Annotated in this window: 59 protein-coding genes (1 of these 59 cut by a window edge); 58 read left to right on the forward strand and 1 reads right to left on the reverse strand. The window is 49.0% G+C overall.

Annotation, left to right across the window (positions count from 1 at the left end):
• Positions 1–197 precede the first annotated feature (197 nt).
• From BM200_RS03960 to BM200_RS03970, 3 genes are read left to right on the forward strand one after another with little or no spacing between them, the layout of a single operon-like run.
• Positions 198–2105, forward strand: a complete 1908-nt coding sequence (locus BM200_RS03960) for a hypothetical protein (protein ID WP_091181541.1) — start codon at positions 198–200, stop codon at positions 2103–2105.
• A complete protein-coding gene (locus BM200_RS03965; protein WP_091181542.1) occupies positions 2102–2407 on the forward strand; it encodes an EscU/YscU/HrcU family type III secretion system export apparatus switch protein in 306 nt (101 codons plus the stop codon). The genes BM200_RS03960 and BM200_RS03965 overlap by 4 nt, the downstream gene beginning before the upstream one ends.
• Complete coding sequence (locus BM200_RS03970; protein WP_091181544.1) at positions 2400–2768, forward strand: YraN family protein; 369 nt, start codon at positions 2400–2402, stop codon at positions 2766–2768. Before BM200_RS03965 ends, BM200_RS03970 begins: the two co-directional genes overlap by 8 nt.
• 25 nt (positions 2769–2793) lie before the next feature.
• Here the strand turns inward: BM200_RS03970 and BM200_RS03975 are convergent, their stop codons facing one another.
• Positions 2794–4350, reverse strand: coding sequence for a YifB family Mg chelatase-like AAA ATPase (locus BM200_RS03975; RefSeq protein WP_091181546.1), 1557 nt, complete (start codon positions 4348–4350; stop codon positions 2794–2796).
• Positions 4351–4664: 314 nt separating this feature from the next.
• On the opposite strand from BM200_RS03975, the gene sucC reads away from it, so the two are divergent.
• The 55 genes from sucC to BM200_RS04250 form a co-directional block, all read left to right on the forward strand.
• Entirely contained in the window at positions 4665–5825 is a 1161-nt protein-coding gene (sucC, locus tag BM200_RS03980; protein WP_091181547.1) for an ADP-forming succinate--CoA ligase subunit beta, read from the forward strand.
• Between the two features lie 31 nt (positions 5826–5856).
• Positions 5857–6798 (forward strand): succinate--CoA ligase subunit alpha, encoded by a 942-nt coding sequence (gene sucD, locus BM200_RS03985; protein ID WP_091181549.1) that lies wholly within the window; start codon positions 5857–5859, stop codon positions 6796–6798.
• Positions 6799–7076: 278 nt separating this feature from the next.
• Complete coding sequence (gene dprA, locus BM200_RS03990; protein ID WP_091181551.1) at positions 7077–8192, forward strand: DNA-processing protein DprA; 1116 nt, start codon at positions 7077–7079, stop codon at positions 8190–8192.
• 27 nt (positions 8193–8219) lie between these two features.
• Entirely contained in the window at positions 8220–10316 is a 2097-nt protein-coding gene (gene topA, locus BM200_RS03995) for a type I DNA topoisomerase (protein ID WP_091181552.1), read from the forward strand.
• A 97-nt stretch (positions 10317–10413) separates the two neighbouring features.
• The gene (gene trmFO / locus BM200_RS04000) at positions 10414–11745 is read left to right on the forward strand and encodes an FADH(2)-oxidizing methylenetetrahydrofolate--tRNA-(uracil(54)-C(5))-methyltransferase TrmFO (RefSeq protein ID WP_091181554.1); all 1332 of its coding nucleotides are present in this window, start codon (positions 10414–10416) and stop codon (positions 11743–11745) included.
• Positions 11746–11776: 31 nt separating this feature from the next.
• A complete protein-coding gene (gene hslV / locus BM200_RS04005) occupies positions 11777–12322 on the forward strand; it encodes an ATP-dependent protease subunit HslV (protein ID WP_091181557.1) in 546 nt (181 codons plus the stop codon).
• A gap of 17 nt (positions 12323–12339) precedes the next feature.
• Entirely contained in the window at positions 12340–13743 is a 1404-nt protein-coding gene (hslU, locus tag BM200_RS04010; protein ID WP_091181560.1) for an ATP-dependent protease ATPase subunit HslU, read from the forward strand.
• 38 nt (positions 13744–13781) lie between these two features.
• On the forward strand, positions 13782–14552 hold the full coding sequence (codY, locus tag BM200_RS04015; protein ID WP_091181562.1) for a GTP-sensing pleiotropic transcriptional regulator CodY: 771 nt from the start codon (positions 13782–13784) through the stop codon (positions 14550–14552).
• Between the two features lie 236 nt (positions 14553–14788).
• Positions 14789–15196 (forward strand): flagellar basal body rod protein FlgB, encoded by a 408-nt coding sequence (flgB, locus tag BM200_RS04020; RefSeq protein WP_091181565.1) that lies wholly within the window; start codon positions 14789–14791, stop codon positions 15194–15196.
• 6 nt (positions 15197–15202) lie between these two features.
• Complete coding sequence (gene flgC / locus BM200_RS04025; RefSeq protein ID WP_091181567.1) at positions 15203–15658, forward strand: flagellar basal body rod protein FlgC; 456 nt, start codon at positions 15203–15205, stop codon at positions 15656–15658.
• A gap of 28 nt (positions 15659–15686) precedes the next feature.
• Positions 15687–15998 carry a flagellar hook-basal body complex protein FliE gene (gene fliE, locus BM200_RS04030; RefSeq protein WP_091181569.1) on the forward strand — a complete coding sequence of 104 codons (312 nt, stop codon included), beginning with the start codon at positions 15687–15689 and terminating at the stop codon, positions 15996–15998.
• Between the two features lie 41 nt (positions 15999–16039).
• Positions 16040–17623: a flagellar basal-body MS-ring/collar protein FliF gene (gene fliF / locus BM200_RS04035; RefSeq protein ID WP_091181572.1), complete on the forward strand. Its 1584-nt coding sequence runs from the start codon at positions 16040–16042 to the stop codon at positions 17621–17623.
• Between the two features lie 11 nt (positions 17624–17634).
• On the forward strand, positions 17635–18648 hold the full coding sequence (gene fliG / locus BM200_RS04040; RefSeq protein ID WP_091181577.1) for a flagellar motor switch protein FliG: 1014 nt from the start codon (positions 17635–17637) through the stop codon (positions 18646–18648).
• Positions 18641–19480 carry a FliH/SctL family protein gene (locus BM200_RS04045; RefSeq protein ID WP_091181579.1) on the forward strand — a complete coding sequence of 280 codons (840 nt, stop codon included), beginning with the start codon at positions 18641–18643 and terminating at the stop codon, positions 19478–19480. The genes fliG and BM200_RS04045 overlap by 8 nt, the downstream gene beginning before the upstream one ends.
• Positions 19467–20792 (forward strand): flagellar protein export ATPase FliI, encoded by a 1326-nt coding sequence (fliI, locus tag BM200_RS04050; protein ID WP_091181582.1) that lies wholly within the window; start codon positions 19467–19469, stop codon positions 20790–20792. Before BM200_RS04045 ends, fliI begins: the two co-directional genes overlap by 14 nt.
• A 10-nt stretch (positions 20793–20802) precedes the next feature.
• Positions 20803–21252 (forward strand): flagellar export protein FliJ, encoded by a 450-nt coding sequence (gene fliJ, locus BM200_RS04055; RefSeq protein ID WP_091181587.1) that lies wholly within the window; start codon positions 20803–20805, stop codon positions 21250–21252.
• Between the two features lie 32 nt (positions 21253–21284).
• Entirely contained in the window at positions 21285–22190 is a 906-nt protein-coding gene (locus tag BM200_RS04060) for a MotE family protein (RefSeq protein ID WP_091181588.1), read from the forward strand.
• Positions 22191–22210: 20 nt separating this feature from the next.
• Positions 22211–23665: a flagellar hook-length control protein FliK gene (locus tag BM200_RS04065; protein WP_091181589.1), complete on the forward strand. Its 1455-nt coding sequence runs from the start codon at positions 22211–22213 to the stop codon at positions 23663–23665.
• Between the two features lie 44 nt (positions 23666–23709).
• Positions 23710–24249, forward strand: a complete 540-nt coding sequence (locus tag BM200_RS04070; RefSeq protein WP_091181590.1) for a flagellar hook capping FlgD N-terminal domain-containing protein — start codon at positions 23710–23712, stop codon at positions 24247–24249.
• Positions 24246–24623, forward strand: coding sequence for a TIGR02530 family flagellar biosynthesis protein (locus BM200_RS04075; protein ID WP_091181591.1), 378 nt, complete (start codon positions 24246–24248; stop codon positions 24621–24623). The genes BM200_RS04070 and BM200_RS04075 overlap by 4 nt, the downstream gene beginning before the upstream one ends.
• Before the next feature lie 114 nt (positions 24624–24737).
• Positions 24738–25550: a flagellar basal body rod protein FlgG gene (flgG, locus tag BM200_RS04080; RefSeq protein ID WP_091181593.1), complete on the forward strand. Its 813-nt coding sequence runs from the start codon at positions 24738–24740 to the stop codon at positions 25548–25550.
• A gap of 74 nt (positions 25551–25624) precedes the next feature.
• On the forward strand, positions 25625–25846 hold the full coding sequence (locus BM200_RS04085) for a flagellar FlbD family protein (protein ID WP_091181596.1): 222 nt from the start codon (positions 25625–25627) through the stop codon (positions 25844–25846).
• A gap of 2 nt (positions 25847–25848) precedes the next feature.
• The gene (locus BM200_RS04090; protein WP_091181599.1) at positions 25849–26316 is read left to right on the forward strand and encodes a flagellar basal body-associated FliL family protein; all 468 of its coding nucleotides are present in this window, start codon (positions 25849–25851) and stop codon (positions 26314–26316) included.
• A 36-nt stretch (positions 26317–26352) separates the two neighbouring features.
• A complete protein-coding gene (fliM, locus tag BM200_RS04095; RefSeq protein ID WP_091181600.1) occupies positions 26353–27354 on the forward strand; it encodes a flagellar motor switch protein FliM in 1002 nt (333 codons plus the stop codon).
• On the forward strand, positions 27344–28600 hold the full coding sequence (gene fliY / locus BM200_RS04100) for a flagellar motor switch phosphatase FliY (protein WP_091181603.1): 1257 nt from the start codon (positions 27344–27346) through the stop codon (positions 28598–28600). The genes fliM and fliY overlap by 11 nt, the downstream gene beginning before the upstream one ends.
• A 20-nt stretch (positions 28601–28620) precedes the next feature.
• Positions 28621–28983 carry a response regulator gene (locus BM200_RS04105; RefSeq protein WP_091181606.1) on the forward strand — a complete coding sequence of 121 codons (363 nt, stop codon included), beginning with the start codon at positions 28621–28623 and terminating at the stop codon, positions 28981–28983.
• Positions 28984–28986: 3 nt separating this feature from the next.
• The gene (locus BM200_RS04110) at positions 28987–29616 is read left to right on the forward strand and encodes a flagellar biosynthetic protein FliO (RefSeq protein ID WP_091181608.1); all 630 of its coding nucleotides are present in this window, start codon (positions 28987–28989) and stop codon (positions 29614–29616) included.
• Between the two features lie 37 nt (positions 29617–29653).
• Complete coding sequence (fliP, locus tag BM200_RS04115; protein ID WP_245772934.1) at positions 29654–30361, forward strand: flagellar type III secretion system pore protein FliP; 708 nt, start codon at positions 29654–29656, stop codon at positions 30359–30361.
• Between the two features lie 23 nt (positions 30362–30384).
• Positions 30385–30654 carry a flagellar biosynthesis protein FliQ gene (fliQ, locus tag BM200_RS04120; RefSeq protein WP_091181611.1) on the forward strand — a complete coding sequence of 90 codons (270 nt, stop codon included), beginning with the start codon at positions 30385–30387 and terminating at the stop codon, positions 30652–30654.
• A 16-nt stretch (positions 30655–30670) separates the two neighbouring features.
• Entirely contained in the window at positions 30671–31465 is a 795-nt protein-coding gene (fliR, locus tag BM200_RS04125) for a flagellar biosynthetic protein FliR (RefSeq protein ID WP_091181612.1), read from the forward strand.
• A 13-nt stretch (positions 31466–31478) separates the two neighbouring features.
• Positions 31479–32576, forward strand: a complete 1098-nt coding sequence (flhB, locus tag BM200_RS04130; protein WP_091181615.1) for a flagellar biosynthesis protein FlhB — start codon at positions 31479–31481, stop codon at positions 32574–32576.
• Positions 32577–32598: 22 nt separating this feature from the next.
• The gene (gene flhA / locus BM200_RS04135; protein WP_091181618.1) at positions 32599–34632 is read left to right on the forward strand and encodes a flagellar biosynthesis protein FlhA; all 2034 of its coding nucleotides are present in this window, start codon (positions 32599–32601) and stop codon (positions 34630–34632) included.
• The gene (flhF, locus tag BM200_RS04140) at positions 34629–35864 is read left to right on the forward strand and encodes a flagellar biosynthesis GTPase FlhF (protein ID WP_091181621.1); all 1236 of its coding nucleotides are present in this window, start codon (positions 34629–34631) and stop codon (positions 35862–35864) included. The genes flhA and flhF overlap by 4 nt, the downstream gene beginning before the upstream one ends.
• A complete protein-coding gene (locus tag BM200_RS04145; RefSeq protein WP_091181623.1) occupies positions 35857–36729 on the forward strand; it encodes a MinD/ParA family protein in 873 nt (290 codons plus the stop codon). The genes flhF and BM200_RS04145 overlap by 8 nt, the downstream gene beginning before the upstream one ends.
• A gap of 28 nt (positions 36730–36757) precedes the next feature.
• Positions 36758–38071, forward strand: a complete 1314-nt coding sequence (locus BM200_RS04150; protein WP_091181625.1) for a protein-glutamate methylesterase/protein-glutamine glutaminase — start codon at positions 36758–36760, stop codon at positions 38069–38071.
• 37 nt (positions 38072–38108) lie between these two features.
• Positions 38109–40181 carry a chemotaxis protein CheA gene (locus BM200_RS04155; protein WP_091181627.1) on the forward strand — a complete coding sequence of 691 codons (2073 nt, stop codon included), beginning with the start codon at positions 38109–38111 and terminating at the stop codon, positions 40179–40181.
• A gap of 13 nt (positions 40182–40194) precedes the next feature.
• Complete coding sequence (locus tag BM200_RS04160; RefSeq protein WP_091181629.1) at positions 40195–40656, forward strand: chemotaxis protein CheW; 462 nt, start codon at positions 40195–40197, stop codon at positions 40654–40656.
• A 2-nt stretch (positions 40657–40658) separates the two neighbouring features.
• Positions 40659–41279 (forward strand): chemotaxis protein CheC, encoded by a 621-nt coding sequence (locus tag BM200_RS04165; protein ID WP_091181632.1) that lies wholly within the window; start codon positions 40659–40661, stop codon positions 41277–41279.
• On the forward strand, positions 41276–41770 hold the full coding sequence (locus BM200_RS04170) for a chemotaxis protein CheD (RefSeq protein WP_091181635.1): 495 nt from the start codon (positions 41276–41278) through the stop codon (positions 41768–41770). Before BM200_RS04165 ends, BM200_RS04170 begins: the two co-directional genes overlap by 4 nt.
• 1 nt (position 41771) lies before the next feature.
• On the forward strand, positions 41772–42203 hold the full coding sequence (locus tag BM200_RS04175) for a hypothetical protein (RefSeq protein ID WP_091181638.1): 432 nt from the start codon (positions 41772–41774) through the stop codon (positions 42201–42203).
• 5 nt (positions 42204–42208) lie between these two features.
• Entirely contained in the window at positions 42209–42979 is a 771-nt protein-coding gene (locus BM200_RS04180) for a FliA/WhiG family RNA polymerase sigma factor (protein WP_091181641.1), read from the forward strand.
• Between the two features lie 15 nt (positions 42980–42994).
• On the forward strand, positions 42995–44401 hold the full coding sequence (locus BM200_RS04185) for a flagellar assembly protein A (protein ID WP_091181644.1): 1407 nt from the start codon (positions 42995–42997) through the stop codon (positions 44399–44401).
• Positions 44402–44440: 39 nt separating this feature from the next.
• The gene (locus BM200_RS04190; RefSeq protein WP_091181647.1) at positions 44441–44767 is read left to right on the forward strand and encodes a hypothetical protein; all 327 of its coding nucleotides are present in this window, start codon (positions 44441–44443) and stop codon (positions 44765–44767) included.
• Positions 44768–44785: 18 nt separating this feature from the next.
• A complete protein-coding gene (locus tag BM200_RS04195; RefSeq protein WP_091181650.1) occupies positions 44786–45337 on the forward strand; it encodes a DUF6115 domain-containing protein in 552 nt (183 codons plus the stop codon).
• Positions 45330–45893: a hypothetical protein gene (locus tag BM200_RS04200; protein ID WP_091181652.1), complete on the forward strand. Its 564-nt coding sequence runs from the start codon at positions 45330–45332 to the stop codon at positions 45891–45893. The genes BM200_RS04195 and BM200_RS04200 overlap by 8 nt, the downstream gene beginning before the upstream one ends.
• A gap of 188 nt (positions 45894–46081) precedes the next feature.
• Positions 46082–46780 (forward strand): 30S ribosomal protein S2, encoded by a 699-nt coding sequence (rpsB, locus tag BM200_RS04205; protein ID WP_091181654.1) that lies wholly within the window; start codon positions 46082–46084, stop codon positions 46778–46780.
• Positions 46781–46884: 104 nt separating this feature from the next.
• Positions 46885–47535, forward strand: coding sequence for a translation elongation factor Ts (gene tsf / locus BM200_RS04210; RefSeq protein WP_091181657.1), 651 nt, complete (start codon positions 46885–46887; stop codon positions 47533–47535).
• A gap of 110 nt (positions 47536–47645) precedes the next feature.
• Positions 47646–48374: a UMP kinase gene (pyrH, locus tag BM200_RS04215; protein WP_015844996.1), complete on the forward strand. Its 729-nt coding sequence runs from the start codon at positions 47646–47648 to the stop codon at positions 48372–48374.
• Positions 48374–48928: a ribosome recycling factor gene (frr, locus tag BM200_RS04220; protein WP_091181659.1), complete on the forward strand. Its 555-nt coding sequence runs from the start codon at positions 48374–48376 to the stop codon at positions 48926–48928. The genes pyrH and frr overlap by 1 nt, the downstream gene beginning before the upstream one ends.
• A 65-nt stretch (positions 48929–48993) precedes the next feature.
• Complete coding sequence (locus BM200_RS04225; RefSeq protein WP_091181662.1) at positions 48994–49761, forward strand: undecaprenyl pyrophosphate synthase; 768 nt, start codon at positions 48994–48996, stop codon at positions 49759–49761.
• A 26-nt stretch (positions 49762–49787) separates the two neighbouring features.
• Entirely contained in the window at positions 49788–50582 is a 795-nt protein-coding gene (locus tag BM200_RS04230) for a phosphatidate cytidylyltransferase (protein WP_091181665.1), read from the forward strand.
• Positions 50583–50922: 340 nt separating this feature from the next.
• Positions 50923–52062, forward strand: coding sequence for a 1-deoxy-D-xylulose-5-phosphate reductoisomerase (locus tag BM200_RS04235; RefSeq protein WP_091181668.1), 1140 nt, complete (start codon positions 50923–50925; stop codon positions 52060–52062).
• An 86-nt stretch (positions 52063–52148) separates the two neighbouring features.
• Complete coding sequence (rseP, locus tag BM200_RS04240) at positions 52149–53414, forward strand: RIP metalloprotease RseP (protein WP_091181670.1); 1266 nt, start codon at positions 52149–52151, stop codon at positions 53412–53414.
• 7 nt (positions 53415–53421) lie between these two features.
• Positions 53422–54870: a proline--tRNA ligase gene (gene proS, locus BM200_RS04245; protein WP_091181673.1), complete on the forward strand. Its 1449-nt coding sequence runs from the start codon at positions 53422–53424 to the stop codon at positions 54868–54870.
• 42 nt (positions 54871–54912) lie between these two features.
• On the forward strand, positions 54913–57671 hold the 5' portion of the coding sequence (locus tag BM200_RS04250; RefSeq protein ID WP_091181675.1) for a PolC-type DNA polymerase III. The gene runs 1555 nt beyond the window's last position; only the first 2759 of its 4314 coding nucleotides appear in the window; it begins with the start codon at positions 54913–54915; its stop codon lies beyond the right edge, outside the window.

Consider the following 57671-nt stretch of genomic DNA (forward strand, 5'->3'; position numbering starts at 1 on the left):
TTCCTTATACATTTGTGTGCAAAGACAGCGTATGGCTTGCTTTAAAGCGATACGTTGTCTTTTTTTTTCTGGCGAATTGGGGTTAGGTGTTTATTCAAATAACTTCTTCATTGAACGAGGCGAAAAGCCGATAAATAAAGTAACAAATTGTACGTTGTGACATTAACGGTTATGCCACAGCGGAAGAAGGTGACCAAATGAACATTGGGCAAATGGTAAGAGGGCTGCTGGGCGAAGCCTCGGGCAGCGGGGATACCCGAAAGCTGGAGCTTAAGCCGGGACAGGTTGTCAGAGGAGTCGTCTTGCAGGTATTTGATAATAATGAAGCAACTGTTCAAATAAACGGAGTGCAGGTGCGTGCCGTTCTGGAGCTTCCTCTAGAGCCTGGCAAGTTTGCCATGCTTCAGGTGCAGCCGCAATCGGCAGGCGGCATGGTTGTTCTGAAGCAGGTTGAGAATCAGGCGGGTCTTGATGATGCATTGAAGGAAAATTGGCTGAAGCAAAGCGGATTACCCGATCTGGAGTGGGCAAGCAACATCTTGAAGGATCTGAGAAAAGACGGTGTCCCGATGAACCGGGATACGTTTGCTGCATTGCGGGCGGCTTCGGGAGCCATGCCTCCCGAAGCAGATGCCGAGCAATGGTTGCAGGCGGCTGCGGCCGGGCTAAAGCGCGGGCTGCCGATGTCAGCCGGCACGGTAAATGCGCTGCAGCAAGTGATGTTCGGGCGTCCGGCGCACGAACTGCTTGATTCGCTGCAGCAGCAGCTTGCAGTCATCGCCGGCGAAGCATCCGGCGATGACGCGGGCGCAGCCGCGCCGCGGGCTGGCGCAGCCGGCAGCGCGCCGCAGACGCTGCCGCAGCTGGCTGCGCGGCTTACGGCGCTGCTAGCCGAAGGCGCAGCGCTGCAAAGCGCCGCGGCCACGGCGGAGCAGCCGCACGCGGCAGCAGTGCCGCAGGCGCCGGCAGCGGCAGGCGCAGCAGCCGCGCAGCGTGCCGATGCAGCAGGCGCGGGCGGCCAAGCCGCGCCAGCGTCGGCGCCAGCGCCAGCGCCTGCCGCGGCGGAGCCCGCGGAACAAAGCACGTTGCAGCAGGCCGCGCGTCCTGGCGCGCCAGCTAACAATTGGCTGGGTCAGTTGATGAAATGGATGGGCGTCGACTACGAGAACCAATTGTCGAAGCAATTGCCGGCACCGCTGGCCCAGGGAGCTGTCCTAATTCCCGAGCACGAAGCTGCTGCCGCAAAAGGCAACAATGCAGCGAATGCACAGGAGTTGGTTGAATCGGAACCTGGACGGAGCCAAAGCCCGGCTGAGCCCGTGCGTCAGCAGGCGGTACAGGCTGAAGTCCGCTCATCGGAGACGCGTCCAAGCTCGAATAACCAGCAGATTCCGGCACAGCAGCAGGAACAGACTGAAGGGACAGTTCCTCATGATAAGGACCAGAAGCTTGTCCATGCTGAGAGGCACCGTGATTTAACGGCGTCAGGAATTACCTCTCAACAGCTTAGTTCGGAAAGCATGAGCTCAGAGGATGTGAAGCAGCCAGCTGCACAGGAGTCTCTCAAGAGTACGCTGCTCGCTATTGCTTCCTCCAGCGATGCGCCTCCAGCTTTGCGCGAGGCTGCTCAGCAGCTTGTGCAGCATATTACGGGGCAGCAGCTTATGTTAACGCCGGAGCGTAACGGCGCGGTCTTTTCTCACCTGACCATGTTTGTTCCACTCGTTGGTCCAGATGGCAATCAAACGGCCTCTGTTCATATTCAAACGAGAAGAGGGCGCCAAGGTCAGCTGGATGCAGCGAATTGCAGGTTGTTATTTGATTTGTCTATGAAGACATTAGGGCCAACGCTGGTTGACGTGAATGTGATGGACAAAATCGTCAGCCTCACCTTATGGAATGATCATCCCGCGATTTCAGCTCTTGTTGATTCCACCCGGGCAGAAATGACCGCAAGTCTTAATCAAGCTGGCTATCAGCTCTTGTCTCTTCGGGCAACACCAACAAGGACGAACAACGAAGAGGGAGAAGAGGTAAGGCTTAGCGTGCCGGATCCGGCTCAATTCGTGAACACGCGCTACAAAGGAGTCGACTTACGAGCATGAGTTCGGAGCAGAAGAGCGGCAAGGAGAAAAAATCGGTTCGAAAGGCTGTAGCGCTTAAATATGAGCCTGGCGTCAATAAAGCGCCGGTCGTAACCGCTAAAGGCAGAGGATATTTGGCCGAGCAAATATTGGAACAGGCGGCAGAGCATAATGTGCCGGTACAGCAGGATTCGTCATTAGTTGAGGTATTGTCCAAGCTTGATGTCGATCAGTCTATTCCGCCTGAGCTCTATACGTTAGTAGCCGAGATTTTAAGCTTTGTCTATCGGTCAGACCAAAAAGCGAGGGATATAGATGAGTGAGGACCGAAGAAGGCATACCGGACAGGCTGGGGAGGCGGCAGCCTGTCAGTACCTTGAGATTGAAGGATATACCATTATCGAACGGAATTGGCGCTGCCGCTCCGGCGAGATTGATATTATCGCAGCAATCGATAAAACCCTAATTTTCGTTGAGGTAAGAACAAGGCGGGCAGGAGGGCGATTCGGCACGGCGGCCGAATCGGTAGACCGACGCAAGCAGCAGCAGGTAGCGCTAATCGCCCAGGTGTATTTGCGAATGCGTCAATTGGCCTATCCGCCAATGCGTTTTGACGTCATAGCGGTGATGATGAACCATGATGATTCCATAAGCGAAATAAAACATATAAAAGCGGCCTTCTAGTGTGTAGAAAGCCGCTTTTATCCTTTTATAAATCAAGTCTCCGGTATTGAATGGCTTCTGCTAGATGGACATCTTCCACCCACTCGCTGCCTTCCACATCCGCAATTGTTCTTGCCAGCCGCAATATTCGGTCATACGCACGCATGCTGATATTCAGCACGGTTAGGGCATTATCGAGCAGTTCGAATGCTTCTTTCTTCATTAGAATAGAGCGCCGAAGAGCGGTGCCGGACAATCGCATGCCTGACTTTAGGCCCAGCTCGTTGTCTCTTTGTTCTCTTCTGGCTCTGGCTTGCAGCACCTGCTGCCTCATTTGAGCAGAGCCCACTGCTGGCGCATCGCCTGACCCGCCTTCCAATTCAATCGGCCTTGGCACCTCGAGCTGTATATCGATCCGGTCCAGCAGCGGTCCGGACATCTTGCTTCTGTATTTGGCAATCGCAGAATCACTGCAGGTGCACCTTTTTTCCGTTGTTTCATGCCCTGCGTAACCACAGGGGCAAGGATTAAACGACACTGCTAACATTAGCTTGGCCGGAAAATGAAAAACAGCTCTGGAGCGTGCAATAGTAACGATACCGTCCTCCAGCGGCTGACGCAGTACCTCAAGTACCGTCCGGGAGAACTCCGGCAATTCGTCAAGATACAGCACGCCATGATGAGCCAGGGTAACCTCGCCCGGCTTCGGCACGGAACCGCCGCCAATCAAACCGCCAGCGGATATGGTGTGATGGGGGGAGCGGAATGGCGCTATCCGGATCAATCCTCTCGCATCTGTAGATAGCTTGCCAGCCGCGCTGTAAATCTTGGTCACTTCGAGCGCTTCTTCCTCGGTAAGCGGCGGAAGTATGCCGGGAAGACGGCGGATCATCATCGTCTTACCCGTTCCTGGAGGCCCTGCGAACAGGATGTTGTGTTTCCCTGCAGCTGCAATTAACAACGCGCGCTTGGCCTGTTGCTGCCCGTATACATCGCTGTAATCGCTATATCCTTCAGCATGCTCCTCTTCAGCTGCAGCCGAGGCGTTCAGCCGGCTGGCTGCAGCATCGAACCGGATATCTGACCATGCTTCTGCCCCCTTGTTAGGAGTAAGCAGCTCCTTCAGATGGGTAATGGCATACAGCTCCATGTCCGTTATCCATGCGGCTTCCCTCGCGTTAGCAAGCGGAAGGAGCACCTTCCGGATCCCTGAACGTTTCGCTTGCTCAATCATGGCTAATACGCCGGGTACAGGCCTAATCTCACCATTTAGGGAAAGTTCTCCAATCAGCATCGTTTGTCCGAAAGGCCGCGCTTCCAGCTGTCCGCTTGCGGTTAAGATACCTGCCGCAATTGCAAGGTCAAATGCCGTACCTTCCTTGCGCAGATCCGCCGGTGCGAGATTAACGGTAATTCGGTCAAGAGGGAAGGAGAAACCGCTGTTCTTGATCGCTGCCCGAACCCGTTCCACGGATTCCCGTACGGCAGGATCCGGCAGTCCAACAACACTGACTTGAGGAAGTCCGCTTGCGATATCTACCTCTACCGAAATTCCTTTTCCTTCCACGCCAAGCACACTGCTGCTATGCATTAAACTGAACACAACAAAAAGCACCTCCAAATAATGGGATGAAGGTGCTTCCTTACGTCCGTATCTCGTTTTTATAAAGTTATCGTTAACGACATCATAGTGGAAGAATCACAAGTCTGTCAATAATGGAAAAAGAAGTATGAATTCTTCTAAAAAATAGGGCATACTACGGGGGGCCGTCGGTTGTTTAATCTCATTTTGAGATCAAATCCATATCAAAAAACCAAAACCCGAAGGGTCGAAATATGGCATAAATAATGCTACAATAATTAAGGTTTGTGTACATATGACTGAAGTCGAGTCTGTGAAATGGAGGATTTCAAACAATGAATATCCATGAGTATCAAGGCAAAGAGGTCCTGAAACAGTACGGTGTTGCTGTTCCAGAAGGAAAGGTAGCGTTCTCCGTTGATGAAGCGGTAGAAGCAGCTCAAGCACTGGGTACCCCGGTGGTAGTGGTAAAAGCGCAAATTCACGCTGGCGGCCGCGGTAAAGCGGGCGGCGTTAAAGTAGCGAAAAACATCGATGAAGTTCGTGCATATGCCAGCGAAATTCTTGGCAAAGTGCTCGTTACTCATCAAACTGGCCCTGAAGGTAAAGAAGTGAAACGTCTTCTTATCGAGCAAGGCTGCGACATCAAGAAAGAATACTATGTAGGTGTTGTTATTGACCGTGGTACAGGCCGCGTAACGATGATGGCTTCTGAAGAAGGCGGCACGGAGATTGAAGAAGTAGCAGCTCATTCGCCTGAAAAAATCATCAAAGAAGTTATCGATCCTGCAATTGGTCTGCAAGTGTTCCAAGCACGCAAACTTGCTTATGCAATCAACATTCCTAGCGAACTTGTTAACAAAGCGGTTAAATTCATGATCGCTCTGTACACGGCCTTTGTTGACAAAGATTGCTCGATCGCTGAGATCAATCCGCTTGTTGTTACTGGCGACGGCAATGTTATGGCCCTTGACGCTAAGCTGAACTTCGATTCCAACGCACTCTACCGTCACAAAGATATCGTGGCGCTTCGCGACCTGGAAGAAGAAGATGCAAAAGAGATCGAAGCATCGAAATATGACCTGAGCTACATTGCCCTTGAAGGCAATATCGGCTGTATGGTTAACGGCGCTGGTCTTGCAATGGCAACTATGGACATCATCAAATACTACGGCGGCGACCCTGCCAACTTCCTGGACGTAGGGGGCGGCGCTACAAAAGAGAAAGTAACGGAAGCGTTCAAGATCATTCTGTCCGATGAGAACGTAAAAGGTATTTTCGTTAATATCTTCGGCGGCATTATGCGTTGTGACGTAATCGCTGACGGCGTTATTGCTGCTGCGAAAGAGCTTGGCCTGGACCGTCCGCTGGTTGTAAGACTGGAAGGTACTAACGTTGAGCTTGGTAAAAAAATGTTGAACGAATCGGGATTAAACATTGTTGCAGCTGACTCGATGGCAGACGGCGCGCAAAAAATCGTTAATCTCGTCAAATAGTACGAATTCATTAACGGGGATGTGAAATTCGATGAGCATTTTGGTCAATAAAGACACAAAAGTAATCACTCAAGGGATTACAGGCGCAACTGGCTTGTTCCATGCGAAAGGCGCATTGGAATACGGTACGCAAATGGTAGGCGGCGTAACTCCTGGTAAAGGCGGCACTAACGTCGACATCACGCTGGAGAACGGCAAAGTTGTATCTCTTCCGGTATTCAACACGGTAGAGCAAGCGGTAGCAGCAACTGGTGCAACAGCATCGGTAATCTATGTACCGCCAGCATTTGCAGCTGACTCGATCATGGAAGCGGTAGACGCCGGTCTTGATCTTGTTATCTGTATTACCGAAGGCATTCCGGTTCTGGACATGGTTAAAGTAAAACGTTACATGGAAGGCAGCAAAACGACTCTGATCGGTCCTAACTGCCCAGGCGTTATTACACCAGACGAGTGCAAAATCGGCATTATGCCGGGCTACATTCATACAAAAGGCCATGTAGGCGTTGTATCCCGTTCGGGAACGCTGACTTACGAGGCGGTTCATCAGCTTTCGACCCGCGGCATTGGTCAATCTTCCGCGGTTGGTATCGGCGGCGACCCTGTTAAAGGCTCCGAGTTTATCGATATCCTGAACCGTTTCAACGAAGATCCGGATACTTATGCGGTAATTATGATCGGTGAGATCGGCGGCACGGCAGAAGAAGAAGCTGCTGAGTGGATCAAAGCGAACATGAAGAAGCCGGTTGTAGGCTTCATCGGCGGCGCTACAGCTCCTCCGGGCAAACGTATGGGACATGCGGGCGCCATTATTTCCGGCGGTAAAGGTACTGCTGCAGAAAAAATCGCGACTTTGGAAGCATGCGGCATTAAAGTTGCTCCAACGCCTTCCGACATGGGCTCTACTCTTGTATCGGTGCTTGAAGCACAAGGCCTGCTTGAGAAATGCACGACTGGTGTAGCACAAGCCTAGCAGCACACAATAAGCATATTAATGAAGCGAACGTAAATTGGCTGCGTCACTCTATAAGTGGCGCAGCGAACCGTTTCGCGGATGAAATATAAGCCCAGTATAGCGAAAAACCATATACTTTCTTATATTTTAAAGGTAAGCAACCTTTCAATGCCCTTTTAGGGCTTGAAAGGTTGCTTTTTTTTGTGAAAATTTCGGGTCGACTTGCATTCTTTTGCCATGTAACGCAGAATAGGAAGGAATGCAGGCTGATCTCCACTAAGGAGAGGACAGCTGTAATGACGCTAAATGTTGATAAATGTAAGCAGATGGTTATCATGCTGCATGAATGTTCGGGGATTGGATGGCATACCGTTCAGAAAGCGGTTGCTCATAAAGCTTGGGAGTCGCTTGAGGGTACAAACGAAGCGGATTGGCTTGCCATAGGCTTCGGACGCGCACAAGCAGAGACCGCGGCCAAAAGATGGAGTGAGCCATTCGACTGGTCTCAAGCGCCTTATATCCGTGCACAGGAGCTTGGCGCAGCCGTCCTTACACCATATGATGAGGAATACCCGGATGACCTGCGCAGGATACCGCAGCCGCCATGGGTGCTTTACGCACTTGGGAGACTAGAACTGCTGAAGAGGCCGTCCATCGCGATGGTGGGTACAAGAAATCCCAGCGCCTATGGCCGACACACCGCTCTGTCGCTCTCTGAGCAGCTTTCTCAGCAAGGTTTGACGGTTGTTAGCGGTCTTGCCCGAGGGATCGACAGCAAAGCCCATGAAGCGGCTTTACGGGGCGAAGGAAGCACGATAGCTGTGCTGGCGAGTCCCGTCGATCATTGTTATCCGGCCGAGAACCGGTCGCTGTACCAGCAAATTATCCGGGAAGGGTTGATTCTGTCAGAGTCACCGGTCGGTTCACCGTTACATCCCGGAATGTTTCCGCTTCGCAACCGGATCATAGCAGGAGTATCCCTGGGTACGATTGTTGTCGAGGCAGCGAAGGGCAGCGGTTCGCTGATAACAGCAGACCAGGCGCTTGAGATGGGGCGGGACGTATTTGCTATACCCGGGCCAGTCTCTTCACCTAAGAGCGAAGGGCCAAACAGTCTAATCCGTGAGGGAGCAAAGCTCGTCAGCAGTGTCAGTCATATTCTAGAGGAATACAGCTGGCTGCATGAGAAGCTCGCGGCTTTGACAGAACCGAAGCTATCGATTGCCAGGGCAGCAAACCTGAGTGCCGAAGAGCAGAGAATCATCGATCTGCTGCGCGATCGTCCGCTTACAATTAACGAATTGCACCAGCTTACGATGATCCCTTTTGGACATTTAAGCGCACTTCTGATAAATTTATGTATAAAACGGAAAATCGAACAACAGCCAGGGGCAGTTTATATAGCGTTGTAACATGTAGTGAGAGAGGGGGCGCCTAACGTGGCAGATTCATTAGTAATCGTAGAATCACCGGCCAAAGCCAAAACGATCGGCAAATATTTGGGCAGCAAATATATCGTTAAAGCATCGATGGGCCATATTCGCGATTTGCCCAAAAGTCAGACTGGCGTCGAAGTAGAGAACGGTTTTCAACCGAAATATATTACGATCCGCGGCAAGGGCAGTGTATTGAAAGAATTGAAGGATGCAAGCAAGAAAGTGAAACATGTCTTTCTTGCAGCCGACCCCGATCGCGAAGGAGAAGCGATCGCTTGGCATCTGGCTCATTATCTGGAACTGGACGAGTCGGACACCTGTCGTGTTGTATTTAATGAAATAACGAAGCAGGCCGTAAAGGATGCTTTCAAAACTCCGCGTAAAATTAACATGGATCTCGTAAACGCCCAGCAAGCCAGACGGATCCTGGACCGGCTTGTCGGTTACAAGATTAGTCCTCTTCTATGGAAAAAGGTCAAGAAAGGATTATCTGCCGGCCGTGTACAATCTGTATGCGTAAAGCTGATCATTGACCGCGAGAATGAGATTGATGCCTTTATTCCGGAGGAATACTGGTCGATTACCGCTAAGCTTACCCAGCAAGGCATACCGTTCGAAGCAAAGTATCATTCGATCAAAGGCGAGAAGCGTGAGCTGGGTAGCGAGCAGGAGATGCAGACTATTCTGGCAGCATTATCCGGCAACCAGTTCAAGGTAGCCGAAGTCAAAGAGAAAGAACGTCTCCGCAATCCCGCACCGCCGTTTATTACAAGCTCACTGCAGCAGGAAGCAGCTCGTAAGCTCGGATTCCGCGCTTCCAAGACGATGTCAGTTGCTCAGCAGCTGTATGAAGGCGTTGAGCTCGGCAAGGAAGGGACAGTTGGTCTCATTACCTATATGAGAACGGACTCGACCAGGATCTCTCCTGTCGCCCAGGAAGAAGCGAAGGAGTACATCGAGGGCAAATACGGCCCGACGTATTATCCTGAGCAGCCGCGCGTCTATCTTAAAAAGAACAGCAATGCCCAGGATGCCCATGAAGCGATCCGGCCAACGTCGACGCTTCGTGATCCTGAATCGATGAAACCGTTCCTCAGCCGCGATCAGTTCCGTTTGTATAAGCTGGTGTGGGAACGGTTCGTTTCCAGCCAAATGGCGTCCGCCATACTGGATACAATGACGGTGGATCTGGCATCAGGCGATGTGATTTTCCGCGCAAGCGGGTCCAAAATCAAGTTTGCCGGCTTTATGAAGGTGTATGTTGAGGGCAATGATGATGGCACAGAGGAAGAGCACAAGTTCCTTCCGCCGTTTGCAATCGGGGATGTAGTCACCTCCGATTCCATTGATCCAAAGCAGCACTTCACCCAGCCGCCGCCGCGTTATTCCGAGGCAAGACTGGTCAAGACGCTCGAGGAGCTTGGAATAGGCCGTCCTAGTACGTATGCTCCAACGCTCGAAACGATTCAGAAACGCGGTTACGTTGCGATTGAAGAGAAGAAGTTTATTCCAACCGAACTTGGTGATCTGGTTAATCAGCTGATGGAGGAATTTTTCCCTGAAATTCTCGATTCCGAGTTTACGGCGAAGATGGAAACGGATCTTGACCATGTTGAAGATGGAGTTGAGGATTGGGTTCAAGTTCTTTCTTCCTTCTACGAATCTTTCGAGAAGCGGCTGGAAGTAGCCGAGGAGGAAATGAAGGAAATCGAGATCCAGGATGAGGTTTCGGATGAAATTTGCGAGAAATGCGGCCGCCACATGGTGTACAAGATGGGCCGCTTCGGTAAATTCCTTGCCTGCTCCGGATTCCCGGACTGCCGCAATACGAAGCCAATCGTCAAGGATATCGGGGTCATTTGCCCGAAATGCGCTAAAGGCAAGATTATCGAGCGCCGCAGCAAAAAGGGACGGATCTTCTACGGCTGCGATACTTATCCGGCCTGCGACTATGTGTCCTGGGATAAGCCGACGAACAAGCCATGTCCGAACTGCGATTCGATGCTTGTCGAGAAACGCAACCGCAGCGGTGCGAAGCTCATATGCCCGTCCTGTGATTATTCGGAAGAAATTGTGGAAGATGACCAAGAACAAGCTTAAACTAAAGAAACAGATGCGGCCACACTAACAGTCCTCCCTTTGCAGGGAGGACAGCTGTGTTTTCAATGCCGTGCAACATATATTGGAGGTCAATACATTGTCACATCAACAACCAGTCATCGTAATTGGAGCAGGTCTAGCAGGAAGCGAGGCAGCCTGGCAAATAGCATCCCAAGGGGTGCCTGTCATTTTATACGAAATGCGTCCTGAGACCAAGACACCTGCCCATCATACTAAAAACTTTGCAGAGCTCGTATGCAGTAACAGCTTGCGTGCGAATGGCCTTGCCAACGCAGTTGGCGTATTGAAAGAAGAGATGCGCCGCCTGGACTCCCTTATTCTCGGCAGTGCTGACCGTCACGCCGTACCGGCAGGCGGCGCACTCGCCGTTGACCGCGACGGCTTCTCCGGTGAAGTGACGCGTCTGCTTCATGAGCATCCGCTTGTTGAGGTCCGTAACGAGGAAGTTACTGACATCCCAGAGGACAGCATTGTTGTTATTGCAACTGGCCCGCTTACCGCACCTTCCTTGTCCGAGAAGATCCGCAACCTGCTTGGCGAAGAATATTTCTATTTCTATGATGCGGCAGCTCCAATCATTGAGAAAGACTCCATTGATATGAGCAAGGTTTATCTGGCTTCCCGTTATGACAAGGGCGAAGCTGCTTATCTGAACTGCCCGATGACGGAAGAAGAGTTCGAGATCTTCCATGAAGCACTGATTACAGCGGAGACGGCAGCACTCAAAGAGTTCGAAAAGGAAGTTTACTTCGAAGGCTGTATGCCAATCGAAGTAATCGCAAGCCGCGGCAAGCAAACGGTGCTGTTTGGACCGATGAAGCCGGTTGGTCTTGTTAACCCGCATACAGGCAAGCTCCCACACGCAGTTATTCAACTTCGCCAAGATAATGCAGCGGGCACTCTTTACAACATGGTAGGCTTCCAGACGCATCTGAAATGGGGCGAACAGAAGCGGGTATTCTCGCTGATCCCTGGTCTTGAGAATGCAGAATTCGTCCGTTACGGCGTAATGCACCGCAATACCTTTATTAACTCGCCGCGCATGCTCGAGCCGACTTACCAGCTCAAGAACCGCAGCACATTGTTCTTTGCAGGGCAAATGACTGGTGTTGAAGGTTATGTGGAATCGGCCGCTTCCGGCCTTATTGCCGGTTTTAACGCAGCGAGACTGGCTCGTGGACTTGATCCGCTGGTATTGCCGGAAGATACAACATTGGGCAGCATGGCTCATTACATTACGACGGCTGACTTCAAGCATTTCCAGCCGATGAATGCGAATTTTGGCTTATTCCCGCCGCTTGAGAACCGCATTCGCAACAAGAAGGAAAAGAATGAAGCTATTGCTAATCGGGCGCTGGATAGCCTGGAGCGCTTCAAGAAGGAACATTTCGATCATCTTAACGTATAGAGTATTTGTTGAGATATAGGAGGGCGAAGAGATGGAGATGGAATTTCACGCCACCACGATATGCGCGGTGCGTCACGAAGGTAAAGGAGCTATTGCCGGAGATGGTCAGGTAACCTTCGGAAACAGCGTCGTGATGAAAAATAAAGCGAAAAAAGTTCGCCGTTTGTATCGCGGGCAAGTTATTGCCGGTTTTGCAGGTTCAGTTGCTGATGCGATTACCTTGTTCGAGAAATTCGAAGCAAAGCTGGAGGAGCATCACGGCAACCTTCAGCGTGCGGCTGTTGAGCTGGCCAAGGACTGGCGCTCTGACCGTATTCTCCGCAAGCTTGAAGCCTTAATGCTGGTCATGGACCAGACGGGACTCCTGCTGATATCGGGCAACGGGGAAATCATTGAGCCGGATGACGGCATATTAGCCATCGGCTCGGGCGGCAATTACGCTCTCTCAGCTGCTAGAGCGCTGCAGAAGCATGCTTCCCATTTGGACGCCAAAGAGATTGCGAGAGCAGCTCTGGAAACGGCTGCCGACATATGCGTTTATACGAATCATAATATTATTGTAGAAGAAATTGGCTGAAGCGGAGGAGAAATCATATGGTAAATCAAGCTTTTACCCCTCGTCAAATTGTAGCCGAGCTCGATAAATATATTGTGGGCCAAAAGCCTGCAAAGCGATCTGTTGCCATTGCACTCCGTAACCGTTATCGCAGAAGCATGCTCGACGAGGCGCTTCGTGATGAGATTGTTCCTAAAAACATTCTGATGATTGGTCCTACCGGTGTCGGCAAAACCGAAATTGCGCGCCGTCTGGCCAAATTGGTCAAAGCTCCTTTTATCAAAGTGGAAGCGACCAAATTTACGGAAGTCGGATATGTCGGCCGTGATGTAGAATCCATGGTCCGTGACCTCGTGGAAACGGCAATTCGGATGGTGAAAGCAGAGAAAACGGAAAGCGTTCAGGATAAAGCGGAAAAGCTTGCAAATGAACGCCTTGTTTCGCTTCTCGTCCCGTCCAAAACAAAAGAAAAGCAAACGAAGAACCCGTTTGAGATGCTGTTCGGCAATCAGCAGAACAGTAAGGAAACAGTTGAAGAGCCTGAGCAGGATTCGGTCATTATCTCGAAGCGCTCACAGACGCGCGAGGATTTGGCTGCCGGGAAGCTCGAGAATGAAATCGTAGAGGTTGAAATCGAGGATAATAGTCCTACCATGCTGGATATGCTTGGCGGTCAGGGGCCAGATGGCATGGGCGGCATGAACATGCAAGAGATGCTGGGACAATTTATGCCGAAGAAGACCAAGAAGCGCAGACTTCCTGTTAAGGAAGCCCGCAAAGTGCTGATACAAGAAGAAGCAAACAAGCTGATCAATATGGATGATGTCATCGCGGAATCGGTGACTCGCGCCGAGCAGTCCGGCATTATTTTCATCGATGAGATTGATAAGATCGCAAGTCCGTCCAGAGGCAATGGTCCTGATGTGTCCCGTGAAGGCGTTCAGCGTGATATTCTTCCTATCGTGGAAGGTTCAACGGTGATGACAAAATATGGATCGGTAAAAACGGATTACGTCCTGTTCATTGCAGCGGGAGCATTCCATGTGGCGAAGCCGTCTGATCTGATTCCCGAGCTGCAGGGGCGTTTCCCGATCCGGGTTGAATTAACGTCGCTCAGCCTGGATGATTTCGTCAGCATTCTGACGGAGCCAAAAAATGCTTTAACGAAGCAGTACGCAGCCCTTCTTCAGACAGAGGGCATTGCGATTGAATTTTCTGACGATGCAATTAAAGAAATTGCATCAATCGCAGCGGATTTGAACCGCAATACCGAAAATATCGGCGCCCGCAGGCTCCATACGATTTTGGAGAAGCTGCTGGAGGATTTATCCTTCGAAGCACCGGATATTTCCCTTGACCATATGGTCATCACTCCTGAGTATGTGAGGGAAAAAGTGGGGGGCATTGCGAAAAATCGGGATTTGAGTCAATATATATTGTAGTTGAAAAGTAGTTGGGATGAGTTTTGGGAGGCTTTGGCATGACTTTACTTACAAAAACAAGAACGCTGAACCGGTTGCTTCAACGTGCAGCCGGCAAAGCGCTCAATTTCAGAGAGATGGCTGAGGTATTGTGCAGCACGATACAGACAAATGTGTTTGTGGTCAGCCGAAAAGGGAAGGTTCTTGGCTGTGCGGCCGTGAATCCTTATGACCATGACAAACTTCGTTCCATGTCTGTTGAAGAGCTGCGTTTTCCGCAAGTGAGTAACAGCCTATTTCTGGACATGCTGGAACCGGTAACAAACGTAGCTCCGGATACTGGAGTATATGAGACGTTTCCGGCGCTAGGAGAACAGGAAATTATGACAGTGGTACCAATTACGGGAGGCGGTGACCGTCTTGGTACACTCGTCCTCACACGGACGAATGGTTCCTTCGACGATGATGACCTCGTACTCGCCGAATACGGTTCGACAATTGTCGGCATGGAAATTTTGCGCGAGCGCGCAGAAGAGGTTGAGCAGGAAGCGCGCAGCCGCGCGGTTGTATCGGTTGCAATTGGTTCGCTGTCGTTCAGTGAGCTGGAAGCGGTCGAACATATCTTCGAGCAGCTGGAAGGGAAAGAGGGGCTGCTGGTTGCGTCCAAAATCGCGGATCGTGTCGGTATTACTCGTTCCGTAATCGTGAATGCATTGCGCAAGCTGGAAAGCGCTGGTGTTATTGAAACGAGGTCGCTGGGGATGAAAGGCACCTACATTAAAATTTTAAATACCCAGCTGCTTCAGGAACTGGAAAAAATCAAGAATTAATTCCTTGGGACTACCATCCTATGGAAAATTCATCGTAAAGCCCTATCTTGAAATTAAAGATAGGGCTTTTTTCTTATTGTAATATTTTGGACAATTGTTGAATATTATCATGTCGGCAAAACTCGACAGTTTCGTCTCATTTTTTTCATAATTTAATGTCGAAGAAAGAAGGAATGGTTCGCAATCTGTTGAATACGTTAACTATGATCTTCTACTGAAAGTGGTGACACACACACGTGAATGTATTGAACAGCACGTCATTTGGGCGATTGGAAGGCGCGGTAAAGGCTGCAGAAATGCGGCAAGGCGTCATCTCAAACAACATCGCAAATATCGACACTCCTAACTTTAAACGGTCGGAAGTCTTGTTCGAAGAAATCCTTAGTCAGGAAATGGCAGGACAAAGCGGACTTAAGGGCAAAAGGACGAATGAACGCCATATTCCGATCGGCAGGTCTACTGGAGTAGTCCCAACAGCACAGGTTCTAACGGATAACCTGTCCCAAATGAACAACAACGAAAACAACGTCGATATCGACCGCGAGATGTCGTTGCTTGCTAAAAACCAACTTAGCTACAATTTTTATATTCAACAAATCAGCCATGATGTGAAGATGATGAGGACCGCAATTGAAGGGAGATAGTAGGAATTGAGGATTTCTAGCAGCTTTGATGCCAGTGCTTCGGCACTAACCGCACAGCGTTTACGGATGGACGTAATCTCCTCTAACATCGCAAATGCCGAAACAACTCGCGCCGGTTATGTGAATGGCCAATTCGTACCATATAAAAGGAAAATGGTTGTACTCGAACCAATGACGCAAATCTCCTCTTTCTCCGATATGCTGAACAAGCAGCTTGAAGGGACTTCCGGTGCACAAGGTGTAAAGGCAACTAGAATAATTGAGGACCAGTCGCCTACCAAGCTTGTCTACAACCCCACTCACCCGGATGCGGATGCGAACGGATATGTCAATATGCCTAACGTAGATGTGGCGAAAGAAATGGTCGATATGATTTCGGCTTCCCGGTCGTACGAGGCGAATGTAACAGCTCTTAATGCGTCTAAAGCCATGTTTGCGAAAGCGCTGGAGATTGGCAAGTAAAGTAAAATAACTAGACGGAGGGACGGACATGATTCAACCGTTTCAACTTAATCCCGCACAAGCCGTTACCAAGCTGCTTGAAACTGCTAAACCGCAGCAGCAGGCAACACCTGCTGAGATGACAAATTCTTTCGGACAATACTTGGAGAAAGCGCTGAATAGCGTGGATGCACAGGAGAAAGAAGTACATAAGCTTAACGACAAATATTTAATCGGCGAGGTTGATGTTTCACAGGTCCTCATCGCTTCCCAGAAAGCAGAGCTCAGCTTGCAGCTGACGACACAAATTCGCAATAAAGTAATTGATGCTTATCAAGAAATTATGCGGATGTCAGTATAGTAGGGCTTTCGAACTAGACAGAAGCTGGGTGAGGTGACAACGTGAACGAAAGAATCGCCCAATACCGTCAGAGACTCACGCAGTTTTGGAGTCAAATGGGCAAAAAACAAAAAATAGGGCTGGGGGCATCCATTGGTGTATTGTTGTTGTCAATTGTGATTTTGACTTACATTTTCACACGGACGGATTATGAAGTAGCGTTTCAAAATCTAGACACCACAGATGCAGCAGCAATCATGACTTACCTGGATGGTAATGGTATCCCTTATCAATTAAGCGCAGATGGCCAAAGCATCTCAGTACCTAGTGCAGTAGCGACAAGAACCCGAGTTGATGTTGGTTCTCAGGGTCTAGTGCAAAACGGATCAATCGGATTTGAGGCTTTCGAGGGCGGAAGTGCCTTTGGACAAACCGAAAATGAATTTAACGTGAAGTACATCAATGCGCTAAACGGTGAAGTTCAGCAATTGCTTAACCGGATGCAAGGCGTACAAAGCTCGAAAGTGCTCATCAACCTCCCGGAAGAATCGGTATTCTTGTCGGCGGAAGAGAAGGAGCAGGCATCTGCTTCGATTATGATGAACTTTACACCGGGTTACCGGCCAAGTCAGCAAGAGGTTGACGGTTACTACAATCTGGTGAAGACAGCCGTACCAAAGCTGGCCATTCAGGATATCACCATCTCAAGCCCGCAAGGTGAACTCGTATCTTCGGAAATTGACGGCAATAAGATTGGTGCAGCAACGGATGCTGCTGAAAGCCAATTCCTCATTCAACGGAAATATGAAGCTGAAGTAAAGAAGAACATTCAGCAGTTTTTATCCCCGATGATTGGTGACAATCTGGTCATCAGCGTAGCGAGCAGCTTTAACTTTGATAAGAAGGTTACCCAAGAAAATCTGGTAAGACCGCTTGAGAACAATAACAATAACGGCATTATCGTAAGTGAACAGCAGGATAACAGCACCACAACAAATGGTTCGACTCCGGCAGGCGGAGTGGCCGGCACTGGGGAAACGGATGTTCCCGGATATACAGCGACTGACAGCACGAATGGCAACTCCGAGCAAAGCTCCCAGGTAACGAACTACGATTATGACCGCATTAACAATCAGATTGAGTCGGCGCCATATCAGCTGAAGGATCTTTCGATCAGCATTGGTGTTGAGCAAAGCAAGCTGACGGAACAATCCCGTCTAGAATTAACCGATTTCCTAAGTGCGCTTGTCCGTGCACAACTGGCTGATTCCGGCCAGGATGTTAATGATGACGATCTAATCGCTAAAAAGGTTACAATTCTCGGTCAAAGTTTTGCATCTAATGATGCCGGAACATCGGTTAGCGGTTTATCGACGCAGTGGGCAATCGGACTTGGAGCAGCAGCACTTGCTCTAATCGCAGGTCTTACGGTGATGCTCGTTCGCAGACGCAGAAAACTTGCAGAAGAAGCAGCAGCGGCAGAAGCAGCCGCATTGCTTGAAACGCAGGCTAAACCGGAATTCCCAACCATTGATTTCGAAACTGTTAATAATGACAGTCAGGCTCGTAAAAATCTCGAAACACTCGCCAAACGCAAGCCGGATGAATTCGTTAACTTGCTCCGCACCTGGCTTGTGGATGAATAGAGGTGACTTCTATGGCTAAACCGCTCAATGGATTAACCGGCCGGCAAAAGGCGGCAATCCTGCTTATTACTTTGGGGCCGGAAGTATCCGCCCAAATCTTTAAACATTTGAGAGAAGAAGAAATTGAACAGCTTACTCTCGAAATTGCCAATGTCCGTAAGGTAGACAGTGCAGAGAGAGAGCAGATCTTAAGCGATTTCCATCAAATCTGCTTGGCACAGGAATATATTTCGCAAGGCGGGATTTCGTATGCGAAAGAGATTTTGGAGAAAGCGCTTGGCGAGCAAAAGGCTGTTGAAGTGATCAACCGCTTGACGGCAACGCTTCAAGTCCGGCCGTTTGACTTTGCACGCAAAGCAGAGCCAACGCAAATCCTTAACTTTATCCAAAATGAAAACTCGCAAACGATCGCGCTCGTTCTTTCTTATTTACAGTCGGAGCAATCCTCGCATATATTATCGTCGCTGCCTCAAGAGAAGCAGGCCGATGTTGCTCGCAGAATTGCCTTAATGGACAGTACTTCACCTGAGGTTATCAGTCAGGTAGAGCGGGTCCTTGAGCAAAAACTGTCTGCTACGGTAACACAGGACTACACGAATGCAGGCGGTATTGATTCAATCGTTCAAATCTTGAACGGTGTCGACCGCGGTACTGAACGAACCATTCTGGATGCACTCGAGATCGAAGATCCGGAATTGGCGGAAGAAATCAAGAAGCGTATGTTCGTCTTCGAAGATATCGTCAATATCGACAACCGCTCCATTCAGCGCATTATCCGCGATGTGGAAAACTCCGATCTTCAGCTCGCTCTCAAGGTGGCAAGCGAAGAAGTACGGGAAGCCATCTTCCGGAATATGTCGAAACGGATGTCCGATACGTTCAAGGAAGAAATGGAATTTATGGGGCCTGTCCGGCTGCGTGATGTCGAAGAAGCTCAAACCCGTATCGTCGCTACGATTCGCAGGCTAGAAGAAGCCGGCGAGATTATCATCGCCCGCGGCGGAGGAGATGATATCATTGTCTAATTTGATAAAGTCTTCAAGCGTAATCGCGCTTGATCAGCTGAAACAGCTTTACTGGATGAATAAACATGCAGCTGCTGAACAAGAAGCGTTAGCCGAAGAAATTATTGAAGAGACAGGACCGGATGAAGAGACGATCTCCATTCGGGATCAGATCATCACGGACGCACAAAGCTTCGCCGAAGAACGAATTCGTGAAGCAGGTGAGCATTGCGAGCAAATGATAGCCGATACCGAAGCCCAGATTGATGCATGGTGGCTGGAGAAACGTCTTGAAGATGAATCGCTCTCCCAAGCTTCTCGCGAAGAAGGCTATAAGCAAGGTTATGCCGAAGGCCGCGAACAAGCGGAGCAAACCCTGCAGCAAGAATGGGAAAGCCGGCTTGCCGAAGCGAATGCTATCTTGAAAACCGCTTATGAAATGCGGGAGCAAATCATTCAGGAAGCAGAGCCTTTTCTGGTAGAGCTAAGTGTCTCTATCTCGGAGAAAGTGATTGGCAGACAACTGTCAGAAGCTCCCGATATGGCGCTTGAACTGATTCGGAAAGCTTTATCCAGACGAAGAGAACAAGGAGTTATAGCACTTTGTGTCTCGCCTGGTCAGCTCGCTTTTGTCCAGGCTGCAAGGGAAGAGCTTAATCTGGTTATCGACTCGCAAGCAGAGCTTCAGATCATTCCTGATGCTACGGTAAAAGATTTCGGCTGCGTGATCCGTTCTGCATACGGAAGTATCGATGCACGGATTGATACTCAGCTGTCAGAAATCAAACGCGAGCTGGTTCAGCTTGCCAACCAAAGCCACGAAGAACGGAGCGTGCCGGATGAGCGGTACTAAACTGGACAGCTCCAAATATATCGACCAGCTTCGTCATCTTGACCCCGTTCGTGTGAACGGAAAGGTTACTCAGGTTATTGGCCTGACGGTTGAGTCAGAAGGTCCCGATGCGAGTATCGGAGACGTATGTTTGATCTACTCGGCCAAAGGCGCTAAGCCTATTAAAGCGGAGGTAGTAGGCTTCCGTGATAATAAAGTTATCCTAATGCCGCTGGGCGAGCTGCATGCAATCAGCCCAGGCTGTGATGTCGTTGGAACCGGAAAGCCATTATCCGTACAGGTAGGTTCTGAACTGCTTGGCAAGGTGCTTGATGGTTTAGGTCAGCCCCTTGACGGATCTTTTCTTCCAAGCCGTATGCAAAATTACTCGACGCATAATGAACCTAGTAATCCGCTGACTCGTCCCCGTGTAACGGAGACCCTCAGTATTGGTGTCAGAGCCATTGATGGTCTGCTGACAGTAGGCAGAGGACAACGCGTTGGTATATTTGCAGGCTCTGGCGTTGGTAAAAGTACGCTGCTTGGCATGATTGCCCGAAATACATCTGCTGACGTCAATGTCATTGCGCTAATCGGCGAACGCGGCCGTGAGGTGCTTGAATTTATCGAGAAGGATTTGGGTCCTGAAGGACTTGCCCGCTCGGTGGTTATCGTCGCAACCTCGGATCAGCCGGCATTAATCCGGATTAAGGGAGCGCTGATTGCGACTTCCATTGCGGAATATTTCCGCGACCGTGGACTTAATGTCATGCTGATGATGGACTCGGTTACCCGCTATGCCATGGCACAGCGTGAAGTAGGACTTGCCATTGGCGAGCCGCCTGCAACGAGAGGGTATACACCTTCCGTATTCGCTACGCTTCCCAAGCTGCTTGAAAGGGCGGGGACAGGGCCAACTGGCTCTATTACCGCGTTTTATACCGTTCTCGTTGATGGCGATGACATGAACGAACCGATTGCCGACGCTGTACGCGGTATTTTGGACGGCCATATCGTTCTAAACAGGCAACTGGCGAACAAAGGCCATTTTCCTGCGATCGATGTTCTGGCGTCAGTCAGCCGCGTTATGAAGGAAATCGTGACGGAAGAGCAGCAGGATGCAGCCAATCAATTAAAAAGGCTTCTCTCTATTTATAGAGATTCGGAAGACTTAATCAATATTGGGGCGTACCAGAGGGGTACAAACGAAGAAATTGATAGAGCAATCGAAAATATCGATGCCATCTATCAATTTACCCGGCAAAAAACGAATGAAAAGGTCACATTGGCCGACTCACAGGAACGATTAATGATGGAATTCCACAGGAGATGACGACTGGTAAATGGCAGCCTTTCGATACGCTTATCAAAAAATCGTAGATTTGAAGTCCAGCGAGAAGACGCAGGCCGAATGGCAGCTCTCTTCCGCAATCGGTGTTCTGCAGGCGGAAGAATTAAGTCTGGCTGAGCTGCGGCAGAAGCGGACAGAGTGGGAAAGCAAGCAGCACGAGAGTTCAAATGAAGCTGTTTCTTTGGCTGAGCTGCAGCTGATGCAGCATTATCTCGAATATTTGGATTCCTGCATTGCCAGCAAGCTTACGGATGTTAGGCAAGCGGAACGAAAGGTTGAATATAACCGGTCGAACCTGGCGGATAGAATGAAGGACGAGAAGGTTTGGCTTAAAGCGAAAGAGCATGCCAAAGACCGTTTCAGGCATGTAATGCAGATCAAAGAACAGAATGAACTCGATGAGATGGCTACCGTACGATTCAAAGTATCCGTTCCATCATGATCTGCGGCGCAAGGTAAAGGGAGTGAATGCAAATGGCGGATATGGATTTAGAGAAGCAGGGCTATAGCGGCTTCGAAAGGTTAATGTTTTTTATGACGCCGATCTTGTTTACGATTGTCCTGCTTGGCGCGTTATACGTTTTATTTAATACGGATACCCGTAATCAGATGCTGGATATCGGCAATTCGATCCCTTACCTGAAGGAAGTGCTTCCAGAAGCAAAAACAGCGGATGGTCAGTCTAATGACAATGAGCTGAAATCTGCCAATTTGAGCAGAAAAATCGATGAGCTTCAGGCCCAACTCCAGGAGAAGGAAGCTGAACTCGCCGAAACCGCCGAGCTGAAGGCAACACAGGAACAAGAACTGAAAAGTATGCAGGAGCAAATTAATTCGCTAAAAGCTTCTAATGAAGAAAAGACAGCGGATGACGCTGCTTATCAGGCAAAAATTCAGGAGCTTGCCAGTATGTACAGCAAAATTATGCCTAGTAAAGCGGCCCCCATCCTGCAAAGCATGACCATGGATGAAATGGTTCTTGTGCTCGATTCCATGAGACCGGATGACCGGGTTCGAATTTTGGAGAAAATGAACCCTCAAACAGCTGCCGATGCAACGATGATGCTGAAAGACACCGTAACGGCGAAGGACAGACAGATTGCGGCGCTGCAGGCGGAAGTGAAGAAAGCCAAACCGTCAGAAACGAAGCAGCCTTCTTCGCAGCTCAGCAGTGATCAGCTTAGTGCAACGTTTGCTGCTATGGATGCTAAAAGTGCAGGAGAGCTTCTGATCAAAATGGCCGATATCAGTCCGAGTAAAGTCATTCGTATTCTGAATACGGTCGATGACACAACTCGTTCAGCGATTCTGGCGGAGATGTCCGGTATTAATCAAACGATTACGGCTCAGCTTATGTCGAAGCTGATGGCTGGCAACTAAGAGAGAGGAGGTGAATCATAATGGAGATGACCATTCCTCAAACCGCATCACCGGCTGCTTCTTCAGCAGGCAACGCAGCTTCGCAAGCTAAAACAGGCGGCAGCGACAAATTTCAAAAGACGCTCGAAAGCCAAATAAAAAGCGATAAAGGTACAACGGAGAAGAGCAGTACGTCAACTGCATCAACGGGCAATGCCGATAATCAGAATCACGCAGCATCGGGTACGGAAGCCGGAACGACAAAAGAGGCAACGACAGTGAATCCCGTAGATACGAGCGAAGCCGCGACATCAGCAGGCATCGTGGAAGCACAATCGGATGTTCTGACGGATGCTGCAGCTGAACTGATGGAAATGATTGATCAATTGCTGGCAGATCTGGAAAAGTTGAAGGCGGAAGGTGCGGATGCTGACGCTGACAGTCAAGATCAGGATAGGCAAGAGCTTACAGCTATGCTGGATCAGCTACAGGCATTGCTGGCATTGCTTGGTATTCCGCTTCCTGTGCAACAACCGACGCAGACTTCTGCAGCATCGAATCAGGATGGAACAGGAACTCCGAATACGAATGATCAAATGGTAGCGGTTGTTAACAAAGTTCAGGACTCCTTATTGCAGCTGCAAACAGCGATGCAGGAAGGCACGTTGAAACAAATCGGTCTTCAGGAACCGGTTCAATTAATCAGCCAGCAGCTTGAAGCCTTAAAGCAATTCGTGCAGAAGCAAAAGGATTCGAATAGTCATGTAGAGCAACCGCACGTAGCGGCTGAGCGGAGAACAGAGATTACGGTTACGACAACAGCACCAGCGATATCCGTGCATTTGCAGCGTCTGAGCGGGCAGGCTGTTCATCAGGTTGCACTTGTAGCGGCTTCTGATCAACAAGCGTCTTCGGAGGAGACAGAGGCTTCCTCTCAGGCGAGTGAACAGGCAACTGCTGTAACAACGGGACAGCCATTCTCGGATGTTATCCGACAGGCAGCGCCACAGGTTGCGAAGCTTATCCCGGCTGTTCAAGCTTATGTTCCGGTTACTGACTTTGCGGATAATATGAAAGATTTTATTCAAAAGCTGGATATCAAGCATGGCAACGGCATGTCGGAAGCGACCATTCAGCTTTTCCCTAAAGAGCTTGGTCAGGTAGATGTACGCATAACGATGCATAACGGTCAACTGACAGCCCTATTCCATGCGGATAACGCTAATGCCAAGGACGCGCTTGACAATCAAATGGCACAGCTCAGAGTAGCTTTGCAGCAACAAGGTTTGTCCGTAGATAAGTTGGAAGTAACCTCTGGCCAGTCGGCAGCCTATTTATCAAACGGCCAGCATGGCCAGGGTACAGGGCAGCAGGCTTTTTCCAATCAGAATAAATCGAGGGGCGACGGAATTCAGGAGGATTTTGAGTCTGATGTTGCCGAGCAGCGGGCCATACAAGATTTAGGCTTCGGACGTGCGGTCAACGTGACGGCTTAATCAAATGCTTCTTAAACAGTACGCGGTAGGATGGGGGTGAGTTAATGGCGACAGTATCTTCGAAAGTGATGTGGCCCAATTACAGCACTTCGAACGTAAAGGCAGCAGGTAGTGATATCGATAAAAATGCGCTTGGTAAGGATGCTTTTCTCGAATTGCTCGTAACGCAGCTGAAAAATCAGGATCCCCTTCAGCCGCAGGATAACGCCGCATTCATCACGCAGATGGCGCAGTTTACTTCTGTTGAGCAGTTAATGAATATGTCGGATCAGCTTTCTCTGTTAAATCAAAATCTCGGCACGGCCTCTTCGATCATCGGCAAGACCGTTTCCTGGTATGAGCTGGATGAAGAAGGCGATACCAAACTGATGTACGATCAAGTCACTTCAATCGTATCCCAGGAGGGCAAATTGTTCGCCAAATTCGCTGATGATACCATGATTGAATTGACGGATGTCGTAACCGTCTCTGATCAAGCTCCAACCCCAAATCAGCCTGATGGCAGCGACGAAACTGATGAAGATGCAGAGGTTGAAGCGACAACAGATTCAGCATCAACCGAACAGGAAGATGGTTCCGCATGAGTGACGGAGTGAAAATCAGCCATCTGTTTCCTGTCGGTGCGCCGCCTCTCGCTGGCGTTAAGCATGCAGCACCACGTCCGCAGCAATCGGGCGGCTTCCGGGATATGCTTGATGCGAAAGTGCTTAAGTTCAGCCAGCACGCAGAAGTGAGAATGAAGCAGCGAGGCATTCAGCTGCAGCCGGAAGCGCTGACGAAAATTATGAATGCGGTGGATGAAGCCGAGTCCAAAGGTGCTAAAGATTCCTTAATCGTAATGAAAGATATTGCGATGATTGTGAACGTGCCAAGCCGGACGGTAGTGACCGCTATGGACGGCAAGCAGATGCAAAGCAATGTGTTTACAAATATAGACAGTGCGGTGATCTTAAGCTAGGGCTGGACCGAAAGGGGGCCCTTTGGCTGCGGACCGACTGAAGCGGCCAATCTCACTTAAGGCATCAGCGAATGCTTAGATGTGTGATCATTCTTTTTAGGAGGAGTTATATAAATGCTTAGATCCATGTATTCCGGTGTATCGGGTATGCGCGGTTTTCAAACGAAGCTTGACGTAATCGGCAACAACATCGCAAACGTAAATACGGTCGGCTTCAAAGGCGGACGCGTCATGTTCAGTGATATTTTGAGCCAGACCACCTCTGGTGTAACCGCATCGGTTGATGGAGAGCAAGGCGGCGTCAACGCGAAGCAAATCGGCCTTGGTGTTACCATCTCTTCGATCGATACGATCCATACACCGGGCAGTGCGATGACAACAAACGTGCCGACCGACCTCCGGATTGACGGCGACGGATTTTTCGCGGTATCGGCAGGGGACGGCGCTCCTGTCTATCTGACCCGTGCAGGTAACTTCACCTTTGATGGCAACAGACAGCTTGTTAATGGCGACGGGATGTTCGTGTTATCTGCGGACGGTGAACCCATTGTTCTCGATGAAGAAGTAACATCGTTCTCGATTGGACAAGACGGCTCGATTCTGGCGGTAACGCCGGATGGTACGGAAGCCATTGCCCAGCTAGGGATTGTGAAGGTCATTAATCCAAGCGGGCTTGAGAAAGTAGGCGGTAACTTATATCAAGTTACGGCGAATGCCAATCCAGATGGCGAATTCGAATATTTCACGGCAGATGACCCTGAGCTGGGTACCGGCGCTGTTATCGCCGGTCAGCTGGAGATGTCAAACGTCGACCTGACGAATGAATTCACGGAGATGATCGTTGCGCAACGCGGATTCCAGGCGAACTCCCGGATCATCACGACGTCCGATGAGATTTTGCAAGAGGTTGTTAATCTGAAGCGTTAATAGCTTCAATTAACAGCTATCGGTCATGATTGGAGGGGGCTGACTCAGCCCCCGAATCAGCGAGGGGGGAGCTTATGATTACCGTAACTCGATTGAATGGCTCGAAACTGATGATTAACGCTCTTCTTGTAGAATTGATAGAAGAAACTCCGGACACGATTATTACGCTCACAACGGGCAAGAAATATATCGTGACGGAGAGTGCATCCGAGCTTCGACTGCTTATTCAGAGTTATCTTCGTTCAATCGGCGTTCTTGCAGCGACCCAGAAGATCGAAAAAACGGAGGGTCCTTAGAGATGAAAAAAATGTTGCCGTGGTTAGTTACCACATTACTAGCAATAACGCTGATCGCTATCGTTTCGATTATTATGTACAAGTCCTTCTTTAATGACTCTGACCCGGCAGATCCAGAAAAAGCACCCGTTACGGTAAAGCATTTGTCTGCAGATGAGCTGGTATCGGTAACGTCTGAGCTGAAAGATTTCAAACGCAATCTGAAAGATTCGGATTATGTGGTTGTTTTGAGCTTTGCGTTTCAGCTGGACAGCAAGAAGACAAAGGAAGAGTTCGACAAGCTGCTTGAAATTGAAGTAAAACCTATCATCAACCGTACAGTTGCCGATTTGACGGCTGCTGAACTAAATGGCTCGCAAGGTGAAGATATGTTGGAGTCAAAGCTTCTGAACCTGATTAATCCCATACTGCCGGAAGGCAAGAAGCTGGTTAAGGTAGAGATTACGAATTTTATCATGCAGCAGTTATAAGCTTGTTGCCGACATTCCTTGAAGGGGGTGAGAGAATTGGTTGATGTATTATCGCAGAATGAGATAGACGCGCTGCTGGCCGCTTTATCATCAGGTGAGATGGATGCCGATGAGCTGAAAAAAGAAGAGGTTACGCGAAAAGTTCGGATCTATGATTTCAAGCGCGCTACTCGATTCTCGAAGGATCACATACGAAGCCTAACACGCATACACGAAAACTTCGCGCGATATTTGACAACCTATTTCTCAGCGCAGCTTCGTACATTCGTTCAGATTAATGTCGTGCAGGTCGAGCAGCTGCCTTATGATGAATTTATCCGCTCGATTCCGAAGATGACTATTCTGAACATATTTGAAGCGGAGCCGCTGGAAGGGCGTATGGTGCTCGAGGTTAATCCGAACGTTGCTTACGCCATGCTTGACCGAATGCTTGGCGGGCAGGGGATGGCGCCATCCAAGATTAACAATTTAACCGAGATCGAGACCATTATTATGGAACGTATCTTCGCTCGAGCATTCGAGAGCTTGCAGGAAGCGTGGAAGACGATTATCGATATCTCGCCTCGCCTGGAGGCGCTCGAGACAAATCCGCAGTTCATGCAAATTGTCTCGCCGAATGAAACAATCGCCTTAATCTCACTTAGCACAAAGATTGGCGATACGACGGGAATGATCAATCTGTGTATCCCTCATGTCGTGATCGAACCGGTTATGCCGCGGTTGTCGGCTCACCACTGGTTTGTCTCTCAAAAAAAGGAGCGGATACCAGAGGAAGTCGAAATGCTGGAGCAGCGCGTAAGCAAAGCGAAGCTGCCTATCGTTGCCGAACTCGGAGAATCGGTCATTACAATTAAAGAGTTTTTGGGATTGGCGATAGGTGACGTCATTTCGTTAAATAAACCGATTGAAAACGGCCTTAGCATCAAGGTTGGCGATAAGCTGAAGTTTATCGGGAGCCCGGGCTCCGTCAAAGATCGGATAGCCGTGCAAGTGGATCAAGTTGTCAGCGAAGGAGCGGAAGAAGAAAATGACGAGTAAAGATTATTTATCGCAAGAAGAAATAGATGCGTTGCTTAATCAGACAGCCAGCGAGCTCGCTATAGCACAGTCGCCAGCTCCAGAATATCAGCTGTCGGACTTCTTGTCTTCGATCGAGCAGGATGCGTTAGGCGAAATCGGCAACATCACGTTTGGCAGTGCTGCTACAGCGTTGTCTACTTTATTGGGCAAGAAAGTCGATATTACCACTCCGCAGGTTACGTTTATTAAACGCGAGGACCTGGCTAACGAATTTCCAAAACCGCATGTGGCAGTCAGCGTTCAGTACGTAGACGGCTTCCAGGGCATTAATTCCCTTGTCATCAAGACGAAGGACGCTCAGGTCATTGCTGATCTTATGCTGGGCGGAGAAGGCGATGTGACGCTTCAGGAGCTGAATGAAATTCATATCAGCGCCGTACAGGAAGCGATGAATCAGATGATGGGTTCCTCCGCGACGTCCATGTCGACGATTTTTAACCGATTCGTTAATATCTCGCCTCCGGGCATAGACATTCTGGATGTAGACAGCGGCGGCGGAATGGGTCAGCTTCCTCCGGAAGATGTGTTTATCAAAATCTCTTTCCGCTTAACGATTGGAGAATTGATAGATTCTACCATCATGCAGCTGCTGCCCGTACCATTCGCGAAGCAAATGGTAGCCATTTTGATGGGGGATGTTGGAGGCGAGATAGAGGCACCAGCTGCATCGGCGCCTGCACCAGTTCCAGCTCCTGCTCCGGCCGCCGTACAAGCGCCTGCAACGGCTTCACAGCCGGCTTACCAGGATCCGTATCAGCAAGCACCGGCAGCGGCTGCATCGCCGTACAATCAGCCTTACAATCCTTATCAGCAAAGCGCAGCATTTGATCTTCCCATGCAGCCACAAGGTCCTCAGACCTATGGTCATCCGGCAAGTCGTAATGTAAATGTACAGCCTGTTCAGTTTGCAAACTTTAATCAAGCGCCTTATGTGCAAACGGATGAGACAAACCTCAATTTACTTCTCGACATACCGCTTAAAGTTACCGTAGAATTAGGTAGGACCCAAAAGCAAATTAAGGATATTCTGGAATTGTCCCAAGGCTCCATTATTGAGCTGGACAAGCTGGCTGGTGAACCTGTCGACATCCTGGTGAACAACAAGCTGATCGCCAAGGGAGAGGTTGTCGTTATTGATGAGAACTTTGGTGTACGGGTCACAGATATCGTAAGCCAATGGGACCGCATTCAAAAATTGCAATAATACTCTAGGAGGAAAAAAAGATGGCAAACCGCATTCTAATCGTAGACGACGCAGCATTCATGCGCATGATGATCCGCGACATTCTGACAAAAAACGGATACGAGGTCGTTGGGGAAGCGCAAGACGGCGCAGTGGCGGTAGAGAAGTACAAGGAGCTTAAGCCTGACCTGATTACGATGGACATTACGATGCCTGAGATGGATGGTATCTCCGCACTGAAAGAAATCAAAAAGCTTGACGCTAATGCAAAAGTTATCATGTGTTCTGCAATGGGCCAACAGGCGATGGTCATCGATGCGATCCAAGCCGGCGCAAAAGACTTTATCGTTAAGCCATTCCAAGCCGATCGCGTAATTGAAGCGATCAAGAAGACGCTTGGCTAAGCAATGCTTACATATGTTTCGAAATTCATGTCCTTGACTGCGGTTGGCGTTGCTGTACAGCCCGCCTTCGCCGCGGCGGCAGGCAATAATAGCAATGATGTATCGCCGATGGAAGGTACATCAAGCTATACCGGCAATATTATCTGGGTTATTATTTCCCTCTTTATAGTTATCGGCTTAATCGTAGTACTTATTAAATTTTTGTCTCAGCGTAATCGCATGTGGGGAACGAACCGGGCGGTACGATCCCTTGGAGGGGTTGCGCTGGGGCAGAACAATTCGCTTCAGGTCGTTGAACTGTCAGGCCGGTTGTATGTCGTAGGTGTCGGAGAGAACGTGACGCTCCTCGATAAGATCGAAGATGTTGAGCAGGTGCAAGCCATACTTGCTTCTCTCGACCGGCAGACGAGTGCAGCCGGGTGGTCGGCGAATTCAATCTCTGATTTTCTGAAGCGGTTCCGTAAGGAAGAGACAAGCGCGGGGCAGGATCTGACGGAGGGGCAGTGGAACACGCAGGCTTCCTCGTTCCAAAGCTTGCTGAATCAAAACCTCAGCAAGCAAGCCGACCGTAAGCAACAGCTGGAGTCACTTCTGAAGGAATCCAAACATGATGGGGATGACAATGAAAAATAAAAGGTGGATTTCGATCGTCACCGTACTGCTGGGGGTTATGCTGCTGCAATCGCATGCGTTTGCGGCCGATCCGCTCCCGAATGTGGATATCAGCATTGGTGATGGAAGCGAAGAGCCGGGAACAAGCGCTTTGTCGCTCCTGCTTCTTATTACCGTATTAAGTATAGCACCAGCGATTCTTGTACTAATGACGAGTTTTACACGAATCGTAATTGTTCTTGGATTCGTTCGGACATCGCTTGGAACACAGCAAATGCCGCCGAACCAGGTTCTCATCGGACTAGCTATGTTCCTGACCTTTTTCATTATGGCCCCGACATTCTCTCAAGTGAACGAAGTCGCTCTGCAGCCTTATCTCAAGGGTGAAATTACGCAGACCGCAGCACTTGAGAAAGCGGCTGATCCGATGAAGAAGTTTATGATCTCGCATACCAGGGAGAAAGACTTGCTTCTGTTCCTCAATTACACGAAGACAGAGAAGCCGGAAACCTATCAGGATATTCCGATTACGGTTCTTGTCCCGGCATATGCGATTAGCGAACTGAAAACTGCATTCCAAATGGGCTTTATGATCTTCATACCATTCCTGGTCATCGATATGATTGTGTCGAGTACGTTAATGGCGATGGGGATGATGATGCTGCCTCCGGTCATGATATCCCTGCCGTTTAAGCTATTATTATTTGTTCTGGTAGACGGGTGGTACCTGATCGTCAAATCATTGCTCTTAAGCTTTAATACGTAACTAATGACAGGGAGGAACGTTCAATGAGTGCTGATTTCATCATCGGATTGGCTGGACAGGCCATCAGTACCGTATTGAAAGCCAGCGCGCCGATGCTCGTTCTCGCTCTAGTCGTCGGATTAATCATTAGTATTTTTCAAGCGACTACCCAAATTCAAGAGCAGACGTTAGCTTTTGTGCCTAAAATCGTAGCGGTCTTTGTATCCTTGATTATATTTGGACCTTGGATTCTGAATGTAATCGTCGATTTCACCTACAATCTGCTGAACAACTTGTATAAATACGTCGGATAGGTTGTGAACGGAGATCATGGATCAGATCGTGGAGTACTTCCCTATTTTTTTGCTTATTTTTTGTCGAATGACATCGTTTTTCGTCGTAGCTCCATTGTTCAACATGCGTGGTGTGCCAAGCACTTTCAAGATCGGCCTGGGCTTTTTTCTCTCTCTGATTGTCTTTATGACCTACGGATTGAAAGAGAAGTCGCTGCCGATGGACGCGGGTTATATTCTGTATATCTTCCGGGAAGTTCTGATCGGACTTCTAATGGGGTATATCGTCTATCTGTTTATGACGGTTGTACAGACGGCGGGCGCCTTAATGGATATGCAGATCGGATTTGCCATGTCGAACGTGATTGACCCGATGACAGGTGTCTCGGCTCCGTTGCTTGGCAACTTCAAGTACATGCTTCTTATCATGGTGTTCCTGTCGGTGAACGGTCATCATTATCTGCTGACTGGTCTGATGGACAGCTACAAATGGATGCCGCTGTCTAACGAATTGTTTAGTGCGATATACAACGGCAGTATTACCGATTTCTTATCTCGGGCTGTAGGTAACGCCTTCCTGCTAGCGATGCAGGTTGCAGCTCCGCTTGTTATCGCCATGTTCCTGACTGACGTTGGCCTTGGCTTTCTTGCGAAGACGGCCCCTCAATATAACGTGTTTGTCATCGGGATTCCGCTGAAGCTTTTGTTGGGTCTTGGTTTACTGATCTTGCTGCTTCCGGGTGTATCCGCGATATTCGAGAGACTGTTCGCTATTATGTTTGATAACTTGGAGCAAATGTTTGGCATCATTCAAGAAACCGAAAGCAAATAAGGAGGCTGCAACGTTGAGATCTTACTACCTAGAGCTAGACTTGCAGCTGTTTAGTCAGGAAAAAACAGAAAAAGCGACACCCAAGAAAACACAGGAAGCCCGAAAGAAAGGGCAGATTGCGAAATCAAATGATTTGCCAAGCTCGATGATCCTGCTCTTTACCTTTGCGACATTTGCTGCGCTAGGCACTTACTATAAGACGCGGATCATGAGCGTATTCCAGGAGTTGTTCGAAAATTGGCTGACGATGGATGTAACGGTAGCGAACATTATGCCGCTGTTTAGCAAGCTTGCGGTAGATATGCTGATGTTCCTGGCACCAATCTTCGCCATCGTAGTGATTGTTGCCATACTCGGCAATGTCATGCAGTTCGGATTTCTGCTGACAGGTGAACCGCTAAAGCTGAAGTTCACAAAGTTAAACCCCATTAACGGCTTTAAGCAGATATTTTCCATGCGTTCTTTGGTGGAATTTCTGAAAAGCATAACCAAACTCTTGATCATCGGATTTCTTGTTTATCAGGCAATTTGGAGCGATTGGGACAAAATTCTGGTCCTATCCAGTCTATCGATTCAACAAATCTTTCAATTTACTGCAGGACTTACAATTAAACTTGGTCTGGAAACAGGTGCTGTGCTTGTCGTATTGGCTTTCGCCGATTACATGTATCAGCGGTATGAACATGCGAAGAGCCTGAGGATGTCCAAGCAGGACATCAAAGACGAGTACAAGAAGTCGGAAGGCGATCCTCTCATCAAAGGTAAAATCCGTGAAAGGCAGCGCCGGATGGCGATGCAGCGGATGATGCAGGAAGTGCCTAAAGCCGACGTCGTTATAACGAACCCGACTCACTTTGCGATTGCCTTGCAATATGATGCTGCCAAGATGGAGGCACCACTCATCATTGCCAAAGGGATGGATCATGTCGCGCTCCGTATTCGGGAGGTTGCCAAGGAACACGGCGTTGTAATGATGGAAAATAAACCGCTGGCCAGAGCTTTATACGATCGGGCCGATATTGGGGATTCGATTCCCGCCGATTTGTTCCAAGCTGTGGCGGAAGTATTGGCGGCTGTTTATAAAATGAAAGGCCGAGTTCGATCATCATAACTGAAAGGGAGAAGACAACATCATGAAAGTAAAAGATATTGCTATCTTAGCTGGGATTATCGGCATCGTACTCATGATGGTCATCCCCATTCCTCACGTACTTCTAGATATTTTGCTCATTCTGAACATTTCGATCGCGCTCATGATCCTGCTGATTGCGATGAATACGAAGGAAGCTCTCGATTTCTCCATCTTCCCTGCCATTCTGCTTGTCACGACTTTATTCCGCCTGGCGCTAAACGTATCGACAACTCGTAATATTTTGTCGCATGGCTACGCTGGTGAAGTTGTACAAACATTTGGGACCTGGGTTGGCGGCGGGGAAATCGCGATTGGCTTCATCGTCTTCCTCATTCTGGTCGTTGTCCAGTTCATCGTTATTACGAAAGGTTCGGAACGGGTAGCGGAGGTTGCAGCCAGATTTACACTCGACGCGATGCCCGGCAAGCAAATGAGTATTGATGCCGACCTGAACGCAGGACTGATTAATGAACAGCAGGCGCGCGAGCGCCGCTCGAAAATAGAAAGAGAAGCGGATTTTTACGGCTCGATGGACGGTGCGAGTAAATTCGTCAAAGGCGATGCGATCGCTTCTATTATTATATTGCTGATCAACTTGATTGGCGGTTTTATTATCGGAATGGCTATTCACGGATATAGCTTCCAGGATGCGCTACAAACGTATTCGATCCTGACGATTGGTGACGGTCTGGTCAGCCAGATTCCAGCCTTGTTAATCTCTACGGCTGCCGGCTTAATTGTAACCCGCGCAGCATCGGATGGTAACTTCGCACAAGATGTGACGCAGCAGCTGCTCAAATATCCGAAGCTCCTATATATCGTTGCGGGGACCGTAATGCTGCTTGGTTTATTTACGCCAATCGGTATTATGCGTACGTTGCCGTTTGCCGCTATCCTGGTGTTTGGTGCATGGAAGATGCAGCAATCTATTGCAAAGCAAATGCAGCAGGAAGAGCTTATGGAAGAAGAGCAGCAAATCGAAGAGGTACGCAGTCCCGAAAGTGTTATCAGCCTGCTTCAGGTAGATCCAATCGAGTTCGAATTTGGATATGGCCTGATTCCGCTGGCGGATACGCAGCAGGGAGGAGATTTGCTCGACAGGATTATTATGATCCGGAGACAATGTGCCCTGGAGCTTGGTCTTGTCGTTCCGGTCATTCGGATCCGCGATAACATCCAGCTTAAGCCTAATGAATACGTCATTAAGATTAAAGGCAATATCGTAGCCCGCGGCGAGCTACTGCTCAACCATTATCTCGCCATGAGCCCTGGATTCGAGGACGAGTCCGTCATCGGGATCGAGACCACAGAACCGGCATTTGGGTTACCGGCAATCTGGATTGATGAGCAAATGAAAGAAAGGGCGGAAATCTCAGGATACACGGTTGTTGATCCTCCTTCTGTTGTAGCGACCCATTTGACAGAAGTCATTAAACGTCATGCGCATGAACTGATTGGCCGCCAGGAGACAAAGGCTTTGGTAGAAAACGTGAAAGAAGCGTACCCGGCTCTTATCGAAGAACTTATTCCTTCTATATTAACAATTGGCGACTTGCAAAAAGTATTGGCAAAGCTCTTGCGGGAGAAGGTTTCGATCCGGGATCTCGTTACGATCTTCGAATCTCTTGCGGATCAGGCTCATTATACGAAGGACCCTGATATTCTAACGGAATATGCTCGTCAAGCTTTATCGAGACAAATTACCCAGCAGTTTACTTCTACGGGCAATATGCTGAAGGTGATTACCGTTGGTCCTTCTTTAGAGAAGAAGATTGCCGAGTCCGTTCAGCAGACGGATCAGGGCAGTTATATTGCTCTCGACCCGGTTGCTACCCAACAAATCTATCAGAAGCTCAATGAGCAAGTATCGCGCCAAATTCAATCAGGCCAGCAGCCAGTGGTACTGACTTCGCCTACCATTCGCATGTATCTGAGACAAATTGTTGAGCGGACCATGCAGGATATACCGGTGTTATCATACAGTGAGCTTGAGCCTAACATTGAAGTGCAGAGCGTAGGGGTGGTGAATTTATGAGAGTGAAACGTTATGTGGTAAACGCTTTGCCTGAAGCTTTACCGATGATTCGAAGCGAGCTTGGTAAAGATGCAGTCATTCTGAATACAAAGGAAGTCCGGATCGGCGGATTTATGGGGATGTTCCGGAAGAAGAAGATGGAAGTAATCGCAGCCATTGAATCCGGCGCAGCTGCTCCTGCAGCGGCATCCGAGCCAAAGAAGGCAGCTGCTGATGTACAGCGAGTCGTTCATGCCATTCAAGAGTCGAAGAGACAAGCGGCAACGGCGGTTCTGGAGCCACCGCTTCCTGCTGCTCCGGTACAGGCTCCTCCGGCAGTGCCGGTTGCGCCTCCGTCCCTTGCGAATAATCGCATTAACGAGGACTTGCTGGAAGAGATCCGTTTTATCAAGCAGTCTTTGAAGCAGCTGTCGATGCACAAACCAGAGGATGCAAGACCGCTTGTCATCCAAGCCCTGTACGGGCGGTTGATTCAGCAGGAGGTTGAACCTGAGCTCATTGACCGGTTGATAGATTCGATGAACGGGAAGCTGGCAGACCGTCAGGAAGAACCGAATGCTGCGGCCGTGTGGACAATTGCCCGTGAGCTGCTGATTGAATGGCTTGCGCCATACAGCAACCATTCCATTAATGAATCGGCAAGAATCGTCCATTTTGTTGGACCGACAGGTGTGGGCAAGACAACAACCATTGCTAAGCTGGCGGCAGGGCAATCGATCAAATACGGCAGGCAGGTAGGTTTGATTACCTCGGATACTTACCGGATTGCGGCGGTTGATCAGCTTAGGACGTATGCGAATATCCTGAACGTTCCGATGGAAGTGGTATTCTCGCCGATGGATCTGCCCAAAGCATTCAAGCAGCTGGAAGACCGTGAATTGATCTATATGGATACGGCTGGCCGGAATTTCCGCAATGAGCTTCATGTCTCGGAAGTAAACAGCCTTCTTCAGTCCAATGATCAGAGTGAAACGGTACTTGTACTCAGCCTCACCGGCAAGACGAAGGATATGATGGCGGTTGCCGATAACTTTGTGAAGTATGGGGTTCGGAAGGTACTGTTTACGAAGCTGGATGAGACATCCGTTTACGGTTCGATCTTAAATCTAGCTTTGCAATATGAATTGCAGCCTGTATTCATTGCAAGCGGTCAGACGGTGCCTGATGATATTGGCCCGTTTGACGCGGAGCGTTACATCGATGCACTGCTGGGGGCTCCTGCCGATGAATGATCAAGCGGAGGCGCTGCGCAACATGGTAAAGATGAGGATGGGACAGGATACTGCCCGTCCTACCCGCATCGTGACGATCACGAGCGGGAAGGGAGGAGTTGGAAAATCCAACTTCAGCTTGAACTTTGCCATATCGCTACAACGCCTGGGGAAAAAAGTACTCGTATTTGATGCCGATATCGGAATGGCAAATATCGATGTTCTGATGGGGGTAACCTCCGCCTATCATCTCTATCATCTGTTCAAGCAGGATAAGACAATCTGGGATATTATTCAGATCGGGCCATCAGGCGTGCATTTTATCGCGGGCGGCTCGGGGTTTCAGGACCTGCTGGAATTATCGTCAGAGCAGCTCGACTGGTTCTCGGAACAAATAGGCAAGCTTCAGGGGGAGTATGATTACATCCTCTTTGATACCGGAGCGGGATTGTCCAAGGAAACGGTCAAATTTATATCAGCAGCAGAAGAAACCATTGTCGTAACAACACCAGAGCCTACTGCCATTACGGATGCTTATGCTCTAGTGAAAATGGTCAAGTCTATGGGCATTAATGCAGCCTTTAAGCTGATCATTAACCGCGCAACAGATCGCAAGGAAGGCATCCAGACAGCGGACAAAATTAATCTTGTTGCCAGAAGATTCCTTCAGGCAGAGCTTCCGACATTAGGCGTTATTCTGGATGATCCGAATGTCACCAAGGCTGTGAAGCGCCAGACGCCGTTTACGGTTGCCTATCCTGTAAGCGATGCGTCAAGGGGGATTGAGGAAATTGCACGCCGATACTTGGAGATGTCCATTCCGGAACAAACCACCGCAGCGGGAGTAAGAGGTTTCATACATAAGATGTTTAGGTTATCCCGGTAGTTATTCGTACATAAGAGGGGGGAACAGGATGACTCCTTATCGCGTGCTGGTCGTGGACGACTCGCCTTTCATGAGAAAAATATTTAGCGATTTGATCGTACAAGACCCCCAATTTACGATTGTGGCAACAGCCTGTAACGGTCTAGAAGCCGTAGAGGCAGTGAAGAAGTGGAAGCCCGATGCTGTAACCCTTGATCTTGAGATGCCAGAACTGAATGGAATAGGCGCCTTGCAGCGCATCATGAGAGAACAGCCTACTCCGGTTATTATGCTGTCTGGCATCAGCGAGGAAAACACAAGAGAAACCATCAAGGCACTTCAGTTCGGAGCGTTTGACTTTATCCGCAAGCCGATGGGGGCATTCTCCAATGATATTGTCCGAGTCGGCGAACTGCTGCTTGAAAAGCTTAGAATTGCTGTCCTGATGAGAAGGTATACGGTTCCTGTCGGATTGACGGAGGAGCGTAATGGTTCTGAGAAGCCAGGCAAACCAGAACGGCCGCAGCTGGTAAAGCAGGTTACGCCGGCTGAAGAGCAGAGTAACCGAAAGCGGGGGCTTCGGCAGCCCGAGCAGCAGGCGGAGACGAGAAATTCCGCAGCTTTGGTGTCAATGCCGGATAAGAAAGCTTCAACTGGCGTAAAGAAGCCGGATAAAAAGCCTCCCGGTGATATCAGACCTATCGGGTTAGCACCAGTAGCGGCGGCGCTGGAGGACAATTTGGGACAAAAGCGGCCGAAGCAGAAATCTGATGCTGGCGACAGCTTTGATCACGTCATTGCCATTGGAACGTCTACGGGCGGACCTCGTGCTCTGCATGAGGTGATTACATCGCTTCCGTCCCGGTTGACTGCTCCGGTACTGGTCGTCCAGCATATGCCGCCAAAGTTTACAAAGTCGCTTGCTCAGCGTCTGGACAGCTTTAGTGAACTGGAAGTTGTGGAAGCGGAGCAAGGAGACCGGTTGAAGGCAGGGGTTGTATACATAGCACCCGGGGGACATCACATGGAGCTGGCAAAGGATCAGAGCGGCTATTATGTTCAGCTTACCCAGAAGCCGCCGCGGAATGGACACCGTCCATCCGTTGATGTCCTGTTTGAATCGTTAACCCCGTTTGATGAGCTTAAACGTCATGCCGTCATTATGACGGGAATGGGAAGCGACGGAGCCAAAGGGATGAAGGCTCTGGTCGACAGCGGCGCGGATTCGGCAATCGCCGAATCGGAACAGACCTGCGTCGTTTACGGAATGCCACGCAGCGCGATAGAGAGCGGCTGCGTGAAGACGGTACTGCCTTTGCAGCAGATTGCTGCCGAGCTGCAGCACGCGGTTTTGAAAGGATAATAGATCATATAAAAGTCCTATCAGGAGGTGCGACAAAATGGATATGAATGCCTACTTATCGATGTTTATCGACGAGTCCAATGATCACCTGCAATCTTTGAACGAAAATTTGCTACGCCTCGAAAGCGACCCTGAGGATCTGTCGATCGTCCAGTCGATTTTCCGCTCTGCCCATACGCTAAAAGGGATGTCTGCGACAATGGGGTATGAAGACCTTGCCTCTCTGACCCATGAGATGGAAAATGTGCTTGATCTGGTGCGGAACAGCAAGCTGAAGATGGACAGCTTTATCTTTGATACCTTGTTCAAAGGGCTGGATGCTCTTGAGTCCATGGTTCAAGATATCGTTCAAGGGGGAACGGGTAAAGCGGATGTTACCGCAATTGTTGCCTCTTTACAGTCGATTGTAAAAGGTGACTATAAAACAACCGGTGCTTCTGCAGTACCGGCGGCGGCAGCATCCGGACAACAGTCGGGCGGATTGCTGGACGAGTTCCAAACCTCTGTTATCCAGCAATCTATCGATAGCGGACATAACGTTTACTATATTGAGGTTGAAGTCCGCGAAGATTGCGTGCTGAAAGGCGTCCGCGCCTATATGGTGTTTGACCTGCTAGGCAAGAACGGCGATATCGTGAAGTCGGAGCCGTCGGTAACCGATCTGGAGCAGGAGAAGTTTGACCGATCCTTCACGGTATTTGCAATCTCGACCTTGTCTCAGCAAGAGCTGGAAACCCAAATTGCAGCGATTTCGGAGATTGACAAAGTTTCCGTCGCGCTGCTGGATCTTGAATCCCTGGCGATGTTGAATAATGCAGCTTCCAAGGAGCAAGCTCCATCAGCTGCACCTGCTTCGACACCTGCTTCAGCACAAGCAGAATCATCAACGAAGGAAGAGGCCGGCAAACAGGTTGCTGCAGCTCGCTCGCAAGCAGCCGCTTCTTCGGCTCCTGCAGCTGTATCGAAAACGATCCGTGTTGATATTGATCGTCTGGATGCCTTGATGAATTTGTTCAGCGAACTGCTCATCGACCGTGTAAGGCTAGAGCAATTGTCCAGCGAAATCCGCCGCAATGATCTGACGGAAACCGTGGAGCATATGACCCGTGTCAGCTCCGATCTGCAGAACATTGTCCTGAAGCTGAGAATGGTGCCGGTGGATTCGGTATTCAACCGATTCCCGCGGATGATCCGCGACCTTGCCAAATCACTCGACAAGAAGATCGATCTGGTGATCACTGGCGCCGATACGGAACTTGACCGGACCGTTATTGATGAGATCGGCGATCCGCTCGTTCACTTGCTTCGCAACTCGGTCGATCACGGAATTGAAACGACCCAAGAGCGTCTTGCAGCAGGCAAACCTGAGACGGGAACCATTCATCTGCGGGCTTATCACAGCGGCAATCATGTCTTTATTGAGGTGGAAGAAGACGGACGAGGCATTAACCGCGAGAAAGTGCTTAAGACGGCTATCAAGAACGGCGTTGTTACCGAAGAGCAAGCAAAGCAGCTGACTGATGAAGACGTCAACATGTTGATCTTTGCTCCGGGTTTTAGCACGGCAGATAAAATCTCCGATATTTCCGGACGCGGCGTTGGTCTTGATGTTGTAAAATCGAAGATCACCTCGCTGGGCGGCAATGTTACCGTGGACTCCGCGCTTGGACGCGGGACGAAGTTTGCTGTTCAATTGCCTCTGACTCTATCTATTATTTCGGCTATGCTAATTAAGCTAGGTTCAGAGAAATATGCGATTCCTCTTACGTCAATCGTAGAAACCGGTATCGTTCAGAGAGATCAAATCTTAAATGTTCACGGCAACCGGATGATTCATTTCCGTAACGCGATCATACCTTTGGTCTCCCTCAGCAAAGTGCTCGATTCGCCAGACTTTAATGAGCATAACGAATCGGAAACCGAAATTGTTGTTATCCGCAAAGGGGATAAATGGGCGGCAGTGACGGTTGATGAGTTTATCGGACAAAGTGAAATCGTCCTGAAGTCTCTCGGCAAATATTTGACCAATATCGAGGCTATATCGGGTGCGACCATTCTTGGCGACGGCCAGGTAGCGCTCATCATTGATCCTAACGCATTAATCAAATAGGGAGGGCTTACCGATGGGAGAAGAATTAAAAGTTATCGTATTTTCGCTGGCACATGAGGAATATGGCATTGAGGTGGATAAAGTTCGTACAATCGAACGTTTATCCCCAATTACCCGGGTTCCGAAAACTCCTTCCTTCATTAAAGGAGTTATCAATCTGCGCGGTATTGTTGTTCCTGTTATCGATTTGCGCGGCCGCTTTGGGCTGACAGAATCTGCAACTACGGAGAACAGCCGTATTATTGTCGTTGCCGTAGCTGATATGGAAGTTGGCTTTATCGTTGATTCTGCCAATGACGTTGTAGATATCGATACGGATACGATTGATCTGCCGCCTGAAATTGTCGGCGGCATTAAAGCGAAATATTTAAGAGGCATTGCCAAATTCGGAGATAACCGTCTTCTGATTATGCTCAACCTGTCCGAAGTGTTGAACAAGAGCGAAATTATTCAACTTGAACAGTTAGAGGTGTAAGAGTGGACGCTTTTAACCGATTCAAAGCATTTGAGTTGGATGTACTGAAGGAAGTAGGCAACATTGGAGCGGGTAATGCGGCTACCGCATTATCCTGCCTCTTGGACAAGCCGGTTGATATGGCTGTACCTAAGGTCAGCCTGCTGCCGTTTGAAGAAGTTGCGGATCGGGTTGGAGGCTCCGAGCAGGTCGTTATTGCGGTATTCCTACGAGTAGAAGGGGAAGCACCCGGCAATATGTTTTTCATCATCCAGGAGGATGCGGCCAGACGTTTGCTTAGGCAGCTGCTCTCGCTTGAGAATGAGGAGCAGGACGATTACACGGAGATGGAGATGTCTGCACTTTGCGAGATCGGCAACATTTTGGCAGGATCTTATTTATCCTCTCTTGCCGATTTCACGCATTTATCGATGGCTCCTTCCGTTCCTGCCGTAGCGAGGGACATGGCAGGACCAATCTTGACCTATGGACTGATGCAGTACGGCGAGATGGGTGATTCCGCACTGCTGATCGAAACAACGTTTCTCGAAGACCGAGAAGAGCTGGAGGGACATTTCTTCCTGATTCCGGATCCGGATTCCTTCTCCAAAATATTTCAATCCTTGGGAGTACTGACCGAATGATCCAACAAGATGTGATCAAGGTCGGCATGGCAGATTTAAAATGGGCTGCGGGCGGAGCACATCTGCGGACAACAGGACTAGGCTCTTGTGTCGGACTGACGTTATACGATCCTGTTGCACGAGTAGCGGGAATGGCACATGTTATGCTGCCATCCTCGGAAATTGCCAGAGAGTCGACCATGAATATTGCCAAATATGCGGATACGGCAATTCCTGAGCTAATTGGGCAGATGAAAGCTGTAGGAGCCGTTGTAGGGCGTCTTGCAGCAAAAATGGCCGGAGGAGCGCAAATGTTTGCCTTCTCGGGCCAATCGGATTCGATGCGAATCGGACCCCGGAATGTAGAATCCTGTTTAGCAATTCTCGCGAACTATTCCATTCCCGTACTTGGGCAGGATACAGGCGGGAATTATGGCCGCACGATTGAAATTGACAGCAGCAGCGGAGTATTGACCATAAGAAGCGTGCAGTTTGGGATAAAGGAGATTTGAAATGGTTGGAAATTGGCGATGGAATGTGGGCCTCGGGATTGTTGGCGCGGTATTAACCTTATTATTCTCAATTGGTAAAAATCCGCTGTCTGTCATGCTGATGCGCAGCATGTATGCTTTCATCGCCTTTGTTGCGATTGCATTTGTTCTGAGGGTTGCACTGGCTTTTATTCTTCAACCGCCAGTGATGCATCAAGCCGAGACAGCCGGGGAGGAAGGGAAAGGTACGCAACTGGATCTCCAAACTCCTGATGAGAGCGAAGACCTTAATCAAATGCTCAAATCTCAGATGGACGGCCACAAAGCACAGGAAGTTGAACAGCCGGACCAGAATAGGCAGTTTAAGCCGCTAACGCCGCCTAAGCTGGTATCTACACAGAATAAAGAGCCCGAAGAATTGGCTAAGGCCGTTCGTCATCTGACAGGAGGGTGAGAGACATGATTGCGACTGCTAATTTGGATATGTGGCGAGCATGGAGAGAAGATGGCGATCTTGAAGCCAAGAAACGTCTTATCGAGCAATTCTTGCCTTTGGTCGATTATGTAACGAACCGAATGGCGATTGGGTTGCCCAAAAATGTTCTAAAAGACGATCTCGCCAGCAATGGCGTGATGGGACTTATTGATGCCATCGAGAAATTTGATTATTGCCGGGGACTGCAGTTTGAAACCTACGCATCCTGGAGAATCCGCGGATCCATTATTGACGGTCTGCGCCAGGGTGACTGGGTCCCGCGCTCGGTCAGAGAAAAAGCTAAGCGTATTGAAGAAGCGTATCAAAGCCTTGAGCAGAAATATTTGCGCTCCGTTTCGGATGCAGAGATTAGCGATTATTTGAATGTCAGCGAGAAAGAATTCACGACGATGCTCCATGAAATTGCCATTACGACGGTATGTTCGTTGGAAGATCCGATTCGTGAAGAAGAATCGGAAACGAGACTGTCGCTGCTTGTTGACGAGAGGGCGAAAAACCCGGATCATAAGGCGCATGAATTTTTTCTCAAGGACTCGCTCATCAGCGGCATTGAGAAATTAACGGAGAAGGAACGTACCGTTATTTCGCTCTTCTATTATGAAGAATTATCGTTAAGCGAAATTGCGGAAGTCATGTCACTTTCACCGTCGAGAATTTCACAGCTTCATTCGAAAGCTATTTTACGGCTGCGCGGGGCATTATCCAAACATAAAGATCAATTACTGCAGCATTAGAGGGGAGTAGGCAAGGTGGAAGACCATTTATTGGAAACTTACTTGCGTATCCAGATATCAGCTGATAAGCTGTCTGCCTTCCTGACCTTTAACCGGATCACCGAAGATTTCGACTGTACTCCCGGTCAATTGGAACGTTTTGTACGCAGCAAGGGTGTTGTTTATGGGATACGCACAAGTGTGTTAAGTGAAATTTGCAGCAATACGCTTGCTTATTGTAAAGAGCAAACCATCATTGCCGTCGGTCATCCGGCCACACCTGGCAAGGACGGTTCCATCCGTTACGCCTATGAACTGCAGGATAAGTCACAGCGTCCGGCAGAACTGGAAGACGGCAAGGTTGATTTCAAGGAAGTATCTCGTTTGAAAAATGTAAAGCGTGGTCAACTCATCGCTGAGCGGATAGAAGCCATGTTCGGTTCCTCGGGCATGATGGTAACCGGCGATGAAATACCGGCCAAGCAGGGCAAGCAGGCAAGGTTTAAAGTGGGTAAAAACGTCGTTGTGAATGAGACGCAAACGGCGATGTATGCCTTAATTGACGGTCTTGTTACGATTACTGATAAAGAGAAAGTAAACGTTTTCCCGGTATATGAAGTAAACGGAGACGTTGATTATAGAGTCGGCAATATTGATTTTGTCGGGACCGTTGTTATTCGCGGCAACGTACTCAGCGGTTTCAGGGTGAAGGCTTCCGGCGATATTCGCGTCATTGGCGGCGTTGAAGGGGCAGAGATGGAATCAGAAGGTTCCATCGAGATTACAGGCGGTATAATGGCCGGAAACAAAGGCTATATCAAGGCGCAAAAAAATGTAAAAAGCTCGTTCATCCAAGACAGCAATGTTATTGCCGGCGAGGATGTACTTGTGTCTCAGAGCATTATGCATTCGAATGTCCGGGCAGGACGCAATGTCGTGTGCCAAGGGGCGAAAGGATTAATTGTCGGCGGATCGATTCAAGCGGTTGAGCAGGTCTCTGCACGCGTGATTGGCAACACCATGTCAACAGCAACGGCAATCGAAGTAGGAGTAAGGCCGGAATCCCGTTCCGAGCTTCAGGAGCTTCGGTTAAAGCTGCGTCAGCACATGGATGCCATTGACAAGACGTCAAAAGCACTCGCTATTCTGGATCAACAAGCGGCTATGGATCAGCTGAATGATCAGAAGATGGCGATGCGGATCAAACTGGGTGCAACCAGACGCCAGACAACAGCCGAGATTGATCAGATCAGAGAGCGTATTCTGGAAATTGAGAAAACGCTGGAGGATACGGACAAGGCGAAGGTCGACGTCAGTCATACGGTGTACGGCGGAATAAAGATTGTCATCGGTCGTTATACGCGTTTCATTAAAGATCCGGTACAGCGCGTTTCTTTCCGTTACTCGGAAGGGGATATCGTTCAATTACCTTTGTTTACGTAGTGCCAGTTTATACTGTGTCTCTAAGAAAGGAGCTTGAGAATGCCGTTTAGGCCGATTGACTTGCAATGGTCGATCCCCCGCACCCCGGAAGCAGGCGGAATACAAAGTCAGACGAACCACAGGATGACCGCGGAACTTTCGCGTTTGGCAGAACTGGCATCCAAGCAGACAGAGCAATTGCGCAGTAAAAACACCGGCATAGAACAGACAGGCGGACCAAATGTACGTAATGAGAGAGACCGGCACCACGGAAAACCTTATCTGGCGAAGCGCAAGCACAAGCCGGATGAGTCCGGGGAATTAACGGAAGAAAGCCGCCAGCCTGAGCATCCCTTTAAAGGGCATCACGTTGATATTTCGCTATAATAGTAGAGGGTGTGAATAATGTCTAATTGGACGTATATTGTACTGCTTGGAGCTGTTGTAGCCGTGGCTTCATTATTTCTTCCAAAGAAGCAACAGGCGCAGGAATCAAAGGATACACGCAACATGGAGATTGCCCTGGAGCAGTTTATGGAGAATACGGAGCTTGATCATCAAGAGCTCGTGAAGCTGGTTACCGTCTTGCGCGAAGATGCAAAGCAGCAAGCGGAACAGAGCAGACTCCGGCTGTCTGAAGTGGAGAACAAATGTTCCTCGCTTGAACAACAGCTGACTTTCCTGCAACAGCAGCGCCAGAACGATAAGCTGCTTGCTGCACAGACGATGACAGGATCTGTACAGGCTCAGGCAACTGCGTCTATGGAGAAGCCGGCGGTTGATGAACCGGCTTCCCAGCCAATCGCATCGGGCATTCAGATGCGTTATTCCGATTTGTTCGAGCTCTACAAGCAAGGCAAATCCATCGAGGCAATCGCGAAAAAACTGCATATGAATAAAGGGGAAGTACAACTTATTTTGCAGCTGGCCAAGCAGGAGGAGAAGGCTCATGTTTAAGAACCGCTCCTTTGTAGCCGGATTGGGTGTCGGTATTATTGCCGGCGCTATTTTGCTGCAGCTCATGCAGATCGGAGATGAAAGCCAGCAGAATCTGTCGGCAGGATTCAAGGAACGGGAACCAAAACTCTATACGCAGGCGGAGATGGATGCCAAGCTTGCTGAGGAGCGGGCTAATGCCATCAAAGAGGCGGATAAAGCGGGACAACCGGCTTCGGAGAAACCGGAAGCGACACCTGCTGCAGAGACTTCGAAACCACCTTCTGATGAGGATATGAAAGAAGTTACGGTAGAGAAGCCTTCCGCAGAAGAGAAGCCTGTACTTAAACGGCAGGTTCGTATAACAGGCGGCATGAATTTAACCGATACAGCTGATCTGCTTGCCGGGCAAAAGCTGATTTCAGATAAAGAAGCTTTTATCAAGGCAATGAACAAAAAGACCGTTCGTGCCGGTTATTTTATTTTTGAGGGAAATCCGAAAGTAGAAGAGATTATCCGAATCCTTACCAGCCAGCCGCTTACAAAGTCGGAATTCGACTCTAAAATGAAGAACTGAGGACAGACTGCAAAATTTCGACAAACATCTGTTGCACCGACTTGTCAGATATGTTATATTAATTGACGGTGTTAAAAACACACGCCTATTAATTCCGTTAATGGTGCTTCCGGTCGCCGGAAGTTTTAGCGGAAGATGCGATGGGCGGAGGTAACTACTCAAAAACCATAACAGGAGGTGTGTTGAATATGGCGGTTATTTCCATGAAACAGCTTCTCGAAGCTGGGGTACATTTCGGTCACCAGACTCGTCGTTGGAACCCTAAGATGGATCGTTATATCTTCACAGAAAGAAACGGAATTTACATTATCGACCTGCAAAAAACAGTTAAGAAAGTCGAAGAGGCTTACAACTTCGTACGTTCTATCGCTGCTGAAGGCGGCACAATGCTGTTCGTAGGTACGAAAAAACAAGCTCAAGACTCGGTTAAAGAAGAAGCAGAACGTTGCGGCAACTTCTACATCAACCAACGTTGGTTGGGCGGCACGTTGACTAACTTCCAAACGATCCAAAAACGTATTGACCGTCTGCGTCAACTCGAAAAATGGTCGGAAGACGGAACTTTCGAAGTTCTGCCTAAAAAAGAAGTTATCATTCTTAACAAAGAAAAAGACCGTCTGGAAAAATTCCTTGGCGGCATCAAAGGCATGAAAGGTCTGCCTAGCGCGCTGTTCATCATCGATCCTCGTAAAGAGCGTATCGCTGTTGCTGAAGCACGCAAACTCGGTATTCCAATCGTAGGTATCGTTGATACGAACTGCGATCCGGACGAGATCGACTATGTAATTCCAGGCAATGACGACGCGATTCGCGCAGTTAAATTGTTGACGTCCAAAATGGCTGACGCTATCGTGGAAGCTAACCAAGGCGAGCAAACAACTGCTTAATCCGATATAATTGCTACAACAAAGGGTGGTCAGAAGGTGAAAGCCTCTCACCGCCCTTTTTTTGAACGTAAAAACTATAAATGGAATTTCCAGGAGGGCTAATCATGGCGGTATCCGCAAGCGCAGTAAAAGAACTTCGTGAAAGAACTGGAGCAGGTATGCTCGATTGCAAGAAAGCATTGGACGAAACAAACGGTGACATCACTAAAGCAATCGAATTTCTTCGTGAGAAAGGCCTGTCCGCGGCTGCTAACAAAGCTGGCCGTGTTGCAACTGAAGGCGTAGTTGAATCGTATATCCATGCAGGCGGCCGTATCGGCGTTCTGGTTGAAATCAACTGTGAAACGGACTTCGTTGCGAAAACAGATCAATTCCGTACTTTCGCACGTGACATCGCAATGCACATCGCTGCTGCAAACCCTAAGTTTGTTAAGCGTGAAGAAGTTCCTGCTGAGGAAATCGAAAAAGAGCGCGAGATCTTGAAAGCTCAAGCGCTTAACGAAGGCAAACCAGAAAAAATCGTTGAAAAAATGGTTGACGGCCGTATCTCGAAATACTATGAAGAGTACTGCTTGATGGAGCAATCCTTCGTTAAAGATCCGGACAAAACAATCTCGGCTCTTCTTAACGAGAAAATCAGCGCTATCGGTGAGAACATCTCGATCCGTCGCTTCGTTCGTTACGAACTGGGCGAAGGCCTTGAGAAAAAAGTGGATAACTTCGTTGAAGAAGTTATGGCTCAAGCAAAACTGTAAACCGAACGCACAGGCGGGGCGGGGCGTTCGCCCCGCTCTTTTTTTCTAAAATTCTAAGCAATTAATAGGATGTTACCTCGCCCGCGAGGTACAAGATGGAGGTAGGGACGATGGGGCAGCCTGTTTTCAAAAGAATTGTTCTTAAGGTAAGCGGTGAATCTTTGTCAGGAGATCAAGGCTACGGCATTGAAGCTTCCGTCATTTCGGAAATCGCCGATCAAGTCAAAGAAGTCGTTGCACTTGGCGTTGAAGTCGCTATCGTTGTAGGAGGCGGCAATATCTGGCGCGGTATCGCGGGTACGGCTAAAGGTATCGACCGTGCAACAGCTGACTATATGGGCATGCTGGCAACCGTAATGAACTCTCTTGCCTTGCAAGATGCTCTCGAACAGATTGAAGTGCCGACTCGTGTTCAAACTTCGATCGCGATGCAACAAATTGCGGAGCCTTACATAAGACGCCGCGCAATCCGTCACCTGGAGAAAGGCCGCGTTGTTATCTTCGCTGCCGGCACGGGCAACCCGTTCTTCTCGACGGATACAACAGCAGCACTTCGCGCAGCAGAGATCGAAGCAGAAGTTATTCTGATGGCGAAAAACAAAGTTGACGGTGTATATTCCGCTGACCCGTTCAAAGATGCAACAGCAGAGAAGTACGAAGAATTGACGTATATGGAAGTATTGAACAAAAATCTTGGCGTTATGGATTCAACGGCATCGTCGCTTTGCATGGATAACAATATTCCGCTCGTCGTGTTCGCGATTACTGAAAAAGGGAATATTAAGAAAGTCGTGCTTGGTGAGAAGATTGGTACTATTGTGAGAGGAAGTGCGAAATAATGCCGCAAGCAGTTAAGAAAAATGCAGAAGAGCGTATGGAGAAAGCAATTGTTGCTTTGAAACGTGATCTGGCTACACTTCGTGCAGGACGGGCGACGCCTGCTTTGCTCGACCGTGTTCAAGTTGAATATTACGGGGCACCAACGCCCGTTGCGCAATTAGCGAATATTAATACACCGGATTCCCGCACGCTGTTCATTCAGCCTTGGGACAAATCGTCAATCGCTGCAATCGAGAAAGCGATTATGAAATCCGATCTTGGTCTGACTCCATCCAATGATGGCTCGGCTATCCGTATTACACTGCCGCCTCTTACAGAAGAGCGCCGCAACGATCTTGTTAAGACAACTAAAAAATTCGGCGAAGACGCGAAAGTTGCAATCCGCAACATCCGTCGTGATGCGAATGATGAGATCAAAAAGATGGAGAAAACGACGGTTTCTGAAGATGAATCGCGTCGCCATCAAGAAGATATCCAAAAAACAACAGACCGTTTCATCGCAGAAGTTGATAAAGTATTGGTTGCTAAAGAGAAAGAGATTATGGAAGTATAATTGCGCCTACAGCCCCTCCGTCAGGTGGGGTTTGGTTTTTTGAAATCCGGGTGGGAGGAACAAACATGATCAGTCGACTTTGGGCCAAACTTGGCAAATCATCCTCGAATGCGGCTGAACCGTTTTTGGCAACTGACAATGTTCCGAAGCATATTGCCATAATAATGGACGGCAACGGACGTTGGGCGAAGAAACGTGGACTTCCACGGATCGCCGGCCATCATACTGGTATGAAAACGGTGAAGCGAATCGTAATGGAGGCAGATCGTCTTGGTGTCAAATATTTGACAATGTACGCTTTTTCCACGGAAAACTGGAAGAGGCCCAAAGACGAAGTTGATTTCCTGATGAAGCTTCCACAACAGTTTTTGGAAATTGAACTGGAAGAGCTCATTGAGAAAAATGTTCAAGTTCGCATGATGGGGCACAAAGAGAACCTGCCATCGTTTACACTGAACGCTGTTGAGGAAGCAATCACGAAGACGGCTAATAATACTGGACTCGTACTCAATTTTGCTCTTAATTATGGCGGTCGTAAGGAAATGCTTGAAGCGATTAAAGAAATTGCAGTCGATGTACAGGGTGGGCGATTATCTACAGAACAAATTGACGAGCAGCTGTTATCCAGCCGTTTGTTAAGCGGGGACATCCCCGATCCGGATCTGTTAATTCGTACAAGCGGCGAACTTAGGCTGAGTAACTTTATGTTATGGCAGTTGGCCTATAGTGAAATGTGGTTTACGAACGTATACTGGCCGGAGTTCACAGAAGCTCATCTGCAGGAAGCCATACAAGAATATCAGCGCCGTGCACGGCGATATGGCGGTTTATAGCATCGATAACGGAGTGTGACCTTCACTTGAAACAAAGAATCATATGGGGACTGCTTGCCGGAGCGGCATTTGTCGCATTGCTTCTAGCCGGCGGATGGTTTTATGCAGCTACGCTTGTATTTCTCGCCTTGCTTGGGTTTAACGAGTATACGAAAATGAACGGGCACACTTGGAATGAACCGGCGTCTTTGCTTGGTTATGCAGGTGTGCTGCTGTTCGTGCTTCCTTGGAAGCTTATGGGCGTAGATTCACCCTCTGCGATTACCGTTCTCTGGATATTGGCTTTCTTGCTTTTAGCTGTAACGGTATTTACCAAAAACAAAATAACCATCGATGGCGCCTCGCTTATGTTGTTAGGCGCTTTATATGTAGGTTACGGCTTTAGCTCGATGTATGCCGTTCGGGACCTCGAGCTTCACGGGATCTTCTGGTCGTTTCTTATTATTACTTGCAACGTAGCGTCCGATGCAGGAGCATATTTCGTCGGACGGTCAATGGGCAAGCATAAGTTATGGCCGTCTATAAGCCCTAACAAGACGATTGAAGGAGCTGTCGGTGGTGTTGTGCTGTCTATTATTGCAGCACTCGTGTTTGCAATTTGCGCACCGCATATCATCGAGACCTTTAATGCTTTGTTGATTGGTCTTATCGTAGCGGTAGCCGGACAGCTGGGCGACTTGATCCAATCGGCTTACAAACGTGTCCGCAATATCAAAGACTCCGGCTCCATTCTGCCGGGTCACGGTGGTGTACTCGACCGTTTTGACAGTTGGATTATCGTGTTCCCGCTGTTGATCTTGACCGATTTGTTACCTACATAAAGAATGGTGCAGAGCAAAGCGGGTGACACTTACTCCCATGTGGGAAAGTGATAATATGGAGTTCTCGACATGTTGATGATTCTTTCTCTGCTCTCCATCATTTTTCTTTGGCCATTCCGACTTGGAAAGAATGCCGAGTCGATACTTTGCTCTGAAGTGAGCGGAGTGGAAGTGTCATGGAAGAGAAGCGATAGCGCTCGCCTTTGTCTCTGAGTTTCAACCGCTATGCGGATGGAGATCAAGAAACTTAGAGACAACAGCGATCGAAGCCATGACACTTATGCGCAGCGAATGCTTTTCAAGAGCAATCAAATGCATTAATGAGTTCCAGGAGGAATCCATGAAAAAAATCACCATATTAGGCTCAACCGGCTCTATCGGCACCCAAACGCTTGATGTCATTGCCAATGATCCGGAGCGCTACGAAGTGGTTGGCTTATCGGCAGGCAGTAATTTGCCTTTGCTGATCAAGCAGGCCAAGCAATTTCGGCCTTCCGTGGTTTGCCTCGCAAATAAGGAATTAGCGGAGCAGGCAAAGGCAGAATTGTCCTCGAGCATTCAGGTGCTGTATGGGGAGGAAGGGCTTGTTGAACTCGCGGCGAAAGATGAAGCGGATGTCGTTGTGACGGCGATTGTAGGAAGCCGCGGACTCCCGGCAACTCTTGCTGCCATTGATGCGGGCAAGACAATTGCACTTGCAAATAAAGAAACGCTGGTGACGGCTGGTCATATTGTTATGGAGCGTGCCAGACAGAAGGGCGTCTCAATCATTCCGGTAGACAGCGAGCATTCGGCCATTTTCCAATGCTTGAATGGAGAAGATTTGAAAGCACTGCAGCAGCTTACATTGACGGCATCTGGCGGATCTTTTCGTGACCGTACGCGCGAGCAGCTCGCCGGTGTAACGGTGGCTGAGGCGCTGAACCATCCGAACTGGTCCATGGGCGCCAAGATTACGATTGATTCCGCAACGATGGTGAACAAAGGGCTCGAGGTAATCGAAGCAAAATGGCTGTTTGATGTGACGTACGATCAGATTAACGTTTTGATCCATCCGGAAAGCATCATCCATTCGTTTGTAGAATTCAGCGATAACAGTGTAATCGCTCAGCTGGGCTTGCCGGATATGCGTGTTCCGATTCAATATGCGCTGACCTATCCGGAGCGCAGGCCGACTCCGACAGGTCGGCTCGATCTTGCTGCAATCGGAAAGCTTCATTTCCGTGAGATGGATTTTGCGAGATACCCTTGCTTGAAGCTTGCTTTTGACTGCGGCCGTGCCGGACAGTCTGCACCAACCGTATTTAATGCAGCCAATGAGGTTGCAGTAGCCCGTTTCTTGAACGGAGAGATTGATTTCTTAGGCATTGAGCGAGTGCTGGAGCGTGTACTTGAGCGCCACTCGGTAACAGCAGTTAATGATTTGCAGGCAATAGCAGCAATTGATGCTTGGGCTCGTAAAGAGGCAACAGTCATCTAGCTTTTGCTGTAACCTGCGGTTCTCTTGTATCGTACGGGAGAATAATGATAATCTATGTACAGGCCGTTACGAACAGGAGGCTCGCTATGGAGATGATTCGGGTCATATTTATGACCGTGCTCGTATTTTTTGTCATTGTAACCATTCATGAATGGGGACATTATTATTTCGCGAAGCGCGCCGGAATTTTGGTTAGGGAATTTGCGATCGGCTTTGGACCCAAGCTGTTCTCAATCAAGCGCGGTGAGACAAGGTTTACGCTCAGGCTCGTGCCGGCTGGCGGATTCGTCCGTATGGCGGGTGAAGATCCGGAGATTGTTGATGTTACTGTCGGGCAGACGATTGCTCTTCGGGTGAAGAACGATCAGGTTACCCGTATTTATCTCGATCGGCTGGATGAGCGAAGCGGTGTTGTTCGCGGTGAAGTAACTGCGATTGATCTGGAAAAAGATTTGTTCGTCACCCTCGACGTAGAAGGGGATAATGAACGGTTCTCCGTTCATCCTACCGCTCTTCTTATTTCAAGAGGGAAAGAGACGCAAATTGCTCCAGTTGATCGTCAATTCGGAAGTAAATCGGTTGGCGCTCGCGCCATGTCGATCTTTGCCGGCCCACTGATGAACTTTGTGCTTGCGTTTATTTTGTTCATGGTATACATACAGCTGGCAGGTACACCGCAGGGCTTGCTCGTTGACAAAGTGTCCAAAGGAATGCCGGCTGAGCAGGCGCAGCTGCAACAGGGAGACCTGATCGATACCGTTAACGGAGTCAAGATCGGTACCGATTATGACAAAATGATCGATATTATCGGCGCATCTGCAGGCAAACCCATTCAGCTGAACGTAATCCGCAACGGTGAGCTTCAGCCGATCAAATTGACTCCGGTGGCGGATGATCAAGGGATTGGCAAGGTTGGCATTACGGCCGCGTACCAGTTCCGCAGCGCAACGGTGGGCGAGACCATCACGGGTGCAGCCAAGCTTATGAAGTCGATGACGATTAGTATTTTTGAAGGCTTCAAGAAGATTATCCTTGGTGACTTCAAGCTTGACGATCTGGGCGGACCAGTCCGCACGGCGGAAATGACGAGTGAGATTGCCCGTAAAGGGATTACGGATCTGACGTCATGGACGGCTTTGTTAAGCCTTTATTTAGGTATTTTCAACTTACTGCCGATTCCCGCACTTGATGGCAGCAGGCTTATCTTCCTCGGTCTCGAGGCAGTACGCGGGCGTCCGGTTAATCCGAACCGGGAAAGCATGGTCCACTTCATCGGCTTTGCCTTAATTATGCTGCTGATGCTTGTGGTGACTTACAATGATATTTTGCGATTGGTACGAGGGGAGCCATAAGTCGGTTATGTCCAAGGATAAACAGTTTGTTACCGAAATTACGCCACAAGGCGAAGATTTTTCAAGATGGTATATCGATGTAATTAAGAAAGCAGAGCTAATGGATTATTCGCCGGTTCGCGGCTGTATCGTGTTTCGTCCGGAAGGCTATGAGCTGTGGGAAAATATTCAGCGTGACCTGGACCGCCGTTTCAAGGAAACAGGCCACCGCAATGCTTATTTCCCGCTCTTTATTCCGGAGAGCTTCTTTCAGAAGGAGAAGGAGCATGTTGAAGGCTTTAATCCTGAGCTACCTTGGGTAACAGAAGCAGCCGGCGAGAAGCTGGAAGAACGTCTGGCTATCCGTCCAACATCGGAAACGATGTTTGGTCATATGTATGCCAAATGGATTCAATCCTACCGTGATCTGCCGCTCTTGATTAACCAATGGGCGAACGTTGTCCGCTGGGAGAAGCGCACTCTGCCGTTCCTTCGTACTAGCGAATTCCTTTGGCAAGAGGGCCATACGGCTCACGAGACCGAGGATGAAGCACGTGAAGAGACGATGAGAATGCTTACGGTATACCGCGAATTCGTTGAAGAGTTCCTTGCAATCCCTGTTATTGAAGGGGAGAAGACACCTTCCGAACGTTTCGCCGGAGCAGTGAACACATATTCGATCGAAGCGATGATGAAAGACGGCAAAGCGGTACAAGCCGGCACTTCCCATTATCTTGGCACCAAATTTGCTGTAGCCTTTGATATTAAATATTTGGACCGCGAGAATACGCTTCAATTCGCGCATACCACATCTTGGGGCGTGAGTACGCGTCTGATTGGTGCTATGATTATGGTTCATGGTGACGACCGTGGTCTGGCCTTGCCGCCAAAGGTTGCACCAACGCAAGTAATAATGATTCCAATTGGTCCGGCTAAGACGCGTGATCAAGTGGTTGGACGAGTGGATGAGCTTTATGCTGATCTGAAGAAAGCCGGTATTCGCGTGAAGGTTGACGATCGCTCGGATGTAAGCCCGGGCTGGAAGTTCAACGAATACGAAATGCGCGGCGTTCCGCTTCGACTCGAGCTTGGACCTCGTGATATGGAAAATGGACAAGTCGTTCTGGTATCGCGTGTCAGCGGTGAGAAACGTATCGTTCGCCAGGAGAACCTGTTGGCTGAAGTAGAGACCATGCTCGCCGATATTCAACGTGATATGTATGAAAAAGCGAAGAAATTCCGTGAAGATAATTTCTACGATGTAGAGACGCTTGACGAGATGAAAGCTTCAATGGAAGAGAAACGTGGATTTGTGCTGGCTGGCTGGTGCGGGTCTGCAGCTTGCGAGAAGCAAGTGAAAGAGGAAACTGGCGCAACAAGCCGCAACATTCCATTCGAACCGGAGAAAAAGAAAAGCAAATGTCTCGTTTGCGGTGAACATGCGGAGCACACAGTCGTCTTTGCACGTGCCTACTAATAGCATCGATCGGATTGGATCGTACAGGAGTGATTGATTGCCATGAGCCAAACCGGAGACAACCGGCAGCGCTTTGAACTGCTGATGCAGCAAGCAGGGCTGCCGCTCGAAATAATTAATTCTTACTACAAAGACGGATATATTGAACAAGTCATTGTAGGGAAAAGCAACAGAAAATGGACGTTTTGCATCCGCAAAACGTCTTTAGTTCCTTATAAGGCCTTTATAGCACTAACTCAAGCAGTAAACATGAAGTTTTCCCATATTGCCGATACTTCTTTCAAGCTGTTATATGACCAGGAAGTACCTGCTGCAGACATAGCCCGTGAATACTGGCCTTTGTTTCTGGAGTGGGTACAGCGTGAGAACGCATCCGTTAACGGTTGGCTGAGCAAAGCAGGCATGGAGCCGACAAGCGAGATGATTACAGTATCTCTGCTTGACGGCATGGGGCTTGAGCTTGCCAAGAAGAAGCGGATCGACGAAGCGATTGCGAGATTTTATGAGCGTACCTTCGAACGGACATATCGGGTCAAGCTGGAAGTTGGCGAGCAGGCCAGACAGGAAGTTTATGAAGAGTTCCAGCAGAAACGGGAACAAGCGGAGCGGGAAGCGGTTATTCAGATTATGGAGAGCGTTTCTTCCGAATCTGAAGGCGACGGCGATGAAGAACCGGTCAAACTGGCCATGGGCTACGACATTCGGGATGAGCCTACGCCACTTATGAACATCCGCGAAGAAGAGAAGAAAATTACGGTACAAGGCGCCGTATTTGGCCTCGAGGTGAAAGAGCTTCGTAACGGCATGACTCTCTTTACCTTTAACGTAACGGACTTCTCGGATTCGATAGCAATGAAGATGTTTGCCAAGAACAAGGAAGATGTGAAGATCCTTAGTCTGCTGTCTAACGGCAAATGGGTAAAAGCCCGCGGCAAGGTCGATTATGACCGTTTCATGCAGGAGCCTGAGCTCGTCATGATGCCTAATGATCTTCAGGAAATCTCTTCTCCGCCAGACCGTAAGGACAACGCGGAAGAGAAACGCGTAGAGTTCCATCTTCACTCCACGATGAGTGCCATGGACGCGGTTACGCCGATTGGCGAATATGTGAAGATGGCTGCTAAATGGGGTCATAAAGCGATTGCCATTACAGATCACAGCAATATTCACTGTTATCCTGAGGCATTCAAGGCAGCAAAGAAGAATGGCATCCAAGTTTTATTCGGGCTGGAAGCCAATGTTGTGAACGACGCGGTTCCGATGGTCCTGAACTCAAGGGAAGAGCAGCTAGCTTCTGCTGAGTATGTCGTATTTGATATTGAGACAACGGGCTTGTCTATTATTAATAATAAGATTATCGAGCTTGCCGGTGTTAAGATGCGGGACGGCAAGGAGATTGACCGGTTCTCTACGTTCATCAACCCGCATGAGAAAATCCCTTATCATATTCAACAGCTGACAAACATCAATGATGAGATGGTTATGGATGCACCGGAACTGGAACCGATGCTGCGTGAATTTATCACCTTCATTGGAGATGCTGTTCTTGTAGCCCATAATGCAAGATTTGATATCGGATTTATGCAAGCGAATTTGAAGTCGTTTGGACTACCGGAGCTGACGAATCCGGTGCTTGATACGCTGGAGTTAGCAAGATTCCTCCATCCGTCGATGAAGAACCACCGTCTTAATACTTTATCTGCAAAATATAAAATTTCTCTCGATAACCATCACCGTGCGGTGGACGACTCAGTTGCCCTCGGCGGCGTTTTATACGGACTCATAAACGATGCAGCAGAACGCAATATTACCGGACTTCATCAATTAAATGATTATGTTGGCCTGGACATATCCAATTCCCGGCCATTCCATTGCAATATTTACGCGTTAAATGCTGTTGGCAAGAAAAATTTGTTCAAGATGGTGTCGATCTCTCATACCGAACATTTCAAACGCGTTGCCTGCATTCCGAAGAGCAAGCTTGTTGACATGCGCGAAGGCATTCTTGTGATTTCTGGCTGTGAGAAGGGTGAATTCTTCGAGACGGTGCTTAATAAATCCTATGAAGAAGCCCTTGAGGTTGCTCGATTTTACGATGCGCTGGAGATTCAGCCGATTGACTTCTACATGCATCTTGTAGATAAAGGACTAGTGGGGAGCCGAGCTGAGATTGAGCAGGCGATCCGCCGTATTTGCGAGATTGGCGATGAGCTTGGCAAACCTGTTATCGCAACCGGTAACGTTCATTACTTGAACCCACGGGACAAGCTGTATCGCGATATCGCCATCCACGGCATTACCGGTTTTAGTCCGCTTAAAGATTTGCGTAAACCGGATGCGCATTTCCGTACAACCGAAGAGATGCTTCGGGAGTTTGCCTTCCTAGGCGAAGCAAGGGCCTATGAAGTTGTCGTGAAGAACACGATTGAGCTATCTGAACGGTTCGAGCCGTTCGAGATGTTCCCGGATAAGCTTTTTACCCCAATTATCGAAGGGGCGGAAGAGGAAATCCGGAATACCTGTTATGACACAGCGAAATCCATGTACGGCGATGATCTCCCGCAAGTTGTTATCGACCGTCTTGAGAAGGAGCTTGTACCGATCATCAAGTTTGGCTTCTCCGCCAACTACTTGATCTCGGAGAAGCTCGTTAAGAAGTCCAATGCTGACGGATATCTTGTAGGTTCCAGGGGCTCTGTAGGTTCTTCCGTAGTTGCCACCTTCCTTGGCATATCCGAGGTTAATCCGCTGCCTGCGCATTATTTGTGCAAGAATTCGGAATGCCGCCATAGCGAATGGTT

It is taken from the genome of Paenibacillus catalpae, from assembly GCF_900112695.1.
GTDB classification, from domain to species: domain Bacteria; phylum Bacillota; class Bacilli; order Paenibacillales; family Paenibacillaceae; genus Pristimantibacillus; species Pristimantibacillus catalpae.

Coding starts and splice junctions, on each gene's coding strand:
- BM200_RS03960 (WP_091181541.1), top strand. CDS start 198: ATGAACATTGGGCAAATGGTAAGAGGGCTGCTGGGCGAAGCCTCGGGC.
- BM200_RS03965 (WP_091181542.1), top strand. CDS start 2,102: ATGAGTTCGGAGCAGAAGAGCGGCAAGGAGAAAAAATCGGTTCGAAAG.
- BM200_RS03970 (WP_091181544.1), top strand. CDS start 2,400: ATGAGTGAGGACCGAAGAAGGCATACCGGACAGGCTGGGGAGGCGGCA.
- sucC (WP_091181547.1), top strand. CDS start 4,665: ATGAATATCCATGAGTATCAAGGCAAAGAGGTCCTGAAACAGTACGGT.
- sucD (WP_091181549.1), top strand. CDS start 5,857: ATGAGCATTTTGGTCAATAAAGACACAAAAGTAATCACTCAAGGGATT.
- dprA (WP_091181551.1), top strand. CDS start 7,077: ATGACGCTAAATGTTGATAAATGTAAGCAGATGGTTATCATGCTGCAT.
- hslV (WP_091181557.1), top strand. CDS start 11,777: ATGGAGATGGAATTTCACGCCACCACGATATGCGCGGTGCGTCACGAA.
- hslU (WP_091181560.1), top strand. CDS start 12,340: ATGGTAAATCAAGCTTTTACCCCTCGTCAAATTGTAGCCGAGCTCGAT.
- codY (WP_091181562.1), top strand. CDS start 13,782: ATGACTTTACTTACAAAAACAAGAACGCTGAACCGGTTGCTTCAACGT.
- fliE (WP_091181569.1), top strand. CDS start 15,687: ATGATTCAACCGTTTCAACTTAATCCCGCACAAGCCGTTACCAAGCTG.
- fliG (WP_091181577.1), top strand. CDS start 17,635: ATGGCTAAACCGCTCAATGGATTAACCGGCCGGCAAAAGGCGGCAATC.
- fliI (WP_091181582.1), top strand. CDS start 19,467: ATGAGCGGTACTAAACTGGACAGCTCCAAATATATCGACCAGCTTCGT.
- fliJ (WP_091181587.1), top strand. CDS start 20,803: ATGGCAGCCTTTCGATACGCTTATCAAAAAATCGTAGATTTGAAGTCC.
- BM200_RS04060 (WP_091181588.1), top strand. CDS start 21,285: ATGGCGGATATGGATTTAGAGAAGCAGGGCTATAGCGGCTTCGAAAGG.
- BM200_RS04065 (WP_091181589.1), top strand. CDS start 22,211: ATGGAGATGACCATTCCTCAAACCGCATCACCGGCTGCTTCTTCAGCA.
- BM200_RS04070 (WP_091181590.1), top strand. CDS start 23,710: ATGGCGACAGTATCTTCGAAAGTGATGTGGCCCAATTACAGCACTTCG.
- BM200_RS04075 (WP_091181591.1), top strand. CDS start 24,246: ATGAGTGACGGAGTGAAAATCAGCCATCTGTTTCCTGTCGGTGCGCCG.
- flgG (WP_091181593.1), top strand. CDS start 24,738: ATGCTTAGATCCATGTATTCCGGTGTATCGGGTATGCGCGGTTTTCAA.
- BM200_RS04085 (WP_091181596.1), top strand. CDS start 25,625: ATGATTACCGTAACTCGATTGAATGGCTCGAAACTGATGATTAACGCT.
- BM200_RS04090 (WP_091181599.1), top strand. CDS start 25,849: ATGAAAAAAATGTTGCCGTGGTTAGTTACCACATTACTAGCAATAACG.
- fliY (WP_091181603.1), top strand. CDS start 27,344: ATGACGAGTAAAGATTATTTATCGCAAGAAGAAATAGATGCGTTGCTT.
- BM200_RS04105 (WP_091181606.1), top strand. CDS start 28,621: ATGGCAAACCGCATTCTAATCGTAGACGACGCAGCATTCATGCGCATG.
- BM200_RS04110 (WP_091181608.1), top strand. CDS start 28,987: ATGCTTACATATGTTTCGAAATTCATGTCCTTGACTGCGGTTGGCGTT.
- fliP (WP_245772934.1), top strand. CDS start 29,654: ATGCTGCTGCAATCGCATGCGTTTGCGGCCGATCCGCTCCCGAATGTG.
- fliQ (WP_091181611.1), top strand. CDS start 30,385: ATGAGTGCTGATTTCATCATCGGATTGGCTGGACAGGCCATCAGTACC.
- fliR (WP_091181612.1), top strand. CDS start 30,671: ATGGATCAGATCGTGGAGTACTTCCCTATTTTTTTGCTTATTTTTTGT.
- flhA (WP_091181618.1), top strand. CDS start 32,599: ATGAAAGTAAAAGATATTGCTATCTTAGCTGGGATTATCGGCATCGTA.
- flhF (WP_091181621.1), top strand. CDS start 34,629: ATGAGAGTGAAACGTTATGTGGTAAACGCTTTGCCTGAAGCTTTACCG.
- BM200_RS04145 (WP_091181623.1), top strand. CDS start 35,857: ATGAATGATCAAGCGGAGGCGCTGCGCAACATGGTAAAGATGAGGATG.
- BM200_RS04150 (WP_091181625.1), top strand. CDS start 36,758: ATGACTCCTTATCGCGTGCTGGTCGTGGACGACTCGCCTTTCATGAGA.
- BM200_RS04155 (WP_091181627.1), top strand. CDS start 38,109: ATGGATATGAATGCCTACTTATCGATGTTTATCGACGAGTCCAATGAT.
- BM200_RS04160 (WP_091181629.1), top strand. CDS start 40,195: ATGGGAGAAGAATTAAAAGTTATCGTATTTTCGCTGGCACATGAGGAA.
- BM200_RS04170 (WP_091181635.1), top strand. CDS start 41,276: ATGATCCAACAAGATGTGATCAAGGTCGGCATGGCAGATTTAAAATGG.
- BM200_RS04175 (WP_091181638.1), top strand. CDS start 41,772: ATGGTTGGAAATTGGCGATGGAATGTGGGCCTCGGGATTGTTGGCGCG.
- BM200_RS04180 (WP_091181641.1), top strand. CDS start 42,209: ATGATTGCGACTGCTAATTTGGATATGTGGCGAGCATGGAGAGAAGAT.
- BM200_RS04190 (WP_091181647.1), top strand. CDS start 44,441: ATGCCGTTTAGGCCGATTGACTTGCAATGGTCGATCCCCCGCACCCCG.
- BM200_RS04195 (WP_091181650.1), top strand. CDS start 44,786: ATGTCTAATTGGACGTATATTGTACTGCTTGGAGCTGTTGTAGCCGTG.
- BM200_RS04200 (WP_091181652.1), top strand. CDS start 45,330: ATGTTTAAGAACCGCTCCTTTGTAGCCGGATTGGGTGTCGGTATTATT.
- rpsB (WP_091181654.1), top strand. CDS start 46,082: ATGGCGGTTATTTCCATGAAACAGCTTCTCGAAGCTGGGGTACATTTC.
- tsf (WP_091181657.1), top strand. CDS start 46,885: ATGGCGGTATCCGCAAGCGCAGTAAAAGAACTTCGTGAAAGAACTGGA.
- pyrH (WP_015844996.1), top strand. CDS start 47,646: ATGGGGCAGCCTGTTTTCAAAAGAATTGTTCTTAAGGTAAGCGGTGAA.
- frr (WP_091181659.1), top strand. CDS start 48,374: ATGCCGCAAGCAGTTAAGAAAAATGCAGAAGAGCGTATGGAGAAAGCA.
- BM200_RS04225 (WP_091181662.1), top strand. CDS start 48,994: ATGATCAGTCGACTTTGGGCCAAACTTGGCAAATCATCCTCGAATGCG.
- BM200_RS04235 (WP_091181668.1), top strand. CDS start 50,923: ATGAAAAAAATCACCATATTAGGCTCAACCGGCTCTATCGGCACCCAA.
- rseP (WP_091181670.1), top strand. CDS start 52,149: ATGGAGATGATTCGGGTCATATTTATGACCGTGCTCGTATTTTTTGTC.
- proS (WP_091181673.1), top strand. CDS start 53,422: ATGTCCAAGGATAAACAGTTTGTTACCGAAATTACGCCACAAGGCGAA.